Here is a 45,727-nt window from a genome sequence, read left to right as displayed (position 1 = left end):
TGAAACAGGCGAGCAAAATGGTGGCGCAATCGGTGCGGATCTACAACCAGGAACGGCCGCATACGGCGCTGAAATACAAAACGCCCGATGCGGTGCATCGGGCGTTTTTACAGCAATAAATACTGTCAACCTATTTTAGGACTGGACAGCTCACCCCCGTTCGGGAGGAATAGCACTTGCATGGCAGTAACGCCCCCGGTATCTTGTCGGATAGCCATGGCTTTGTGCCCTGGCATTCTTGGGGAGTCGCGCGTGACCAGTTTTCGCACCAATACCGACCGCCTGCTGGAAGTGCGCCTGCAGGATGAAAAAGTGCTGGCGATCGCCGGCGCGATGGTCGCCTATACGGGCAGCATCAAATTTGAAAAATCCCTGCTGGGCGGCGAGGGCCTCTTCGGCGGGCTCAAGCGCAAGGTGACGAACGAGGGCATGCAGGTGATGCAGGCTTCAGGCAGCGGCACCGTGTTTTTCGCGCAGAATGCGGCCGAGATCACCGTCATTCCATTGACCGGTGAAAAGCTGACCATCGAAAGCAGCAGCCTGCTGGCCTACGACACGAGCCTGAAGACGGGCACCAGTTTCGCGGGCTTGCGCGGCGCCAGCTCGGGCCAGGGCCTGTTTTCCACCACCGTCGAAGGCCATGGCAACCTGGCCGTCATTTCGCGCGGCAACCTGATCATGCTGGAAGTGACGCCGGCGCACCCGCTGCGCGTGGACCCGGACGCCTTCGTCGGCTTCAAGGGCGATATCCGCCAGGAATTCGTCTTCGACGTCAACTGGCGCACCATGATCGGCCAGAGCTCGGGCGAATCGTACCAGCACAAATTCACAGGCCAGGGCGTGGTGTTCATCCAGCCCGCCGAACGTTAAGTCAGCGAGGACCCGCGATGCCTGTCTATCAGCAAATCAATGAAAAGATGCTTGAGGTTAAACTCGGCAATGAAGAAGTGTTAGCCCGCAAGGGCGCCATGGTGTCGTACCAGGGCGACGTGGCCTTCAGCCGCTCTTTCCTGGCCGGCCAGGGCGTGCAAAGCCTGGCCATGCGCGCCGTCACGAACGAGGGCTATGCCCTGATGTCGGCGCGTGGCACGGGCAGCGTGTTTTACGCCCAGGGCGGCCTGTTCGTCACCATCGTGCCCGTGCGCGGCGAAACGTTCTATGTGGAAAGCGACTCCCTGCTGGCCTTCGATGCGCGCCTGACGGCCGGCACCATGTTCCTGGGCAACCAGGGCGGGGTGCAAGGCGTGGTGCGCGGCATGGCCTCGGGCCAGGGCTTGTTTACCACCACCTTGCAAGGCACGGGCGAAGTGGCGATTTTATCGGACGGCAATGCCATCGGCTTGCCCGTCACGCCGGACGTGCCCGTGTTTGTCGACCCGCAAGCGTATATCGGCCACACGGGCCAGCTGAGCTCGACCATCGTCACGGACCTGAACTGGAAAACCTTCGTCGGCCAGGCGTCCGGCGAATCGTACCAGGTGAAGTTTACGGGCCAGGGCACGGTCTATATCCAAGCGAGCGAAAGGTAAGCCATGACGATTTACACCCCCGATACCTTGCCGAAGAACGATAACCTGAACCGTTTTTCATATGTCATCGACGTCAAGGAACAGATCTTCGTTCGCAAGGGCAAGATGATCGCCTTCTATGGTGAACTGCGCTTCGAAGCCATGGGCAGCAGCGTGCTCGATTTGATCGTGCGCAACGCCTTCAACGCGCCAAAATATGTGCACCACTTTGTCGTGGCGCAAGGGCAGGGCCAGCTGATTTTGGGCGACAACGGCAACGACCTGGCGTGCTACGACCTGGATAACGCCAACATGACCATCCGCGCGAAAAACCTGCTGGGTTTTACCAAGGATGTGATCTGCCAGGAATCGACCTTGCCCGGCTACCTGACGATGATCGGCACCGGCAAGGTCATCGCCTCGTCGAACGGCCCCGTGCATTTCCTGGAACTGCCGTGCCGCGTCGACGAGCAGGCCGTGCTGGGCTGGGCCGATTGCCCCAGCCCCTCGTATCACTACGATTATGCCCACGTGCAAGGCTGGGCCTCGGCCGCCGGCGCGCTCACGGGCTTTACCCTGTCTGGCGAGGAAAAGCAGATCGACTTCACGGGCGCCGGCACGGTGCTGGTGCAGTCGTCCGAGCTGGACGTGACGGGCAGCTCGACGCTGATGCAACTGCTGGCGCAATTGCCGCTGCTGGGCAAGGAAGACCTGGGGACCTTGAGTCTTTCCGTGCAGCAGCAGATGAAGGACAGTCGTTAAGACCAGGAAGTCCAAGAGTACCTGACAGAACCGACGCGCAGTAGGTTCGCTCAGGTACTCAAGGCCGCGCCCAGCCGGGCTGCCGTTTCTCCAGGAAGGCGGTGACGCCTTCGTCCGCATCCTCTTCCATCATGTTGCGCGCCATCACGTCACCCGCATACGCATACGCGTCGTCCAGCGGCAACTGGCGCTGCCGGTAGAACATGGCCTTGCCGTAGCGGATGGCCGCCGGGCTTTTCGCCATGATCTGCTGCGCCAGGCGCGCCACGGCGTCGTCGAGCGCCGCGTCGGCCACCGTTTCATTGATCAGGCCCCAGTCGGCGGCCGTGTCGGCGTCGATGAAGCGGCCCGTCAACAGCATGTCGAAGGCCCGCTTGGTCGACACATTGCGCGACAGGGCCACCGATGGCGTGGCGCAGAACAGGCCCACGTTGATGCCGGAGACGGCAAAGCGGGCGGAGGCGCCCGCCACGGCCAGGTCGCAGCTGGCGACCAGCTGGCAGCCGGCCGCCGTGGCGATGCCGTGCACCCTGGCAATCACGGGCACGGGCAAGGTTTGAATGGCCTGCATCACGCGCGAGCATTGCGCGAACAGGGTTTGATAGTAATCAAGCTGGCGCGTGGCCTGCATCTGGCGCAAATCGTGGCCCGCGCAAAAGGCCTTGCCTTCGGCGGCCAGCACCACGCAGCGCACATGCGGCTGCTGCGCGATGAGGTCGAACGCTTCCTGCAGCGCGGCCAGCATGGCTTCCGACAGGGCATTGAATTGCAGCGGGCGGTTCAGGCGCAGGGTGACGAGGCCATCGTGCTCTTCGCGCAGGACCAGCGGCGCTGCGGTATTTTGGGTATCGGGTGTTGCGGTCATGCGGTCTCCAGTGGCCTGATGGCTGATGGCCTGTTTTTATGGAAAAGCTTACTTGGCGGCGTTGACGCTGCCGATGCCGGCGATCGACTTGTGCACGATCTTCGGCTTGCCGTAATACGTCAGTTCGCCCATGCCGCGCACCACGGCGTTCAGCTCGCCCGAGGAATACACTTTGACGGAACCGATGCCCTCGAAATTGACGTCGACGTTTTTCGCCAGCAAGGCTTTCGTGTCGACTTCGCCCACGCCCTGCGCCTTCAGACGCAGCCAGTCGACCTGGCCGTCGGCGGCCAGGCGGCCCGCGCCCTTGTAGCTGATGTCGACCCGGGGGCCATTGAGCTTGGTCAAGATCTTTTCGCCCGCGCCTTCCGCGATCAACTTGCGCAAGGTGGGCATGGTGATGATGATGCGCGGGTCGCCCTCGGTCTTCTTGATGTCCTTGTCCTTCATCGAGATTTTCAGCTCGCCATCGACGACTTCCGTGATCACGCCGCTGAGAAATTTCTGGTCGCCGCGCAGCAGCAGGCTTTGCTCCTTGCCCGATTCCACTTCCATGCTGATGGGGCCGCGGATGTCGATGGCGTTGAAGGCGGCTACCGTGCGGGTTTGCTCGTCGGCATGCGCGAGGGTGGCGAGGCAGGCAAGGGACAGGACTGGCAACAGGAACAGAGGACGCATGGCGGTTTCCTTGAGTAGTTGATCAGGGTATTCTATGTTGCAATATCTCCAAGGGGGAGAAATTTGCGATGAACGGCCCAATTCGCGGCGCCGATGACACGCCGCCATCGCCCAGCCGCGCGCCCGGCAAGGCGCCGTTGGGCTATGCTATGGCGTACCGCGTCCTGGAGACTGCATGAAAAATTACCACAAAGAAGATTATCCCGTCGCCGATATCCGCCGCTTCCTCGAACCGGGGCCGGTGGTGCTCGTCAGTTCAACGTGGAAGGGCGAAAGCGACGTCATGACCATGGCCTGGCACATGCTGATGGAGTTGTCGCCATCGTTGCTGGGCTGCTTCATTTCCGACGCGAATCACAGCCATGAAATGATCAAGCGCAGCATGGAGTGCGTGATCAACCTGCCCACGGCCGACATGGTCGACCAGGTGGTGGCCATCGGCAATTGCAGCGGCGAAGACACGGACAAGTTCGCCGCCTTCGGCCTGACGCCGCAGCCGGCCGAGCTGGTGGGCGCACCGCTGATCGCCGAGTGCTACGCCAACTTCGAATGCAAGCTGGCGCAGGTGCCGGGAAATCCGAAAGGCGGCTTTTTTATTTTCGAATGCGTCAAGGCCCACGTGGCCACCTCGCCCAAGCTGCCCGAAACCCTGCACTACCGCGGCAACGGCGAGTTCATGGTGTCGGGCAGGACCATCAGCCGCAAGAGCCTGATGAAGCCGGAGATGTCGTAGACACCCGACCAAACCTACTGCGCGTCGATATAGGCGGTCTGCGATGCTCACCGTGCTTTAGTACGGTTGCGCTTCTCGACCACCTCTCTCTTCCGCTCGCTACGGTTTTGTCAGGTGTCGTTAATTCTCAAGATAAGCCCCGTATATGTCCTGGGGTTAGATGACCCCCTGCGCCAGCATGGCATCGGCCACTTTGACGAAGCCGGCGATATTGGCGCCATCGACATAGCTGACGGAACCATCGGCGCGTGTGCCGTACTGCTTGCACGCGGCGTGAATGCCCTGCATGATCTGCAGCAAACGCGCGTCGACTTCCTCGCGCGGCCAGGAAATGCGGGCCGCGTTTTGGCTCATTTCCAGGCCGGACGTGGCCACGCCGCCCGCATTGCTGGCCTTGCCCGGCGCGTACAGCACGCCAGCCGCCTCGAAGGCCTTGGCGGCCTCGATGGTGGTGGGCATGTTGGCGCCTTCTGCCACGCACTGCACGCCATTGGCGATGAGCAGGCGCGCGTCGGCGATATCGAGCTCATTTTGCGTGGCGCAGGGCAGGGCGATGTCGACCGGCACATGCCATGGCGACACGCCCGCCTCGAAGCGCACGCCCGTGCGCGCGGCGTAGTCGCTGACCCTGCCATACAAATGGTTTTTGACCTCCATCAGGATGGCCAGCTTTTCCGGCGTAAAGCCGTTTTCGTCGATGACGGTGCCGCTCGAATCGGAGACGGTGATGACTTTCGCGCCCATGGCCATGGCCTTTTCCACCGCATACTGCGCCACGTTGCCCGAGCCGGAAACGGACACGCGCATGCCTTCGAACGAGCGGCCCCGCGTCTTCAGCATTTCCTGCGCAAAATACACGGTGCCGTAGCCCGTCGCTTCCGGACGCATCAGCGAGCCGCCGAAGCTGGCGCCCTTGCCCGTAAACACGCAGTCGGCGCGGTTGCTGAGTTTTTTCATCATGCCGGCCATATAGCCCACTTCGCGTCCGCCCACGCCGATGTCGCCGGCCGGCACGTCCGTGTCCGCCCCCACGTGGCGGAACAGTTCGCTCACGAAGGCCTGGCAGAAGCGCATCACTTCGCCCTGGCTCTTGCCCTTCGGATCGAAATCGGCGCCGCCCTTGCCGCCGCCCATCGGTAACGTGGTCAGCGCATTCTTGAATGTCTGTTCGAAGGCGAGAAATTTCAGCACCGACAAGGTGACGGAAGGGTGGAAGCGGATGCCGCCCTTGTACGGCCCGATGGCCATGCTGTGCTGGATGCGGTAGCCGCGGTTCACTTGCACTTGCCCATGGTCATCGACCCACGACACGCGGAACATCACCACGCGTTCCGGCTCGATCAAGCGTTCCAGCAAGCCCTGTTCCGCGTACTTCGGGTGCTGCTCCAGGAATGGCCACAAGCTCTCCATGACTTCGGTGACGGCTTGCAGAAACTCGGGCTGACCTGGATTGCGTGCGGCGACATGCTGGACATACTCGTGAGCAGATGCGTATTTCATCAGAATTCCATGGAGGTAATCGGTTATTTGGGCAACTATCATCGCAGATTTCGCACAAAAATGGTGCAAAAATTTGGTTTTGAGGGGTTTCTGCTACATTGTGGGGAGTTTTCAGGACTCTGCGAAAGCTGCGTGAGTAAACGACAACGCCAGCCCGAAGGCTGGCGTTGTCGTGGCAAGCTTGGCTGGTCAGGCCAGGATGGGCATCACCCCGCCATGCCTCGCAGAATCAATCCCGTGATGTAGGCGCCATAGGTGCCCAGCGCATAGCCGAGCACGGCCAGCAGGACGCCGACGGGGGCCAGGGCCGGGTGGAAGGCGCTGGCGATGACGGGGGCCGAGGCGGCGCCGCCGATGTTCGCTTGCGAGCCGACGGCCATGAAGAACAGCGGAGCGCGGATCAACTTGGCGACGAGCAGCATCAGGCCGCCGTGCACGGCGATCCAGATCATGCCCAGCAGGAACAGGAAGGGCTTGTCGAACAGGGCTTTCAAGTCCATGTGCATGCCGATGGTGGCCACCAGCACGTACAGCATGGCCGAGCCGATGGTCGAGGCGCCCGCGCCTTCCAGGCTGCGCGCCCGGGTAAAGCTCAGCAGCAGGCCGAAGGTGGTGGCCAGCACGACGATCCAGAAGAAGGTCGACGTCAGGCTGTAGTCCTGCAAGCGCCATTCTGCCGGCAGGGTGGTGATCCAGCTGATGATGGGGCCGGCCAGGAAGTGCGACAGGCCCGTCACGCCCAGGCCCACGCCGAGGATGATCATGATGTCGGTCAGGCTGGCCACGCGCGCATGCTGGGCGCGGTAGCTTTCGATGCTGTCCTTGAGGGCGTTGATGGCGGATAAATCCGCGCCGGTCCAGCGGTCGAAGGCGCCCGCGCGGCCCGCCAGGAACAGCAGCACGGCCGTCCAGACGTTGGCCACCAGCACGTCGACGGCGACGAACTGGCCGAACAGCGTCGCATCGACTTCAAACACTTCCTTCATGGCCGCCTGGTTGGCGCCGCCGCCTATCCACGAGCCGGCGACGGTCGTCATGCCGCGCCAGGTGTCGCCGGCCACCGTTTCCGGGTGGATCAACCGCAAGGCTTCGAACGAGACCAGGGCGCCCAGCATGACACCGAGTGTTCCTGTCAGAAACATGATGATGGCTTTTGGGCCCAGCCGGATGATGCCGCCGAAGTCGATGGCCACGCACAGCAGGACCAGTGCGCTGGGCAGCAGATAGTCGCGCGCCACGGCGTACAGGCCCGAGGCATTGCCGTCGATGATGCCAAACGTGTTGAGCAGCGCCGGGATCAAATAGCACATCAGCAAGGATGGAATATACGTATAGAACTTTTTCCAGAAGCCGTCCGTGCGGGAAGCGCTCCAGAAGACGCCCCCCAGGGTGATGGCGAGCAAGCCGAGAACGACGGCGTCATTGGTGATCAGGGCAGAGGTGGCAGGTGGCATCGGGGATTCCGGTGAACGTGTCAGGGACACCCGGGATGCCGATCAGGCCCCCCCGGGTGCAGGGTGGCCGTATCGTATAGCAATGTTGAAGCCTAAACAAATTATTTAGGCAGTACCAGCTGGAATTTTTCTTGTCAAATCAAACACTTGGAAACTGTCTCGCCACTTGTTGCGGCAAACTGGCGGTTACAAATAGCGGGCCAGCAAGGCTTTGTCGAGCGCTGCGTCGAGTTCGATGCGCACGAAATGGCCGCTGCCGGGCGCCACCTGGATCTCGCTGCCGTCGTCGGCCAGCAGGCGGGCGATGGTGAAGTCGCGGTTGCCGCCCGGGTGCAGGGCTTCGATGCGGTCGCCCACGGCGAAGCGGTTTTTGACTTCCACCCTGGCCCAGCCGTCGGCCACGCTCAGCACGTCGCCCACGTACTGGCTGCGGTCCGCCTCGGACGCGCCGCGCATGTAGTTCTGGTGCGCCTGCGTGTGGTGGCGTTGATAAAAACCGTCCGTGTAGCCGCGGTTGGCCAGGCCTTGCAGCTGGCCCAGCAGGCTGATGTCGAAAGGCCGGCCCGCCACGGCATCGTCGATGGCCTGGCGGTAGACTTGCGCCGTACGCGCCGCGTAGTACAGCGACTTGGTGCGGCCCTCGACCTTCAGCGAATCGACGCCGATCTTGACCAGGCGCTCGATATGCTCGACGGCGCGCAAGTCCTTCGAGTTCATGATGTAGGTGCCGTGCTCGTCTTCGAGTATCGGCATCAGCTGGCCCGGGCGCTGCGCTTCTTCAATAAAGTATGGCTGATCGGCCAGCGGGTGGCGCGGCTGCTGGTGCAGGGCGGAAAACGCATTGTTGTCGGCCTCGGCCAGCGCCTGGTGGAATTCCAGCGGCACCACCTGCATGCCGCCCAGGTCGCCGCTGGCATCCTCTTCGGCATTTTTCACCTTGTAATCCCAGCGGCAGGAATTCGTGCACGTGCCCTGGTTCGGATCGCGGTGGTTGAAATAGCCGGACAGCAGACAGCGGCCCGAATAGGCGATGCACAGGGCGCCATGGACGAACACCTCGAGTTCCATTTCCGGGCAGCGCTGGCGGATTTCCTCGATCTCGTCGAGCGACAGTTCGCGCGACAGGATCACGCGCGTCAAGCCCATGCGGTGCCAGAATTTCACGTCGGCCCAGTTGACGGCATTCGCCTGCACGGACAGGTGGATAGGGACGTCCGGCCATTTGTCGCGCACCATCATGATCAGGCCCGGATCGGCCATGATCAGGGCGTCCGGGCGCATGGCGATCACCGGTTCCATGTCGCGCAAATACGTTTTCAGCTTGGCGTTGTGGGCGAAGATATTGCTGGCGACAAAGAATTGCTTGCCGCGCGCATGGGCGCCATCGATGCCTTCCTGCAAGGCTTGCAAGGTCGAAAAATCGTTATTGCGCACGCGCAGGCTGTAGCGCGGCTGGCCCGCGTAGACGGCGTCGGCGCCATAGTCGAAGGCGGCGTGCATCTTGGCCAGGGAGCCGGCAGGCAGAAGAAGTTCGGGAGCGTGGCGCATGGGCGAGGGGCAAAGCCGGCGATTGTAGGCGGGCTGGCGACAGATTGCCTTGCCTTGGGTCAAGGGATTCGCATCCGCTGCCACGCTGCTCAGGCGTAAGGCGTGCCTGCCATGGCGGCGTTCACGCCCGCGTGTCCCTGGTCCAGCAGCGACAGGAAGCCGGCCTTGGCCCGCTGCGCGTCGCCATGTTGTGCGAAACCACGGTGCGCTTCGATGAGGGCCGTGCTCCATGTCGCCAGCAGCAGGCTGGCCGCCAGCCGGGCCAGGGGATCGGCTATCGCGCTGCCCGTGCTCTCGGCCAGCGCTTGCGCGACGACTTGCGCCAGCTCGTCGCGGATCGCCCGCGCCCGTGCTTTCAAGGTGTCGCTGGCCTCAATGGTGGCAATGAAACCCTGGCCGGCGGCGGAAAAGGTGATGTAGGGGCTGTCCTCGGCCACCAGCCGGTGCGCCAGCAGGCGCAAGGTTTCGATGGGGGGAATCGCGGGATCGCGCCGGCGCAAGGCGTCGCGCAGCAGTGCGCGGCCCTCTTCCTCGCGGTCGAAGAACATGTCTTCCTTGCGCGGGAAGTGGTTGAAGACGGTCATGCGCCCGACATTGGCGGCTGCCGCGATCTCGTCCACCGTCACCTGCTCGAAACCGCGCACGAAGAACAGGCGCGTGGCGGCATTCGAGATGGCTTGCCGGGTGGCCAGGCGTTTGCGGGAACGGAGGTCGGAAGGAATCGTCATGTTGCTGCGATCATACACGAAGTGTACTGAGTACAGATAATGCTTGATGGCAGGGTAAGGGTGGACGTACTATTTATGTACTGAGTATATATTTGGATTGAGTATATGAAACAAGCCGTTCCCGTGCCAGCGCTGCCTGTCATTTTTGCCACCGTCATGCTGGACGCCGTCGGCATCGGCCTGATCTTTCCCATCCTGCCCGCGCTGCTGCGCGACGTCACCCATGCCGTCAACGTGGCGCCGTATATCGGCATCATGACGGCCCTGTATGCGTTGATGCAGTTCATCTTTGCGCCCGTGCTGGGAGCGCTGAGCGACCGGATTGGCCGACGCCCCGTGCTGTTGCTGTCCTTGGCGGGCGCGGCCGTCAATTACCTGTTCCTCGCGTTTGCCCCGAGCCTGTGGATGCTGCTGCTGGGACGCGCCATCGCGGGCTTGACGAGCGCCAACGTGTCCGTGGCCACCGCCTACATCACCGACATTTCTCCCGAGCAAACGCGGGCGCGCCGTTTCGGCTTGCTCAATGCTATGTTCGGCGCCGGTTTCATCATCGGCCCCGTGCTCGGTGGCGCGCTGGGCGACTCCGGGCTGCGCCTGCCGTTCATGGCGGCGGCCGTATTAACTGCCAGCAACCTGCTGCTGGCGTTTTTCAGCTTGCCCGAATCCCGTCCGCCAAGCCCTGCACGACTCGACTTGGCGGCCCTCAATCCTTTGCGCCCGCTGCGCTGGGTCCTGTCGGAAAAGCGCCTGTTGCCGATCACCGTGATTTTCTTTACCTTCAGCGCAGCCGGCGAAGTGTATGGCGTCTGCTGGGCCTTGTGGGGCCACGATGCGTTCGAGTGGAATGGACTGTGGATCGGCCTGTCGCTGGGCGCCTTTGGCGTGTGCCAGGCGCTGGCTCAGGCTTTTCTGCCTGGCCCGGCCGTGAAACTGCTGGGCGAGCGCGCCACCATATTGACGGGCGTGGCCTGCGCCTGCATCGCGCTGGTCGTCATGGCCTTTGCCACCCACGGCTGGATGATCTTTGCCATCATGCCCGTGTTTGCCCTGGCAGGCATCGGCGCGCCGGCCCTGCAGTCGCTGGCCACGCGCCAGGTGGACGAGGACCGGCAAGGCCAGTTTCAGGGCGTGCTGGCCTCGTCCGTGAGCCTGGCGTCCGTGCTGTGTCCGCTGCTGTTTTCCAGCATCTATTTTGGCGTCAGAGCGTACTGGCCCGGCGCCGTCTGGCTATCGGTGATCGTCGTGTATGCGGCGCTGGTGCCGCTGGTGCTGGGCTTGCGTCTGAAAAAGCCGCCAGTGGCGCTGGCGGGATAACTGCTTAGTGCGCGTGCGCGGCGCCGCTGCCGGCGGCCTGGCCGCTGATGGGCAGGTGTTCGGACGGCATGCCGTCCTTGAACAATTGACGCAGTTGCTGGCGCAGCTCCGGCGTATCGTGGTGATGGTGTACCGAGACCGCGTGCTCCACCGCCACGCCCAACAGTTCTTCCTCGCTATCGGCCGAGATGGCCACCGAGCAATGCGTGTCGCTGGGGAATTCCCGGCAATCGATGAATTTGCGCGTCATGATGGACTCCTTTCTGGAAAGAGCGGGTATGGCACCCGCTCGTTTCAGTATAGGCCGCGCAGCGCAGGCCGCAATCGCGCTAGGCTGCGCGGCTTGCGCCGCCGGCTGCATCGTCAAGGCGGTGCACGGCGCCGTCGCCCTGGGTTTGCTGCGCCTTAGCCGCCGCAAAATCATCGACCTGGATCAAACCGTCAACCAGGCGCGCATATTCCAGCAAGGTGTTGTGCTCCTGGCAGCTGATGGTGCCCGCCGCCTTGGCCGTGGCCAGCCACGGCTGCATGGCGGACAGGCTTTGTGGCAGGTGCTTGAGGGCCGCGCCTTCGGGCGTGTCTTTCAGGCGTTTTTCGATGTGCAGGACGTCGGGCAGCAGGGCCAGCGCCCGCTCGGCGCAGGCCACGGGATCGGCCGCATCTTGCGCCACGAAGCCGTCGGCCAGCAGGCGTTCGCGGTCGGCGCCCGGCGTTTGCAGGGCCAGCGCCACCTCGCTGCCCAGTTCGTCGGATGGCGGACGGTGGGGCAGGCCGAACGGGAACAGCACGGTGCGCAGCAGTACTGCCAGCACGCGCGCTGGGAAATTGTCGAGCACGCCCGTCAAGCCCTGCTGCGCCTTGACCAGTGCATCCTGCAGCGACCAGTGCACGTACGGCAGGTCGGCCTCGGGCCGGCCATCGTCCTCGTAGCGCTTCAGCACCGCGGAGCACAAATACAGCTGCGCCAGCACGTCGCCTAGGCGGGCGGACAGCCGCTCGCGGCGTTTGAGCTCGCCACCGAGCACGAACATCGACATATCCGTCATGACGGCAAACGCCGTCGACAGCCGCGTCAGGGCGCGGTAGTAGGGCGCCAGTGCGGGCGCGCCGGCATCGGGTACGGCCGCCAGGCGGGCGCCGCCGAGGCCGTACCACAGCCCCCGCGCCAGGTTGCCCAGCACAAAGCCCACATGGCCGAAGAAGGCCGCATCGAAATCGCGCAGGGCTTTGCGGCCGTCGCTTTCGCTGACGGCGGCCATTTCCCTGAGTACATATGGATGGGCGCGGATGGCGCCCTGGCCGAAGATGATCAGGCTGCGCGTGAGGATGTTGGCCCCTTCGACGGTGATGGCGATGGGGATTTGCTGGTAGGCGCTGGCGAGGAAATTGTTGGGGCCGATGCAGATGCCCTTGCCGCCAAGAATGTCCATGCCGTCGTTGACGAGCGCGCGTCCCCGCTCCGTGACGTGGTATTTGACGATGGCGGAAATGACGGCCGGCTTCTCGCCCAAGTCGACGGCATGCGCGGCCAGGGTGCGGGCCGCGTCCATCAGGTACAGATTGGCGCCCATGCGGGCCAGCGCTTCCTGCACCCCCTCGAACTTGCCGATCGGCATGTTGAACTGGCGCCGCACGGCCGCATACGCGCCGGTGCCGCGCACGGCCATCTTGCCCATGCCCACGCTGGACGAGGGCAGCGAGATGGCGCGCCCGGCCGCCAGGCATTCCATCAGCATGCGCCAGCCTTGACCCACCTGCGCCTGGCCGCCGATGACCCAGTCGATGGGAATGAACACGTCTTGACCGGAGGTGGGGCCGTTCTGGAAGGCGGCGTTCAAGGGATGGTGGCGGCGGCCGATCACCACGCCGTCGTGGCTGGCGGGGATCAGGGCGCAGGTGATGCCGGGCGCATCATTGTCGGAGAGCAAGTGGTCGGGATCGCTGGTCTGGAATGCCAGCCCCAGCAGGGTCGCCACGGGCGCCAGGGTGATGTAGCGCTTGTTCCACGTCAGGCGGAAACCCAAGGTGGAGCGCCCTTCATGCATGCCCATGCAGACCACGCCCAGGTCGGGAATGGCGGCCGCATCGGAACCCGCATACGGGCTGGTCAGCGCGAAGCAGGGGATCTCGGTGCCGGCGGCCAGGCGTGGCAGGTAGTAATCTTTCTGTTCCTCGGTGCCGTAATGCAGCAGCAGCTCGGCCGGTCCCAGCGAATTGGGCACCATCACGGTCACGGCCAGCGCCGAGCAGCGGCTCGACAGCTTCATGACCACTTGCGAATGCATATACGCGGAGAATTGCTTGCCGCCATATTGTTTCGGGATGATCATACCGAGAAAGCCGCGTTCCTTCATGAATGCCCAGGCCGGTGCCGGCAAGTCTTGCGCCTGCTGCGTTTCCCAGTCGTTGACCAGCTCGCACAGGCGTTCGACGTCGTGATCAAGAAAGTGGCGCTCTTCGGCAGTGAGCGCGGCACGTCCATAACCCAGCAGTTTGGACCAGTCGGGCCGGCCGGAAAACAGGTCCGCATCCCACCACGTGGTGCCCGCCTCGAGCGCGTCGCGTTCTGTGTCGGACATGGTCGGCAGGATGCGCTTGAACAAGGCCAGCAGCCGCGGCGTGATGAGCGCGCGGCGCACGGGACCAAGTGCGAACAATAGAACCAGGCCGAGTACGGCCGCCAGCAGAGCAATCTTGAGCATGCGATATCTCCCCGTTGTATGAGGGCAGGGTAGGCCTGTGGAGCCGATGTATCTGTACGCTACAGCACGTAGTGCGGGGGGAGTGGGGAAAGCAAAAAAGCCAACCCGAAGGTTGGCTTTTTGATATGTACTGCTGAATTCTTGGTGGCCCGGGGCGGAATCGAACCACCGACACAAGGATTTTCAATCCTCTGCTCTACCGACTGAGCTACCAGGCCAAGGCGGCGAATTATAGCAGAAAGACTTTCCACCTGACCAGAGCTAGCTGTGTTCAAATGCAACAGATGGTCAAAACATGGTGTTTTGGCATCCTTGTATGATGTGAAGGGATGTGGCGATGCAGCGAGGTATACGAGTGCAGGGCCTGGCGGCTGCGGGCTTGTTCAGTTTGTTTTGCGGTGCGGCGCGGGCCGATGGCCTGGCCGACCTGAATGCTGCGCTGGCGCGGCTGCAGGGGCACACGCCCGTGAAGGCGCTGGTCGAATCGAAGACCTGGCGTCGCGAGGGCGAGGGCAAGGAGGCGGAAGAAGATAGCGGCCAGGCCACGGTGGCCGTCGAGGGCGGGCCGGCGGGCTTGCAGGTGCTTTACGGCAAGGATTTGCTGGGGAAAGTGGAGGCCGAACAGCGCGCCAAGGTGAAGGATCCGAAGACGAAGACGCCGACCGGTTTTGCGCTGGGGGAAATGAAGGCGGCGGAATTGCGTTCCATGGTGTCGGCCGCCGATGCCCTGTCGCGCGAGATCGAGGAAGCCGTGTTCAGCGGCGAGAAGATCGATAGCTACAAGGGCAAGCCGGCGCGCCTGCTCAGCTTTACCTTGTCGCTCGACAAGGTGCCTGAGAAAGACCGCAAGTATGTGAAGAAGTTCGACGGCGGGATCGAGGTGTGGATCGCCGCCGACGGTACGCCGCTGGCCAGCCATTTCCACTTCGATGTGAGCGGGCGCGCCTTTGTCGTCGTCAGCTTTACGCAAAAAACGGACGAGACGCGCCAGTATGGCGTCAGCGGCGACCATTTATTGTTGCTGCGCAAGGAAAGCAGGAATGCCACCTCGGGTGCTGGCGAGAAGGTGGAAAGCAAGATCGTCAAGACCTTGCAGCTGCAGTCCTGACTTGGTGCCGCATCACGCAAGCCGCTGATCCAGCGGCTTTTTTTTACAGCGCCGAGCTGCCGCCCATGGCGCTCTTTTGCAGCACGCAGCGTCCCGCCTCGCAGGTGGCGCCCGGATCCGTGACGATGGAACAGGTCGACATCATGCCGTCCGCCTGCTGCTGCTTGCGGCTGGCTTCGGCTTGCGCCTGGGCCAAGGCCTTGAGTTTCTTGCCGTCATTGTCCTTGCTGGACCAGGCCAGATAGCGCTCGGGGCCGCCGCAGGCTTTGGCGCCGATGGCGATGGTTTGGCATTGCTGGGTGGAATCGCAGGCGGCGGCGCCCACTTCCGCCTGGATTTGCGCCAGCAAGCCGGCATTGCCGGGTGCGGGCGGCGCATCTTGTGCGGGGGCGCTGCCGCAGGCACTGGTGGCCAGCAGCAGGATGGCGGCGCACGCGGCGCGCAGGGCGGAGTAGGTCAATGTGTGCATGCCTTCATCATGTGCCACGCTTGCCCAAATGGCAAGCGCGATTCGCGCGCTGGACGATCCTTGATGCCGGTCATTTTCATTATCAAGCCGTCAAAGTTAATATAAATCAACATCCAATCAGCGATGGTCGGGTGGCGACCGGGCCGCCGCGCTGCATTCCCGCGCCGGCGTGCACCGCCGATTCGGGAATGCTTCCAGGAGTTAGACTATGCACCGTACCCTCTCCCCCTTTGTCTTCATCGCCAGCCTCGCTTTCAGCTGCACGCTGCACGCCGCCAGCAAGGAGCCGATCCAGCCTATTGTCGCTGCGAAAGTCGCCAACCCGGCCATGGTCGAACTGGGCAAGAAGCTGTTTTTCGATCCGCGGCTGTCGCGTTCCGGATTTATTTCCTGCAATAGCTGCCATAACCTGAGCATGGGCGGCACGGATAACATCAAGACGTCGATCGGCCATAACTGGCAGCGCGGACCCATCAACTCACCAACGGTGCTCAATTCCAGCATGAACGTGGCGCAATTCTGGGATGGCCGCGCCAAGGATTTGCAGGAGCAGGCGGGCGGCCCCATCGCCAATCCGGGCGAGATGGCTTTTACGCACGAACTGGCCGTCGATGTGCTGGCCTCGATTCCCGCCTACCGCGCGGAATTCAGGCAAGTGTTTGGCCAGGATAAATTGAGCATCGAGCAAGTCACGCGCGCCATCGCCGCTTTCGAGGAAGTGCTGGTGACGCCCGGTTCGCGCTTCGATCAATGGCTGATGGGCAAGAAAAGCGCCCTGACGAAAGACGAGCTGGCCGGCTATCAGCTGTTCAAATCCAGCGGCTGCATCGCCTGCCATAACGGCCCCGCCGTGGGCGGCAATACTTTCCAGAAGATGGGTGTGGTGGAACCGTACAAGACGGCGATGACGGCACAAGGGCGCTCGGCCGTGACGGGCAAGGATGCCGACCGCTTCAACTTCAAGGTGCCGACCCTGCGCAACGTGGAATTGACGTACCCGTACTTCCACGATGGCGAGGCGGCCACCCTGACGCAGGCCGTCGACGTGATGGGCCGTCTGCAGCTGGGCCGCACCTTCACGCCCGATGAAAACGCGAAACTGGTGGCCTTCCTGAAGACCCTCACGGGCAAGCAGCCGCAGCTCGTGCTGCCGATCCTGCCGCCATCGAGCGACACGACGCCGCGGCCGGTGCCGTTTGACTGAGCGATGGGAGTGTGGAGGTGTCGGATTACGCCATTGCGGGCTAATCCGACCTACGCCGGAGCGGACAGGTCGGATTAGCGGCAGCGCCGCGCCGTCCGACAGGTTTCGCCAAATGCGACGGGAATTGGCCTTACTTCAGCGTGCGCTGGAATAGTTGGAAAATGCGGCGGTACTCGTCATACCACGCTTCCGGCTGCACGAAGCCGTGGCGCTCCATCGGGTAGCTGGCCATTTCCCAGTTATCCTTTTTGAGCTCGATCAAGCGCTGCGACAGGCGCACGGAATCCTGGTAAAACACGTTGTCGTCGATCATGCCGTGGGCGATCAGGAGGTTGCCTGTCAGCTTGTCCGCGTATTCGATGGGCGACGAGATTTTATACGCCTGCGGATCGACGTCCGGCGTGTTCAGGATATTGGCCGTGTACTCGTGGTTATAAGTCGTCCAGTCCGTCACGGGACGCAGCGCGGCGCCCGACTTGAAGACGTCCGGCGCGCGCATCAGGGCCATCAGGCTCATGAAGCCGCCATAACTGCCGCCATAGATGCCCACATTCTGGATGTCGCCCTGGTGCTGGGCTGCCAGCCACTTGGCGCCATCGATGAAATCTTCCAGTTCCGGGTGGCCCATCTGGCGGTAGATGGCCGTGCGCCACGCGCTGCCGTAGCCGAGCGAGGCGCGGTAGTCGACGTCGAGCACGATATAGCCTTGCTCCACCAGCAGGTTGTGGAACATCTGCTCGCGGAAGTAGACGGGATAGCGTTCGGTGACGTTTTGCAGGTAGCCGGCGCCGTGCGCAAACATGACGATCGGGTAGCGCTTGCCCGCTTCCAGCTGGGCCGGGCGGTACAGCTTGGCCCAGATGGGCGCCGCGCCATGCGTGGACGGCACTTGCACCAGTTCCGGCATGACCCAGCTGCGCGCCTTGAAGGCCTCGCTGCGCGTATCGGTGAGGATGGTCGCCTTCCCGCCAGAGACAGAAACGGTCGCCAGCTGGGCCGGCATATAGCTGGTCGAATAGCGCAGCAGCAGCTTGCCGCCGTCGGGCGACAGGCCGAAGTTTTCCACGCCTTTCAAACTGGTGACTTCGCGCGCGCCGCCATCTTTCGCCGTCGTGGCGCACACCTCGTACGTGCCTGGCGCCTGACGGTTGCACATAAAATAGGCATTCCTTCCGTCGCGGCTCCATTCGACGGCGCTCACTTCCCACTGGCCGCTGGTCAATGCGCGCGCGGGCGCGGCGCCCGCTTTCGTGTACAGGTGGGCGTAGCCGCTTTCCTCGGACAGATACCACAGGGTGGCGTTGTCGGGCAGCCAGCCGAATTCCTCGGCGCGGCGGTTGACCCAGGCCGTGTCGCTGATGCGATGCGCGGGCACCAGCGTGCCATTGGCCAGGTCGACGGTGGCGAGCCAGCCGTCCTTGTTGTCGATGGCGCGCACGCGCACGGCCGCTTTGGAACCGTCATCGGTCCAGGCGATGCCGTCGCGCTGGGCGTCGATGCGCACGGGGCGGTTGCCTTTCAGCGGCGGCAGCTTCTGCTCGGCGCGCAAGGCTGCCAGCGGATCGGTGGCGATGCCGGGCAGGCTGTCGAAACCGATCTCGCGCACCGACCCCGTGCGCAGATCGGCCAGTTTCAGGCTTTGCGCGATCGGCATGTTGCGGCCCACGCGCGTGCGCTCGTCATCCGCTTCCGGGTAGCCCGTTTCCGTCACGTAGCGGGCCAGTTTGCCCAGCTTGCCTTTTTCGGCGGCCTTGTCCTGCGTGACGAACAGCAGCCAGCGGCCGTCCGGCGACAGGGCGCTGCCGGAAATCGTCACTTTGTCGCCCAGGTAGATCGGTTCCGGCGCGCGCGTGGCGTCCAGGCGGCGCTCTTCGTGGCGGCGTTCGCGGCTCGCGTCGCGGTCTTCCTTCTGGCGCGCCAGGTTGACGATCAGGCGTAGCTGCAGTTCGCGCAGGGCGTCCGCTTCCGGCTTGGCGTCCGGGTCCTTGGCCGCGCGCAACAGGGCGACGGGGGCGCTCAGGCGCTCTGCGCGGCTCCAGCTGAACCAGTCCGTGCCGCTGCGGTATTGCACGGCGCCGCCGTCGGCGGAGTATTGCGGGTCGCTGATGGCAGAGACGCCGCGCGTGATCTGGACCAGGGCGCCGCTTTTCAGGTCGCGCTCGAACAAGTCGCCGTTGCGCAGCAGGATGGCGCGCGTGCCGGCCCGGTTGACGATCATCTGCTGGCCATCGAGATTCGCCAACTGCGCATCGTCGACCTTCTTGCCGCTATTGAGTTTGGCGTTCGCGCCTGGCAATTGATACGTGTCGCGCAGGGGCGAGCCGAGGCGTTTTTGCTTGTAGTAGAGCTGGCCGTTCCAGCCCCACCATGCCGCTTCGACGGGCGTGCCGATCCAGTCGGGATCGGCCATGGCCTGGTCCAGCGTGATCGGCGTGGGCGCGGTGGTGGTGGAAGGAGCCGCATGTGCGGCGGGCAGCAGAGATAGCAGCAGGAGCGGCAGCAGGGGAAGAACCAGACGCATCGGGGATCGCTTTAATAAAAGGGGGATAGTGAAGGTACAGGCTATGAGGCCGGTATTCTAGCGGAGGAGTTTCGTGCAGGAAATGCCGTAAAGCTAACGCCGTTCGGCCAGCCAGACGAGAAAGTCATCGAGCGGCATCGCTTGTGCATACAGGTAGCCCTGCAAGCCGTCGCAATCGTGGGCGATCAGGAAGTCGGCCTGCTCCTGCGTTTCGACGCCCTCGGCCACGACGCGCAAGCCCAGGTGGCGCGCCATGGCCAGGATCGCTTGCACGATGGCCGTGTCGCGCGCATCGCGCGGCGTGTCGTCGATGAAGCGCTTGTCGATTTTCAGTTCGTACAGCGGCATCGAGGTCAGGTAGGCGAGGCTGGAGTAACCGGTGCCGAAATCGTCGATGGAAAAGCGGATGCCCAGGTCCGCCAGTTCTCGCATGCGCGCCAGCGAGGCCTCGCGCTGGTCGATCAGCAAGCCTTCCGTCAATTCCAGGATCAGGGCGCCGGCCGGCGTGCCGTGTTCGGCCAGCGCCGCCTGCACGCGGGAAGCAAAATCGGGCTGGCGGAACTGGGCCGGACTGACGTTGACGGACAGGGGGACGGGCCGGCCAGCTTGCGCCAGCACCCTGGCGGCGCGGCACGCTTCGCGCAGGGCCCAGTGCCCGAGCTTGACGATCAGCCCAGATTCCTCGGCGATCGGGATGAAGATGCCGGGCGCGATATGGCTGCCGTCCGCCTGCGGCCAGCGCATCAGCAATTCGGCGCCCGTCACCCGGCCGTGGCGCTCGACCTGCGGCTGTACGTGCATGCGCAATTGCCCCAGGTCGAGGGCGCGCGCCAGCGCCCGTTCCAGGGTCAGGCGGCGCTCCACGCCCGCCTGCATGGCCGCTTCAAAGAAGGCGATGCCGTTGCGTCCTTCCGCCTTGGCGCGGTACATGGCGATGTCCGCTTCGCGCAGCAGGTCGTGCGCCTGCTGGCCTGCTTTCGGCAGCAGGGTCACGCCGATGCTGGCGCTGCAATGATAGGACTGTGCGCCGATCTCGAAGTCGCGCGCGATGGCGGCGCGGATTTTCTCGGCCACCTGGGCCGCCGCGCGGGCGGCGCTGTCCAGGTCATCGGCCAGGTGCGCCAGCAGCACGACGAATTCGTCGCCGCCGATGCGCGCCACCGTGTCGGCCTTGCGCATCAGCTGCGCCAGCCGTTCGCCCGCCAGGCGCAGCAGCGCGTCGCCCGTGGCGTGGCCGCGTGCATCGTTGATGTGCTTGAAGTGGTCGAGGTCGATGAACATCAGCGCGCTGATGGTCTGCTCGCGCGGCGCGGCGGCCAGCAGGTGGCCGATGCGGTCCATCAGCAGGCGACGGTTGGGCAAGCCCGTCAGCACGTCGTAGAAGGCCAGGCGGTGGATGTCCGCTTCCGATTGCTTGCGCTCGTCGATTTCGCGCTCGACGGCCACCCAGTGCGTCTGCTTGCCGTCCGCATCCGTGAAGGGCACCAGTTCCGCCTCGACCCAGTACGCCTTGCCCGCCTTGTTGTAGTTCAGCAATTCCGCCCTGGCCGGCTGGGCGCGGGCCATGGCGGCGGCGATGCGCGCCAGTTCGTCGGCATCGGTGGCCGGGCCTTGCTGGAACAGCAGGCTGCGTCCCAGCACCTCGGCGCGCGCATAGCCGCTGCTGCGCTCGAAGGCGTCGTTGACGAAGATGATACGCGTGGCCGATACCGTCCCCGCGCCGGGGCCGGGCGGGCCGTCCTGCACTTCGGCGATCATCACCATGTCGTTCAGACGGGCCAGCGCCGTGGCGGTCAGGCGCAGCTCGGCGTTCAGCTGCGACAGGGCCTGGCTGCTGCGCTCGAGGTGGCGCAGCAGGAAGGCGCAGGACAGGGTCAGCACGGCGGCGATAAACAGGAAGTTCAGGGCCACGATCAGCGCGCGCAGCACGGGAGAGTCGGGCGTGCCCGGCAGGCGCAGGGCGACGTCGGGATGCAGGCCGAGGAAAAAGATGGTCAGCGTGGTCAGGACCAGGGTGGACAAGGCTGGCCGCATGCCCAGCAGCAGTGCCGCCAGCACGGGCATGAGCATCATGTAGATCTGGCTGACGGGACCGATTTTCAGCAGCAGGCCCACGCCCACCAGATAGGCGACGATGAGGAATTGCCACACGCGCCAGCGGTAGGGCATGGCGCGCAGGTGCCAGATGACCCCGATCCAGCCGATGGCCAGCAAGTCGAGGACGACGATGGACCAGATTGCTTCGCTCGCGGCCAGCAGCGCGCTGGGAATGGCTGTGACGATGCCAAGCAGCAGCACCACCTGCAGCAGGCGGTCAAAGACCTGGCCGCGCCAGTGCGCGAGATCGTTCGACGCCGCCACGCTGCCGTCCTTTCTCCAGAATGCCGTGTAACCGTACTGAGCAGTAGGTTGATTAAATACTACGCGTTATCTTTCTCCATGTCATCTTGATCATTAAGCATGGTTGCATGTCTGGCGGCGTGTTGCTGGCGCAAAAAAAAAGCCAGCCTTTCGGCTGGCGCTGTGCAGTGAAGCGCGTACTGGGCTTCGAAGCGGCGCTTATTTCTTTGGCGCGCTCAGGCATTCTTTCATGAACGCCTTGCGCGCGTCGCCCTTCATGTCCTTGGCGTCGGCATTGCACGCCTTCATCTTGTTTTGCTGCGTCATGGCCGGCGCCGGCTTGGCGCTCAGGCATTCCTTCATGAAGGCCTTGCGCTCATCGCCTTTCTTGCCGGCGGCATCCGCATTACAGGTGGTCATTTTCGATTGTTGCGCCGTCTTGGCGGCGGGCGCCGCTTCCGGTGCGGCGGCAAAGGCGGTGCTGGCAAACGCGGCGGCGATGCAGAGGGCGATTAATTGTTTCATGGCAAATCCTTGTAGACGCAGGCGATGGAAGGGACATGCAATCGGCTATCAATGCCGATATGCAGAACGTAACTAACTATATGACATTTATCAACAAAATTTCCAATCGAGTGTGTCTTTTTGTTACTGACGCTGCTTGCCGCCACGCCATCGCCAGCCGGCCCGGGCAGCCATGTTGCGGCGGCAGCGGCCCCGTTTTTTGCTATGCTAGCGTCTTTCCACCGGCCGATGCCGCAGTCTTGGCCGGCGCACCCTCAATACGGAGTAGTTATGGTCTCGTTGCAAGAGCAGTTTTTAAAGGCCGGCCTGGTCGACAAGAAGAAGGTCAAATTGGCCAACCAGGACAAGAGCAAGCAAAAAAAGGACGAGCGCAAGAGCGGCACGCAAAGCGTCGACGAGGTGCGCCTGGCCGCGCTCGAGACCCAGCGCAAGAACGCGGAACGCGCGCGCGAACTGAACGCCCAGCGCGACGCGGCCGCCAACCAGAAAGCCATCGTGGCGCAGATCGCGCAAATGGTGCAAAAGAACCGCCAGAGCAAGGGCAACAATGGCGACGTGCCGTACAACTTTACATTTAATAACAAGATCGAGCGCATCTACGTCACCAGCGCCGTGCAAGCCCACCTGGTGGCGGGCCGTTTGGTGATCGTCTGCCTGGGCGGCGCCGTGGAACTGGTGCCGCGCATCATTGCCGACAAGATCGCCGAACGCGACCCGGCCATCGTCGTGCGCGTGAAACAGGCCAGCACGGAAGTGGACGAGGACGATCCGTATGCGGCGTTCCAGATTCCCGATGATTTGATGTGGTAAGGCCGCGCTTGCAGCGTTGAGACGCGAATGCAGATGCTGCAAGCAAGAAAATAAGAGCAATCGCTGAGGCTGCTCAACGTCGGTGCAGCCCAGCGCGGCATGCTGTGGGAATCTTCCCATCGGGCATGCCATGACGATACTTCCCTACCACCGCCCGCGCCTGCATGCCATGCTGGTGGCGCTCGATCAGCAAGCCGAGCGTGACCTGCGGCGCCATCTGTTGCATGCAAGGCATGATACCGCTGTCCTGATCCGTTCTGAGAACCGTTCGCGTCGCGTGCTGCAGGCGCTCGATTACGCCAAAGAGCCAGCACTCAAGCGTTTGCGCCTGCAGTTTTCGCAGGTCGATATTGCCACCATATGGCCACAGCTGAGCGAAATTTGCCATGATGTCGCCTTGTGCCTGGGCATGGCGACGCTGGCATCGCAGGCGGCGCTGGAAGCCTTGCTGGCGCAGGTGTTCGACGCGGGCGCCATGGGCAAGTCCATGGTGGCCGGCCTGCGCGACGCCGGCAGCACTTACCGCATGGGCTTAGGCAAACTGTGGGGGGCTGATCCTGCGGCCGCTGGTTTTGTTGTGTCTGATTTGCATCGCCCAGCGCCCCATGCCAGCATGGTTGCCGCCGATTTCGCCCATGGACATGCGCTCGCCGTCACCGCCATGCTGCGCAGCGTGAGCCTCGGTTTATGTCATGGCAGCATGCGGCGGCAAGCCATACTTGGCGCCGCCATGCACAATGCGCGGCTGGGCCCCACGGTCGCCATGTGGCTGGCGCGCAATCAACTGGCGCTGGCCAGGCATCCATCCTTGCAGGCGCGAACGGCGGCGATCGAGACGGCGCCTGCCATGCTGGCGCGCACCTTGCCAGCCGCAGCCGTCAAAGGTGCGGCGGCAAACGCAGACAAGGTCGCGCGCGATATGGACATCCTGCGCTTCTACGCGGCCCAGGGCAACCGTGAAGCCTATTGGAACTATCTGGCCGCCGGCGGCGACCGCTATGCGCGGCTGGCGCTCGGTGTCGTGCGCAACGACACCATCAGCGGCGCCATTGCCAACGGTTATGCACAGATGCGGGCTGATCAGCTTGGGAGAGTGATGAGCGAGCGCGACTGGCATCAGTTTGGCACCGCGCTGATGCGGGCTGATCTTGAGTATCGTGAACTGAACTTGGCGAAGTCGATGGCGCTGGGGAAAATCGCGCCGCTTCCGGTGGAAGACGTGGCGAGATATCACACTGTAATTTTCAAAGATTTTCTTTTGGATTCAGAAGCGTGGACCGCCCATATTCCTCTGTCTCCTTATCTGAGTTCTCATGATGTCGCCGGCGCGGAGAAAGTCTGGCAGGCCATGCTCGATGAGCGCTTTTATGTCAATGCATCGGGTGTTCTGCGGTCGGAAGGGCGCGCGTTATTGAACGGAGTAAATTCCGTGGAGCATGCCGCCTGGCTGGGGAAAATTGGCGTGCTCACGTCAGCTTACGCCCTCGATCTATTCCAGGCCTATGCCGATGCGGACAAGATCGGCAGTTGGCGCTATGCGAATGGCGCCTGGTCGCGCATGCATTTCGACTACCCGGCGGCCATGGATGGCAGCTTCGGCATGGACATGGCGCCGGAGCGGCTGCGCAAGCAATTGGATCTGGACAGGCTGTTCCGCCTGGAGCGTCTGCGTCCGATGGACAAGCATCCGCACGACCTCTCTCATCTGATGCCAGGGCTATGAGATGACGCAACCGTCCCCGCGCAAACGACATTGGACAACAAAGAGCCTGCTCGCCATTTTCTGTCTGGTCCCTCTGGCCTGGTATGCGTTGCCACGCAACCAGCCAGTGACCGAACTGCGCATGACGGTCAATGGCAACATGCTTCTCATTCCCGCGAACTATATTCCAAGCTATATGCAGGGTTTGTACGAGCAAGCCAGCAACCGGCAGGGTTTGCTCTTGCAGGCGCAGTGGAAGGGGGGCAAGTTACAGCCCTTCATCGCTCCGCATGACAATACGCCCGTCTGGATCAGTCATCAGGATGAAGTCTCCATTCTGGTGCAGCATTTTGACGCCAATACGCTGGCCGAAAAGTATCAGCTTGCCCAGCACTTTAGCGCAATCTGGATGCCCAATCGCAAGCAGGTGGCGTCACGTCATGGCTTGCTGCGCTATGAGCACAACGATTTGCCGCAGCGCGTGCGGGAAGATGCGATCACGGTGTTTTATGAACAGGACTTGTATCTCTATCCATCGCGCGAACGGATAGAAACGCAGATTGTCTGCGCCCCGGATTTTTTTCCCGATCCCGGTACGGAAAGGGCGAACGCGCTGGAGAAGCGCGGGAAATTGGTAATAGGCCCTAGCTGCTCGCACGATATTTTCCTGCATGGCTTGAGAAATTCTCATATCCGAGTCAGCTACTTTCGCAGCCATCTGCATGAATGGCAAGCCATCGAGCGGGCCGTGGTCGCGTTGCTCGATTCATTGATTCAAGAGCCGCAGAAGGCTTTGCCGCTGGCGCGGCAGCGCGATGCTCAGCGTGAAAGCGGGGCGGGACGATAAACGCAAAAACGCCACCCGAAGGTGGCGTTTTTGAACGTATTACGAATTCTTGGTGGCCCGGGGCGGAATCGAACCACCGACACAAGGATTTTCAATCCTCTGCTCTACCGACTGAGCTACCAGGCCAAGGTGGCGAATTATAGCAGACCAAGACGGAAATGCAAGAGCCGGTCTGCGATTTTCGTGCAAATATCGCGGGCGATATTTTTATTTGTTGTGAAGTCAAGGATTGGGTGGATTTTCGTGTTTCAGGTCAACAAATGGCGGTGCTTGCCTGGCTTGGCTACGCGGCCTGTGCGGTCAAGCCGCTTGATCTGGGGCACGTATCCTGTACTTCCGGACTATCTGAAAAGGGTGGGGCAAACGCTATAATAACCGCATGAACAGTCCCACTCCCCCCACCACGCGGCGCTTCATGCACAGCCACAGCGACGTTTGCATCGTCGGCAACGGCGCCATCGCGAAAACCACGGCGCTGGCGTTTGCCCAGGCAGGACAAAGCGTCACCCTGTTATCCCCGGCGAGTCCTCCGGCACCTGCCACCAAGCCGGTGGAAGCCAGCTGGGATGTGCGCGTGTATGCGCTCAATCACACGGCGCACCAGTTGCTGTCGTCGTTGAAGGTATGGGGCGCTTTGGCGGCCGACAGGGTGGCGCCCGTCGACGCCATGCTGGTCAACGGCGACGGCGCGCAGGCGGGCGGACTCGGTTTCGATGCCTATGGCGCCCATGTGGGCGCCCTGGCGTGGATCGTCGAAGACCGCAACCTGGGCCAGGCGCTCGACGCCGCCCTGAAATTCGCGCCGAACGTCAGCGTGCTGCAGGGCCGCGCCAGCCGCCTGGAATGGACGAACGACTCGGCCATCGTGCACCTCGACGGCGGCGACACCATCACCTGTGCGCTGGTGGTCGGCGCGGACGGCGCCCAATCGTGGGTGCGGGGCCAGTGCGACATCGGCCTCGATTACCGCTCCTACGGCCAGCGCGGCGTGGTCAGCAACTTCGCCTGCGAAAAGCCGCACCATGGCGCGGCCCACCAGTGGTTTACGGGCAGCGAAGGCATCGTCGCGCTGCTGCCGCTGCCGGGCGAGCGCGTCTCTCTCGTCTGGTCGGCGCCCGACGCGCTGGCCGATACCCTGATGGCCGAACCGGCCGACGCCCTGGCCGCGCGCCTGGCCGCATACTGCCACGACAAACTGGGTAAACTCACGCCGCTGCAGCCGGAGCTGGTGCGCGCGTTTCCCCTGACCCTGATGCGCCCGCACGCCATGGTGGCGCCGCGCGTGGCCCTGGTGGGCGACGCCGCTCACGTGGTGCACCCGATGGCCGGCCACGGCATGAATCTGGGCTTTGCCGACGTGGCGCAGCTGGTCAAGACGATCGGCGAACGCGAAGCCCACCGCGGCATTGGCGACGAACGGGTGCTGGCCCGCTATGCGCGCGCGCGCAAGGAAGACGTGCTGCTGATGCAGCTGGCCACCGATGGCCTGGCGCGGTTATTCGGCGCCGATCTGGAGCCTTTGCGCGTGGTTCGCAATTTGGGATTAAACTTGCTGGATAAATTACCTGCCCTGAAGCGAAAAATGATCTCGCACGCATTGGGACATCAGTAATATCAGCGTATCTTAAGATATCGCCGGATAATGGTACTAGTGAAAATTCAAGGTCGCCGCAGCTGGTCTGCGGCGATCGTTTTGTCAAAGAGATAACGACGCCGGGCCAGGGGCAGTTTCGCCGGGCGTTTCAAGTGGAGAAGTGATAGTGATGACAATGAACGCAAGCATGAGCAAAATCGCCTTGCTGATGGCCTCGGGCCTGATGATGTCGTGCGCCGGCGCGGAGACGCCGACGGAAGCGAGCATCAAAAAGCTGATCGAGCCGCGCCTGGGCGAAGGCGCCAAGGTCGATTCGGTCAAGGAAACCCCGTACGGCGGCCTGTATGAAGTGCGCACGGGCGGCGACATCCTGTACACGGACAAGAGCGCGCAGTATCTGTTCGTCGGCCACGTCTTCGACGCCAAGACCTCGCAAGACCTGACCAAGGTGCGCCTGGACGAAGTCAACCGCATCAAGTTCTCCGACCTGCCGCTCGATTCGGCCATGAAAACCGTCAAGGGCAATGGCAAGCGCGTGATCGCCGTGTTCGAAGATCCGAACTGCGGTTACTGCAAGCGCTTCCGCCAGAACGCGCTGAAGGAAATCGACAACGTCACCGTCTACACCTTCATGTACAACATCCTGTCGCCCGATTCGATCGCCAAGTCGCGCAATATCTGGTGCTCGCCGGACCGCAACAAGGCCTGGGATGACTGGATGCTGAATGGCAAAGTGCCTGCCGCATCGCCGGCCAATTGCGCCAATCCGCATGAAAAAATCCTCGCCCTGGGCCAGCAATTGCGCGTTTCGGGCACGCCAGCCATCTTCTTTGCCGACGGCAGCCGCATTCCGGGCGCGGTCGATGCGAAAACGCTGGAACAGAAATTCTCGACCATTAAGTAATCCGGGCTGTCGCCAGGAAGGCTGGACGGCGCGCCCTCGCAAGGCGCGCTTTTTTTTGCACTTTTTTCCGCTGTCGTATCATCAAGTGTTGTTCGTAGACGCCATAACAATCCAAAAAAGGGGAAGCAGCAGATGATTACCTTGAATATCAACGGACGCGACACGCAGGTCGACGCCGATCCCTCCACGCCCATCCTGTGGGCGCTGCGCGATAACCTGAACATGACGGGGACCAAGTTCGGTTGCGGCGCGGCCCTGTGCGGCGCCTGCACGGTGCACCTCGACGGCCAGCCGATCCGCTCGTGCATCACGCCGATTTCCTCGGTAGGCGCGCAAAAGATCACCACCATCGAGGCGATGGAAAACGACCAGGTGGGCAAGGCCGTGCAGGCGGCATGGGTGCGCCACGACGTGCCGCAATGCGGCTACTGTCAAAGCGGCCAGGTGATGAGCGCGACGGCGCTGCTGCGCACCAACAAGTCGCCCAGCGATGCCGACATCGACGGCGCCATGAGCGGCAATATCTGCCGCTGCGGCACCTATCAACGGATCCGCGCAGCCATCAAGGACGCGGCCAAGACCCTGGCCTGAGGAGAGCGACATGCGTATCGAATGGTTGAATCAGGAAGCATTGCAGCATGGCGGCGTGACCCTGGGCGCGGCGCTGGCATCGGTGCCGGTGGCGCTGGCCGATGGCGTCTCGCGGCGCGGTTTCATGAAGGCCGGCGCGGTGGCGGGCGGCGGTTTGATGCTGGGCTTTTTCCTGCCCGGCACAGGCAAGCTGGCGCAGGCGGCCGATGCCGCCCCCGCCAAGCCCGCGTATGCGCCAAACGCTTTCTTGCACATCGCGCCCGATAACACGGTGACGGTGCAGGTGAACCGGCTGGAATTCGGCCAGGGCGTGCAAACGAGCTTGCCCATGCTGATCGCCGAGGAACTCGACGCCGACTGGAGCCTGGTGCACGGCGCGCTGGCGCCGGCCGGCGAGCAGTACAAGGATGCCGCCTACGGCATGCAGATGACGGGCGGCTCGGGCAGCATCGCCCATTCGTTTACCCAGTACCGCGAAATCGGCGCCAAGGCGCGCGCCATGCTGGTGGGCGCCGCCGCCGCGCAGTGGAAAGTCAGTCCCGACCAGGTGCGCGCCGCGAAGGGCGTGCTGTATGGCCCCGGCGGACAAAAGGCGACGTATGGCGAATTTGCCGACGCGGCCATGCGCCAGCCCGTGCCCGCCAGCGTCAAGCTGAAGGACCCGCGCGACTTTGCCATCATCGGCAAACCCGTGAAACGCCTGGACGCGGCCGCCAAGTCCACGGGAAAACAGCAGTTCGGCATCGACTTCAAGCCGCCTGGCGCAAAAGTCGCCATGGTGGCGCGCCCGCCCGTGTTTGGCGCGAAGGTGGCGAAATTTGACGCCAGCAAGACCAAGGCCATCAAGGGCGTGCTGGAGGTGCTGGAAGTGAAGACCGACCGTGGCGGCAGCGGCGTGGCCGTCATTGCCGACGGCTATTGGCCCGCCAAGCAGGGGCGCGATGCGCTGGTGATCGAGTGGGATACGAGCGCCGTGGAAAAGGTCAGCAGCGACAAGCAGCTGGCCGCTTTCAAGGCGCTGGCCAAGACGCCGGGCACGGTGGCGCGCGCATTTGACGTCGCTGCGCTGGCCAAGGCGCCAAAAAAAATCGAAGCCGTCTACGAATTCCCCTATCTCGCGCACGCACCGATGGAACCGCTCAATTGCGTGGTCGACCTGCAGGCCGACAAATGCACGATGTGGGTAGGTTCGCAATTCCAGACGGGCGACCAGGCGGCCATCGCGGCTACTTCGGGCCTGAAACCGGAGCAGGTGACCCTGCACACGATGATGGCGGGCGGCGGCTTCGGCCGGCGCGCCGTGCCCTCGTCCGACTACGTGGTCGAAGCCGTCAACGTCGCCAAGGCATACCGCGCGGCGGGCAAGAGCGGCCCGTTGAAATTGATGTGGAGCCGCGAGGATGACATCAAGGGCGGCTACTACCGGCCATCGCACGTGCACCGCGCGCAGATCGGCCTGGACGCCAAGGGCAAGATCCTCGCCTGGGACCACACCATCGTGGGCCAGTCCATCATGGCCGGCACGCCGTTCGAAGCGTTCATGGTGAAAAATGGCGTCGACGGCACCATGGTCGAAGGCATGGGCGAGCCGTACACCCTGCCGATGAAACTGTCCGTGCACACGGCCAAGGCGAACGTGCCCGTGCTGTGGTGGCGCTCCGTCGGCTCGACGCACACGGCCTTTGTCATGGAAACCCTGATCGACGAAGCGGCGCATGTGGCGAAGGTGGATCCCGTCTCCTACCGCAAGCAGATGATCGACGCCAAGCATACGCGCCACATCGCCGCGCTGGACCTGGCCGTGGCCAAGTCCGGCTATGGCAGGAAGAAGCTGCCGAAAGGGCAAGCCTGGGGCGTGGCCATGCACGAGTCGTTCAATTCCGTCGTCGCCTACGTGGTGACGGCGTCCGTGGTGGACGGCGCGCCCAAGCTGCACCAGGTATGGGCGGGCGTGCATTGCAACCTGGCCGTCAACCCCTTGACGATCGAAGCGCAAGTGCAGGGCGCCGCGCTGATGGCGCTGGGCATGACCATCCCCGGCGCGGCCATCACGCTCAAGGATGGCGTGGTGGAGCAGCAGAACTTCGGCGACTATCCCGTGCCGCGCATGCCCGACATGCCGGTGATCGAGGTACATCTGGTGCCGTCGGGCGATGCGCCGACGGGCATGGGCGAGCCGGGCGTGCCGCCGCTGGCGCCCGCCTTTGCCAACGCGCTGTTCGCCCTGACGGGCAAGCGCCTGCGCAAGCTGCCGTTCGACCTGGCGGCCGCATGACGGCAGCGGCTTTTTGAGTACGGTCGGCATCTTGCTGGCAGCCGGAAGGGGACGCAGGTTCGACCCTTCCGGCGTACAGAACAAATTATTGCAACCGCTGGCCGAAGGCCCGCATGCGGGCTTGCCCGTGGTAGTGGCGGCCGCCAGGAACATGCTGGCGGCCTTGCCGCGCGTGCTGGCCGTGGTGCGTGCCGATGACACGCAGGTGGCGCGCGTGCTCGGTGCGCTGGGCTGCGAGGTGCGCGTCTGCCATGATGCCGATACGGGCATGGCCGCGTCGCTGACCTGCGCCATCGATTATGTGCGCGGCGCGCCGGGCTGGCTGATCGCCCTGGGCGACATGCCTTTCGTGGAAGCGGCTACAATCGCCGCCTTGTCGCACGCCATCGGCGATGGCGCGCGCATCGCCGTGCCCGTGTTCCATGGACGGCGCGGCAATCCCGTCGCATTCAGTGCCTTTCACTTGCCGCTGCTGCTGGCGCTCGATGGCGACCAGGGCGCGCGCAGCATCGTCAACAGCCATGCCGTGCGCGAAGTGACGGTGGACGACGGCGGCATCTTGCGCGATATTGATACACCTGACGATTTGTCGCCGGTGCCTGGCGCGCCCGGACGATTGTAGAACATCCAAGCCAGATACGAGGAAAACATGAAGCAAGCACCAACAAAAAAAATCACCGCCAAGGCGGGAGCCAAGGCAAGCGGCAAAGCCACAAGCAAAGCCGTCGTGAAAGCCGCAGCGAAAGCCCTACCGGCCGCCGGCATCATCTACAATATCGCCGCCCTCGACCTGGCCGGCCATATGTTCAGGGTGACGTTGACGGTCAAGTCGCCGGCCGCCATCGGCCAGGTATTGTCCTTGCCGGCCTGGATCCCGGGCAGCTATATGATCCGCGAATTTTCGCGCAACATCGTCAGCATCCGCGCCGAATCCGAGGGCAAGGCCGTGGCGCTGACCAAACTGGACAAGCACTCGTGGCAAGCCGCGCCGTGCAAGGGCCCGTTGACGGTCGAATACGACGTGTATGCCTGGGACCTGTCCGTGCGCGCCGCCCACCTTGACCAGACTCACGGCTTCTTCAACGGCACCAGCGTATTCCTGCGCGTGCTGGGCCAGGAATCCGACGCCCATGAAGTGCATATCGTGCAGCCCAAGGATGCGGCCTGCAAGACCTGGCGCGTGGCCACCACCCTGCCGGAACTGAAAGCGAAGCGCTATGGTTTCGGCAGCTACCAGGCGGCCAACTACGATGAGCTGATCGACCATCCGGTGGAGATGGGCGACTTCGCACTGGCCAGCTTCACCGCGCATGGCGTGCCGCACGATATCGTCGTCACGGGCAAGGTGCCGAACCTGGATTTGCCGCGTTTGTGCCGCGACCTGAAAGCCATCTGCGAAACGCAGATCGCCTTCTTCGAGCCGAAGACGAAAAAAGCGCCGATGGACCGCTATGTGTTCATGACCATGGCCGTTGGCGACGGTTACGGCGGCCTGGAACACCGCGCCTCGACGGCGCTGATCTGCGCGCGTGCCGACCTGCCGACGACGGCTTCGACCAGCACGGAGATCGGCGACGGCTACCTGAAATTCCTGGGCCTGTGCAGCCACGAGTACTTCCACACCTGGAACGTCAAGCGCATCAAGCCGGCCGCCTTTGCGCCATACAATCTGCAGGCGGAAAGTTATTCGCCGCTGCTGTGGCTGTTCGAAGGCTTCACCAGCTATTACGACGACCTGATGCTGGTGCGCGCGGGCCTGATCGACGAAGCGGCCTATTTCAAGCTGCTCGGCAAGACCGTCAACAGCGTCCTGCGCGGCAGCGGCCGCACCAAGCAGAGCGTGGCCGATTCCAGCTTCGACGCCTGGGGCAAGTACTACCGCCAGGATGAAAACGCGCCGAACGCCATCGTCAGCTACTACACCAAGGGTTCGCTGATCGCGCTGGCCTTCGATCTGACGATCCGCACGAAGACGAATGGCGAAAAATCGCTCGATGACGTGATGCAGGCGCTGTGGCAGCGCTATGGCCGCGATTTCTACAAGGGTAAGGCGCGCGGCGTGACGCCGGCCGAAGTTGAAGCGCTGTTCGACGAGGTCTCCGGCACGCGCATGAAACCGTTCTTCGAGCGCTATATCCGCGGCACGGACGACGTGCCGCTGGCGCGTCTGCTGGCGCCGTTCGGCGTGAAATACAGCGACGCGCGCAAGGGCGAAAAAGCCAGCCTGGACGTCAACCTGGGCCGCGACGGCAACGACGCCAAGCTGGCGCAGGTGCACCAGGGCGGCGCCGCCCACGTGGCCGGCCTGTCGGCGGGCGACGTGCTGGTGGCCGTCGATGGCCTGCGCGTGACGGGCAACCCGGCCAATCTGGAGACGCTGCTGGGCCGTTACGCCGTCGGCGCCAGGGTGGCCATTCACGCCTTCCGGCGCGACGAGCTGATGACATTCACCGCCGTGCTGCAGGGCGACCGCGTGCCCGGTGTCAGCTTGACCCTGCTGCCGGCGTCAAGGAAAGCCACGGGGCCGAAGCGTCCTAGCGCGGCATGATGCTGTTTGTCATGCAGTAAGACAGAAAACCGGCCTCACTGGCCGGTTTTTTATTTCAGGCAGCAATTTCGCAAATGCAAATGAACTAATTTTTCTTTAACTAAACTAAAATTGCCGAATTGCTTCTTTTAGATTCGCGCCCAACGTGCAAACCCTCGATCCTCGAACGATTATGCTGATGACCACCCTGATGTGCGGGGCGATGAGCATCGTCATGTTTTCGGTGTACCGCAGTTTCCGGCGCGAGGTGCACGGCCTCGGGCATTGGGCGGCCGGCTTGCTGCTGCTCGTGTGCGCGTCTCTGCTGTTTAGCACCCGCGAAGTGCTGCCGCCGGCATTGTCCACGATCGCGGCCAACGCGGCGCTGGTGGCCGGCATCGGCCTGTCGATGCTGGGCACGGAGAAATTCTTTGGCCTGGCGCCCAGCCGCCGCGCCTATCTGCTGATACTTGCCCTGGCCATCGCCGGCAATAGCTGGTGGCTGCTGGCGCACCCCGATTTTTCGGCCCGCGTGGCGGTCTTTTCGCTGCTGGTCTTCCTGTTCTATGCGCGCCAGGTGCAACTGGTGTGGCGCCATGGCGAACGCCATTTCTCGAGTTTCTTCTTTGGCGCCCTGATGCTGCTGCAAGCGGTCGTGGTGCTGGCGCGCGGCGTGTCGGCCTTGCTGCATGGCGGCGCCAGCGTGAACCTGGCGGTGGCCGGCACGCCGGCCGGCATCTATCTGGCGGTTGCCAATTTCATGGCGCTGCTGCTGACGGTGGGCTTCATGACGATGGCGACGCGCCGCCTGCAGCTGATACTGGAGCGCCGCGCGACCCACGATCCGCTGACGCAAGTGCTGAACCGGCGCGGCTTTGGCGACGCCTATGCGCGCGAAATAGGCAATCTGCGGCGTCGCCGCCTGCCGCTGACATTGCTCAGCATCGACCTCGATTACTTCAAATCGATCAATGACCGCTACGGTCATGCGGTGGGCGACCAGGTGCTGGCGCATGTGGCCACCATGATCCAGGGGGCCTTGCGCGAATCGGATTGCGTGGCGCGTTTTGGCGGCGAGGAGTTCGTCGTGCTGATGCCGGACATGCCGGCGCATAATGCGCTGGGCGTGGCCGAACGCATCCGCGCCTTGCTGCGCGAACCGAACCACGCGGGGCTGCCTGCGTGCACGGTCAGCATCGGCGTCGCTTGCCAGGCATCGGTGGTGGAAGGACTGGAACAGCTGTTGTCGCGCGCCGATGCGGCCCTGTACCTGGCCAAGGAGCGGGGACGCGACCGCATCGAACTCGATGCTTGCGTGTTTACTGGGGACCGGACAATGTCCGCAGCTGGAAGCGGTACTGGTCGTTGAACAGGAAGGTTTCGGAAAAATCGAAAGTCTTGGCGTGGCGGTGCATCAGGTGTCCCGCCGGCGGAAAGAATACCGGCACGCGCCGCACGGCGGCCAGCGCGACGGCCGATGCGTCGCTGTCGCGCGAACGGTGCACGCGCACGCTTTTCAGTTCGCCGTCGGGGCCCACGCTCAGGTCGAGCACGACGATGGCAGGCAGCATGGGCGGCAGGCGCCCGCTGAACGTGTATTCCCCGTTGGCCGCCATGATCTGCTGCGCCACCAGCGCCTTGTAGGCGTCGATGCTGGCCGCCAGCTGCAGCGCGGCCGGTGTGCCCGCTGCAGGCGTGCGCACCGCTGGCGGGGCCGTAGTCTGGCAAGCCGACAGCAGGACGGCGGTGGCAAGGACGATGATCGCGTGTCTCATGTCGGCCAGACTACCATGGTTTAACTGAACAGGCGTTCCAGCTCCACGCCGGGGTCTGGCGCGCGCATGAACGCTTCGCCCACGAGGAAGCTGTGGATGTGCGCATCGCGCATGCGTTGCACGTCGGCCGTGCTGTGGATGCCCGATTCCGTGATGATCAATTTGTCTTGCGGGATGCGCGGCAGCAGGCCGAGTGTCGTTTCCAGCGACGTTTCGAACGTGCGCAGGTTGCGGTTGTTGATGCCGATCAGCGCGCTCTTGAGTTTCAATGCCGCCGTCAGTTCTTCGCCGTCGTGGCTTTCGATCAGCACGCCCATGCCCAGTTCGTGGGCGCAGGCTTCCATCTCGGCCATCAAGCCATGGTCGAGCGCCGCCACGATCAGCAGGATGCAGTCGGCGCCCATGGCGCGCGCTTCATAGATCTGGTACATGTCGACCATGAAATCCTTGCGCAGCACGGGGATGGCGCAGGCGGCGCGTGCCTGCTGCAGGTAATCCACGCAGCCCTGGAAGAACTGTTCGTCCGTCAGCACCGACAAGCAGGCCGCGCCATGCGCCGCATAGCTGGCGGCGATGTCGGCTGGGCGGAAGTCGGCGCGGATCACGCCTTTCGATGGCGACGCTTTTTTCACTTCGGCGATGATGCCGGGCTTGCCGGCGGCGATGTGCTGGCGCAGGCTTGCCTCGAAGCCGCGCAGGCCGGCACGCAGGGCGCTATCGCTTTCCACGTCGCCGCGCAGGCTGGCCAGGCTGCGGCGGGCTTTGGCCTTGGCCACTTCATCGGCCTTCACGGCCAGGATTTTATCGAGTATGTCGGACATGATGGTCGCTATTCTATCAAGGAGGGCGGAGGGCTTACGCTTGCGGCGGGGTGCCCAGCTGCTGCGTGACCTGCACGAATTGGTCGAGTTTTGCCAGCGCGGCGCCCGAACTGACGGCGGCGCGCGCACGCGCCAGGCCGTCTTCGATCGAGCTGGCCACGCCGGCCGCGTACAGCGCCGTGCCCGCATTCAGGGCGACGATATCGGCGGCGGCACCTGGTTCGCCGCGCAGCGCTTCCATCATCTTCGCTTTCGATTCGACGGAATCGGCCACCTTCAGGTTGCGGCTGGCGATCATCGACATGCCGAAGTCTTCGGGATGAATTTCATATTCGCGGATTTCACCGTTGACCAGTTCGCCGACGAGCGTAGAGGCGCCGAGCGACACTTCATCCATGTTGTCGCGGCCATACACGACGATCGCATGCTGCGCGCCCAGGCGCTGCAGCACGCGCACCTGGATGCCGACCAGGTCGGCGTGGAACACGCCCATCAGGATGTTCGGCGCCCCGGCGGGATTCGTCAGCGGCCCCAGGATATTGAAGATCGTGCGCACGCCCAGTTCGCGGCGCACGGGCGCCGCATGCTTCATGGCCGCGTGGTGGTTCGGCGCGTACATGAAGCCGATGCCTGTCTGCGCGATCGACTGGGCGATCTGCTCGGGCTGCAGGTTGATGTTGACGCCCAGCGAGTCGAGCACGTCGGCGCTGCCGGACGAGGACGAGACGCTGCGCCCGCCGTGCTTGGCCACGCGCGCGCCGGCGGCCGCCGCCACGAACATCGAGGCGGTGGAAATATTGAAGGTGTGCGCGCCGTCGCCGCCCGTGCCGACGATGTCGAGCAGGTTGGTGGTGTCGGCCATGGGCACCTTGGTGGAAAACTCGCGCATCACTTGCGCGGCGGCGGCGATTTCGCCGATGGTTTCTTTTTTCACGCGCAAGCCCATGGTGAGGGCGGCGATCATGGTGGGGGACATTTCGCCGGACATGATCTGGCGGAACAGGTACAGCATTTCGTCGTGAAAGATTTCGCGGTGTTCGATGCAGCGCAGCAGCGCTTCTTGTGGGGTGATCGGCATGATGCTTCCTTCTTCAATGATGGCGCAGGAGGACACTGACGGCACGCCGGGGCGTGCGCATGGGATCAGCGCTCGAGAAAGTTCTTCAGCAGGGCGTGGCCGTGCTCCGAGAGGATCGATTCGGGGTGAAACTGCACGCCCTCGATATCGTATTCCCGGTGGCGCACGCCCATGATTTCGCCGTCGTCGGTCCACGCCGTCACTTCCAGGCAGGAAGGCAGCGAGGCGCGTTCGATCGCCAAAGAGTGGTAGCGGATCACTGTGAAGGGGCTGGGGATGTCCTTGAAGACGCCCACGCCCGTATGCGCGATGAGGGAAGTCTTGCCGTGCATGACCTGCTTGGCGCGGATGACCTGTCCGCCAAACGCCTCGCCGATGGCCTGGTGGCCCAGGCATACGCCGAGTATCGGCTTCTTGCCGGCGAAGTGCCTGAGCACTTCCACGGAAATGCCCGCCTGCTTTGGCGCTTTCGGGCCGGGCGAGATGCAGATGCGGTCCGGGTTCAGCGCCTCGATCTGTTCGATCGTGATTTCGTCGTTGCGGTAGACCCGCACGTCTTCGCCCAGTTCACCGAAATACTGCACGATGTTGTAGGTGAAGGAGTCGTAATTGTCGATCATGAGCAGCATCTTAAAACCCTCCATCCAGACCATCTTGCACTTGTTCGGCGGCGCGCAGCACAGCGCGTGCCTTATTTTCCGTTTCCTGCCATTCCATTTCGGGGATCGAGTCGGCCACGATGCCGGCTGCGGCCTGCACGTACAGCATGCCATCCTTGATCACGCCCGTGCGGATGGCGATCGCCACATCCATTTCACCGCCAAACGACAAGTAGCCGCAGGCGCCGCCATAGATGCCGCGCTTGGTGATTTCCAGCTCGTCGATCACTTCCATGGCGCGCACTTTCGGCGCGCCCGTCAGGGTACCGGCGGGGAAGGTCGCGCGCAGCACGTCGAGGTTCGACAAGCCCTCTTTCAAGGTGCCTTCCACGTTCGAGACGATGTGCTGCACATGCGAGTATTTTTCGATGACCATGCGGTCGGTGACTTGCACGCTGCCCGTCTCGGCAATGCGGCCGATATCGTTGCGCGCCAGGTCGATCAGCATCACGTGCTCGGCGATCTCTTTCGGGTCGGCCAGCAGCTCGGCCGACAATTCCGCGTCGCGTTCCGGCGTGGCGCCGCGCGGACGGGTGCCGGCGATGGGACGCAGGGTGACTTTCTTGCCGCCATCGGCCGTATTCTCGTTGCGCACCAAAATCTCGGGCGAGGCGCCGATGATCTGCATGTCGCCGAAATTATAGAAGTACATGTACGGCGACGGATTGAGCGAGCGCAAGGCGCGGTACAGGGTCAGCGGCGAATCGACATAGGGCTTGCGGATGCGCTGGCCGATCTGCACTTGCATCAGGTCGCCCGCCATCACGTATTCATGCGCCTTGGCGACCGCCTTCAGGTAGTCTTCCTTGGAAAAGTCGCGGATGGTTTCCGTGCGCACGGAGGCGCTGGTGACGGGCGCATCGACGCCGCGGCGCAGCATCATGCGCAAATCCTTCAGGCGCTGCTGCGCCTTGCTGAACGATTCGGCTTGCGTCGTGTCGGCGTAAACGATCAGGTACAGCTTGCCGGACAGATTGTCGATGACGGCCAGTTCTTCCGTCACCATCAGCTGGATGTCGGGCAGCTTCAAGTCATCTTTCGGCGCGCCGCCGGCCAGCTTTTTCTCGATGTGGCGCACGGTGTCGTAGCCGAAGTAACCGGCCAGGCCGCCGCAGAAGCGCGGCATGCCGGGGCGCAGGGCCACCTTGAAGCGCGATTGGTACTGTTCGATGAAGTCGAGCGGGTTGCCTTCGTGTTCTTCGATCACGACGCCGTTCTTGACGATCTCGGTGCGTTTGCCGTAGCTGCGCAGCACGGTCGTGGCGGGCAAGCCGATGAAGGAGTAGCGGCCGAAACGTTCGCCGCCGACGACGGATTCGAGCAAAAAGGTGTTCTTGCCGCCTTGCTGGGTTTGCGCCAGTTTCAGATACAGCGTGAGCGGGGTTTCCAGGTCGGCGAACGCTTCCGCGATCAAGGGGATGCGGTTGTAGCCTTGCTGGCCCAGCGATTTGAATTCGAGTTCGGTCATGTGTCTCTCCATGCCGTCAGGGTGCGAGTGCGCATAATGCACAAACCCTGCGGTGGGTTATCAAAAAACTTGCCGGTACATGGAACATGCGCAAATTGCGCGTGTGCAGCCGGCAGCAATCGTAACGGCTCGGCCTTCAGGCCTGCCAGGATTGCCAGCGTCGCCAAAGCCAGGCCTCAATCGAGCCGGTTTGGGTGACGTTGTGTTTTTTGATGAGAAACGTGTTCACGATATGGTGTGGGGTTTGGTCAGTATGCCGGTTAGTTTTGCATGCTAATAAAACGGGCTGCTTCGAGCAGCGTCTTTACTATACCATCGGAATCGGTATCGTGTATAGAGTGTCCGTGATTGTAGCCATACGGTACCGTCAATACGGGACAAGCCGCAGCCCTGGCCGCTTGCGCGTCGTTCGAGGAGTCGCCGATGGCCACCACTTTGGATGGCGCCAGGTCGAAATCGGCGCACACTTGCAGCAGCGGCATGGGGTGCGGTTTTTTCTTCGGCAGCGAATCGCCGCCGTAGACGATCTCGAAATAGCCGTCGAGCTTTTTCTGTTTCAGCAGCGGCAGGGCGAAGGCGATCGGCTTGTTGGTGACGCAGGCCAGGCGCAAACCCGCCGCCTTCATTGCCGCCAGCCCCGCTTCCACGTCCGGGTACAGGGTGCTGAACTGGCCATTGATGGCCAGGTAGTGGCGCTGGTAGCCGTCCATCGCCTGCTCGAAGCGCTGTTCCACGCCGGCCGCGTCGAAGTCGAGGGCCAGCACCGTGCGTATCAGGTTTTCCGAGCCCTTGCCCACCATCAGCTTGATGGCTTCGGCGCTGATGGGCGCCAGGCCCAGTTCCGCGCGCATGCCATTGATGGCGACATGGAAATCGGGCACGGTGTCGAGCATCGTGCCATCGAGGTCGATGATGGCGGCGCGCACGCCGGCCAGTACGTGGTCTTTCACCGTGCCCGCTTGCATCAGGCGCCCTTGACGGCTGCCAGTTCGGCGCGCATGGCGTCGATGACGGCTTTGTAGTCGGGCTTGCCGAAGATGGCCGAGCCGGCGACAAAGGTGTCGGCGCCGGCGGCGGCGGCGGCGGCGATGTTGTCGATCTTGATGCCGCCATCGACTTCCAGCATGATGTCACGGCCCGATTCGTCGATCATGCGGCGCGCTTCGGCGATTTTCTTCAGCGCTTGCGGAATGAAGGACTGGCCGCCGAAGCCCGGATTGACCGACATGATCAGGATGATGTCGATCTTGTCCATCACGTGCTCCAGGTAGTGCAGCGGCGTGCCCGGGTTGAAGACCAGGCCCGATTTGCAGCCGTTATCGCGGATCAGCTGCAGCGAACGGTCGACGTGGTCTGACGCTTCCGGGTGAAAGGTGATGATGTTCGCGCCAGCCTTGGCGAAATCCGGGATAATGCGATCGACAGGCTTGACCATCAGATGCACGTCGATGGGCACTTGCACGTGCGGGCGGATCGCTTCGCACACCAGCGGGCCGATGGTCAGGTTCGGCACATAATGGTTATCCATCACGTCGAAGTGGATGATGTCGGCGCCGGCGGTAACGACGTTGCGCACTTCCTCGCCCAGGCGGGCAAAGTCGGCGGACAGGATGCTGGGAGCGATACGGAATGTTGTCATGGTGGCTAAAGGCTGAGAGTAGAAAATGCGAAGATGCGCTATTTTACGCTTGACGCCGGTACCATGCTTCATTGAAGGACCGTGAAACACAGAATACGCATCGCGCGATGGTCAATGCGTCGCGCGCGGCACACAATACGACTGGCAATGTCTGAATAGGAATGACGATGGCGACTTATGAATTTACGGTAACGGTCAAGACGCAATATCTGCCCGAACAATCTGCACCGGACCAGGGGCGGCACGTGTTCAGCTACACGATCCGCGTCGTCAACACGGGCACGGCTGGCGCACAGCTGATTTCGCGCCACTGGCTTATCACGGATGCGAACAACAAGGTGGAAGAGGTGCGCGGTCTGGGCGCCGTTGGCCACCAGCCGCTGCTGCAGCCGGGCGAGCAGTTCGAATACACGAGCGGCACCATGCTGGGCACGCCGCAAGGTTCGATGCGCGGCGAATACTTTTGCGTGGCAGAAGACGGCCATCAGTTCGAAGCTTTGATTCCCGAGTTCGTGCTGTCGGTGCCGCGCACCCTGCATTGACGCAACGCCGGGGGCTTGGCCCCTTATTTCAGTTTTTCGGTGCTGTCCTGTTCTTCGCTGAGTTGCTTGCGTGCCGGTGGCGCGGGTTTTTTACCCGAATACATGGTCCACCAGACTATAAATGCCAGCAAGAAGAACGCCACCAGCGCCTCTATCATCAAGATCCACATACGCACCCCTATGTTATTTACCCGCAGCTTAGTATTTACCCGCCGTCTGTTGACACGCGGTAGTCTACCCGTTTCCATCGGCGCCGTCGCGCTTGCGCTTTCCGCCTGTACCACGCCATCCGCGCCACCGGCCGCCGCCGGCGGCAAGGCGCCGCCCATCGCGCCGACCGTCGTCAGGCCCGTGCCGGCCAAGCCTGCAGACGCCAAGGACGCTATCGATGCAGCGGCGGCCCCCACTTTCGTGCCCACCAAATTTGCCGCCTTGCCTGGCTGGGCCCGCGACGACGTGCGCGCCGCCTGGCCAGCGTTCATGGCTTCGTGCGGCGTGCTGGTAAAGCGTCCGGACTGGAAGGAATCGTGCACGATCGCGCGCCAGGTGAATGCCGACAGCGACAAGGCCATCCGCCTGTTCTTCGAAACCTTCTTTGTGCCCAATCAAGTCATTACCGCCGATGGCGCCAGCACGGGCCTCGTCACCGGCTACTACGAGCCGCTGCTGCACGGCGCGCGCAAGCGCGGCGGTCCATACCAGACACCGCTGTACAAGGTGCCCGACGACCTCGTTTCGGTCGACCTGGCCGGCGTGTATCCGGAACTGAAGAACATGCGCCTGCGGGGCAAGCTGGTCGGCAAGAAGGTGATACCGTACGCGACCCGTGCCGACATCGAGCGCGCCACGTCCGTGACGGGCAAGGAATTGCTGTGGGTGGATGACGAAGTCGAGGCGTTCTTCCTGCAAGTGCAGGGTTCGGGGCGCGTGCAGCTGACCGATACGCAGGAAACCGTGCGCGTCGCATATGCGGACCAGAACGGCCATCCGTATAAATCGATCGGCCGCTACCTGGTCGACAAGGGCGAGCTGACCCTGAGCCAGGCGTCCGCGCAGGGCATCAAGGCGTGGATCGCCGGCCACCCGACGCGCAAGGATGAATTGTTCAACGCCAATCCCAGCTATGTGTTCTTCAAGGAAGAGCGTTTGCCGGATCCGAAAGTGGGACCGAAGGGCGCGCTGGGCGTGCCGCTGACGCCGCAGCGCTCGGTGGCCGTCGATTCACGCTTCCTGCCGCTGGGCGCGCCCGTGTTTTTGTCCACCACGCAAGCCAATAGCGAGATTCCCATGCAGCGCCTGGTGATGGCGCAGGATACGGGCGGCGCCATTCGCGGGCCGATCCGGGTCGATTATTTCTTTGGCTTTGGCGCGGAAGCGGCCGAGAATGCGGGCCGCATGAAGCAGAGCGGCGCCGTGTGGGTGTTGTTGCCGAAGCAGGCGCCGGCGCGCTGAGTTTCTCGCGGCGCCGGGCGGGGATTGCGCTGGCGAAGGTTAGCGCAAGACCATGACAGGCAGGTGGGTGTGGGCCAGCACTTTTTGCGTTTCGCTGCCAACGAACAGCTTGTTCAAGCCCTTGCGGCCATGCGAGGCCATCAGGATGATGTCGCAATGGTAGGTTTGCGCCGCATTGACGATTTCGTCGTGCGGGCTCGGTGACACGGCCACCACGCCTTCGAAGGGCACGCCGGCGGCGCGCGCCGCTGCGCCGATCTTGTCGATCGCGCGTTGCGACGCTTCCTGCATCTGCTGTTCATACAGGCTGGCGTCGAGCACGATGCCGCCATCGGCCATCGGCGAGAACGGGAACGGCTGCACCACGCTGATGGCGACCAGCTTGGCCTTGTTCAATTGGGCGAAGGCGAGGGCGGTCTCGGCGGCTTTGTCGGACAACGGCGAGCCGTCGGTGGGAAATAAGATGGTGTTAAACATGGCGTGCTCCTCAAGTGATGTAAGACAGCTTATGGATTTACATCAATTAAAACCTTGATGTAAATCAAACCTCACAGGCTTTGGCATGAATAGTGTCGCCAAGGCAATCTTTCGCCAGTGTATGCCCGTTCCTCGCTTCAGGTGCGCACGCTACGCAGCGGCGTACCCCACACCATGGCGACCGTCAACGCAATGCTGCCTGCCGCGATGCAGGCCAGGCCATTGCGCACGCCAAAGTGTTCCGCTACCCAGCCGGCGGCCAGCGCGCCCAGCGGCGCCGTCGCCACCGTCAGGAAGCGCATTGTCGAGGTCATGCGGCCCAGCATGGGATCGGGCGTGACCTTCTGGCGCAAGCCCAGGTAGGGAATAAAGAACAGCATCACGCCGCAATCGAAAAAGAACATCAATATCGCATAAGCGACGGCGCTGGCGGCCGCGCTGCCGAAGAGCAAGGCGGGAATCGTTGGCGTCAGGGCAAAGCAGAGCGAGGTCGATGCCAGGCCGATCAGGATGGTGCGGCCGGCGCCGTAGCGCTTCGTCAGCGGCTTGACGATGAAGGCGCTGAGCAAGACGCCGGCGCCGCCCAGCATCTGCGTCATGCCCAGCACGCCAGGACTCATGCCCAGGTCACGCGTGGCAAACAGCACCGTCAAGGCCATGCTGGCGTAAAACAGGAAGTGCCAGATGCCGGCGCCCCAGGCGAGCGCGCGCAGCAGCGGCTCGCGCCAGACGAACAGCAAGCCGTCGGCGATGTCGCGCAGGGCGTGCTTGTCGGACGGTGCGGGACGCGGATCGCGTACGCTCATGGCGCGCAGATTGAAGACGGAAATGAGATAACCGCACGCCGTGCACAGGATGGCGACGGGTGCCGACAAGACTTGCACCAGCACGCCGGCCAGGCCGGGGCCGATCAGGCGCGACGCCGATTCGGTGGCGGCAAATTTCGATTGCGCATCGATCAAGCCATCGCGGCCCACGAGGAAAGTCAGAAACACTTGTTCGGCGCCGCCGCCGACGACGAAGCCCGTGCCGATGATGAATCCCACGATATATAGCCATGGCATCGACAGCACGCCGCACCAGTAGGCCACGGCCACGCTGGCCAGGGCCAGGCCGCACATGCTTTCGCTGAACAGCATGATCGGATGCTTGCTGCGCCGGTCCAGCAGCACGCCGACGGGCAAGCCGAACAGGGCGAACGGCAGCGCCTGCAGGGCGACCAGCACGCCCATCTGTTCAGGCGTCGCATGCAATAACAAGACCGCGCACAGGGGCAGGGCCAGCGAAGTGATCTGGGCGCCGAAGCAATTGAGGCCGTTGCTGAACCACAGGCGGCGAAAATTGACGCTGGCGGCGCTGCCGTCGCCGCGCAGGTGGCGGGCACAGGACTGGAAGAGGGAAGAGAAAATACCTTGCTCGATGAAAAGTGATCGGGCTCACAATAATAGCAGCGCATCTGCCGCGCCGCTGCCGTTAGCCGCTACAATCGGTGCACCGTTCATCGAGAGGAGACACTATGCAATACGAAGACTTGATCATCGACATCCAGGACAAAGTGGCGATCATCCGCCTGAACCGCCCCAAGGCCTTGAACGCTTTGAACGACAACATGATGAATGAGCTGGGCGACGCCTTGCTGAAGTTCGACGCGGACGAGCATATCGGCTGCATCGTGCTGACGGGCAGCGAAAAAGCGTTTGCCGCCGGCGCCGATATCGCCGCCATGGCCGATTACACGTATCCCGATACTTTTACCCAGGGTTATATCAGCCGCAACTGGGAGCATATCTTGCGCGTGCGCAAACCGGTGATCGGCGCGGTGGCCGGCTATGCACTCGGTGGCGGCTGCGAACTGGCCATGATGTGCGATTTCCTGATTGCCGCCGACAGCGCCAAATTCGGCCAGCCGGAAATCAAGGTCGGCGTCACGCCGGGCGCGGGCGGTACGCAGCGCTTGCCGCGTGCCATCGGCAAGGCCAAGGCCATGGATCTGCTGCTGACGGCACGCACCATCGATGCTGCCGAGGCGGAACGCATCGGCCTGGTGTCGCGCGTGGTGCCGGCCGATAAATTACTGGAAGAAACCTTGGCTGCCGCCAAGACCATCGCCGCCATGCCGACCTCGGTTGCCATGATGATCAAGGATTGCGTCAACCGCGCGTTTGAAACCACCTTGACCGATGGCGTCGCCTATGAGCGCCGTTTGTTCCAGGCCGCCTTCGGTACGCCTGCGCAAAAAGAAGGCATGCACGCTTTCCTGGAAAAGCGCTTGCCAAACTTCGACGGTCTTTGATATGATTCGCCTCCCCGATGAGACGCACCAGTTTGCGGCACAAAAGGGACGGCCTTCAGGGGCTGGGTATTAAAAAAGAAGGTTGACGGATGTAGCGAAATGCCTCATACTCTTCCTTCTTCGCAGCTGACAAACACAACGCTTTGTCGATAGCGCGAAAGCAGTACCGAATACAGTTCTTTAACAATTAACAGTCGATAAGTGTGGGCATTTGATGTAAGTGCAGCGTTGCGCAAGCAGCGTCAAACTTAAAATATCAAATGTTCACAAGAAGTAAATGAATAGGATGTTTCGCAAGAAACAGCCTGTCAGTT

The 45,727-nt window shown here is 63.0% G+C and carries 44 protein-coding genes and 2 tRNA genes; 22 read left to right on the top strand and 24 right to left on the bottom strand.

What is annotated here, in order from left to right; translation table 11 throughout:
• The 4 genes from CBW66_RS26135 to CBW66_RS26120 form a co-directional block, all read left to right on the top strand.
• Positions 1–119 (top strand): integrase core domain-containing protein (locus CBW66_RS26135; RefSeq protein WP_139841733.1); only part of this gene is annotated, 119 nt, incomplete at its 5' end.
• A gap of 133 nt (positions 120–252) precedes the next feature.
• Entirely contained in the window at positions 253–870 is a 618-nt protein-coding gene (locus tag CBW66_RS26130; RefSeq protein WP_205701204.1) for an AIM24 family protein, read from the top strand.
• A gap of 47 nt (positions 871–917) precedes the next feature.
• Positions 918–1,529 (top strand): AIM24 family protein, encoded by a 612-nt coding sequence (locus CBW66_RS26125; RefSeq protein ID WP_230492378.1) that lies wholly within the window; start codon positions 918–920, stop codon positions 1,527–1,529.
• Between the two features lie 3 nt (positions 1,530–1,532).
• The gene (locus CBW66_RS26120; protein WP_086140480.1) at positions 1,533–2,270 is read left to right on the top strand and encodes an AIM24 family protein; all 738 of its coding nucleotides are present in this window, start codon (positions 1,533–1,535) and stop codon (positions 2,268–2,270) included.
• 58 nt (positions 2,271–2,328) lie between these two features.
• Here the strand turns inward: CBW66_RS26120 and CBW66_RS26115 are convergent, their stop codons facing one another.
• The gene (locus CBW66_RS26115) at positions 2,329–3,135 is read right to left on the bottom strand and encodes an enoyl-CoA hydratase (protein ID WP_086140479.1); all 807 of its coding nucleotides are present in this window, start codon (positions 3,133–3,135) and stop codon (positions 2,329–2,331) included.
• A 48-nt stretch (positions 3,136–3,183) separates the two neighbouring features.
• On the bottom strand, positions 3,184–3,813 hold the full coding sequence (locus CBW66_RS26110; protein ID WP_086140478.1) for a head GIN domain-containing protein: 630 nt from the start codon (positions 3,811–3,813) through the stop codon (positions 3,184–3,186).
• Between the two features lie 175 nt (positions 3,814–3,988).
• On the opposite strand from CBW66_RS26110, the gene CBW66_RS26105 reads away from it, so the two are divergent.
• Positions 3,989–4,546, top strand: a complete 558-nt coding sequence (locus CBW66_RS26105; protein WP_086140477.1) for a flavin reductase family protein — start codon at positions 3,989–3,991, stop codon at positions 4,544–4,546.
• A 156-nt stretch (positions 4,547–4,702) separates the two neighbouring features.
• On the opposite strand, the gene gdhA is transcribed toward CBW66_RS26105, so the two are convergent.
• From gdhA to CBW66_RS26085, 4 genes are all read right to left on the bottom strand, one after another.
• The gene (gene gdhA / locus CBW66_RS26100; protein WP_086140476.1) at positions 4,703–6,046 is read right to left on the bottom strand and encodes an NADP-specific glutamate dehydrogenase; all 1,344 of its coding nucleotides are present in this window, start codon (positions 6,044–6,046) and stop codon (positions 4,703–4,705) included.
• A gap of 206 nt (positions 6,047–6,252) precedes the next feature.
• A complete protein-coding gene (locus CBW66_RS26095) occupies positions 6,253–7,500 on the bottom strand; it encodes a DUF819 domain-containing protein (RefSeq protein WP_086140475.1) in 1,248 nt (415 codons plus the stop codon).
• Between the two features lie 186 nt (positions 7,501–7,686).
• Entirely contained in the window at positions 7,687–9,048 is a 1,362-nt protein-coding gene (gene yegQ / locus CBW66_RS26090) for a tRNA 5-hydroxyuridine modification protein YegQ (RefSeq protein ID WP_086140474.1), read from the bottom strand.
• 89 nt (positions 9,049–9,137) lie between these two features.
• The gene (locus tag CBW66_RS26085) at positions 9,138–9,776 is read right to left on the bottom strand and encodes a TetR/AcrR family transcriptional regulator (RefSeq protein ID WP_086140473.1); all 639 of its coding nucleotides are present in this window, start codon (positions 9,774–9,776) and stop codon (positions 9,138–9,140) included.
• A 105-nt stretch (positions 9,777–9,881) separates the two neighbouring features.
• On the opposite strand from CBW66_RS26085, the gene CBW66_RS26080 reads away from it, so the two are divergent.
• Positions 9,882–11,090: a TCR/Tet family MFS transporter gene (locus tag CBW66_RS26080; protein ID WP_086140472.1), complete on the top strand. Its 1,209-nt coding sequence runs from the start codon at positions 9,882–9,884 to the stop codon at positions 11,088–11,090.
• Between the two features lie 4 nt (positions 11,091–11,094).
• Here CBW66_RS26080 and CBW66_RS26075 read toward each other — a convergent pair whose 3' ends face one another.
• The 3 genes from CBW66_RS26075 to CBW66_RS26065 all read right to left on the bottom strand — a co-directional run bounded on the left by CBW66_RS26075 (position 11,095) and on the right by CBW66_RS26065 (position 14,010).
• A complete protein-coding gene (locus CBW66_RS26075; RefSeq protein WP_086140471.1) occupies positions 11,095–11,340 on the bottom strand; it encodes a DUF1059 domain-containing protein in 246 nt (81 codons plus the stop codon).
• A 79-nt stretch (positions 11,341–11,419) separates the two neighbouring features.
• A complete protein-coding gene (locus CBW66_RS26070) occupies positions 11,420–13,792 on the bottom strand; it encodes an acyl-CoA dehydrogenase (RefSeq protein ID WP_086140470.1) in 2,373 nt (790 codons plus the stop codon).
• A gap of 142 nt (positions 13,793–13,934) precedes the next feature.
• A tRNA-Phe gene (locus CBW66_RS26065) sits at positions 13,935–14,010 on the bottom strand.
• A gap of 119 nt (positions 14,011–14,129) precedes the next feature.
• Between CBW66_RS26065 and CBW66_RS26060 the strand changes: the two genes are divergently transcribed.
• Positions 14,130–14,900: a hypothetical protein gene (locus tag CBW66_RS26060; RefSeq protein WP_230492379.1), complete on the top strand. Its 771-nt coding sequence runs from the start codon at positions 14,130–14,132 to the stop codon at positions 14,898–14,900.
• A gap of 43 nt (positions 14,901–14,943) precedes the next feature.
• Here CBW66_RS26060 and CBW66_RS26055 read toward each other — a convergent pair whose 3' ends face one another.
• Positions 14,944–15,369, bottom strand: a complete 426-nt coding sequence (locus tag CBW66_RS26055) for a hypothetical protein (RefSeq protein WP_086140468.1) — start codon at positions 15,367–15,369, stop codon at positions 14,944–14,946.
• Between the two features lie 208 nt (positions 15,370–15,577).
• Between CBW66_RS26055 and CBW66_RS26050 the strand changes: the two genes are divergently transcribed.
• Complete coding sequence (locus tag CBW66_RS26050) at positions 15,578–16,573, top strand: cytochrome-c peroxidase (RefSeq protein ID WP_086140467.1); 996 nt, start codon at positions 15,578–15,580, stop codon at positions 16,571–16,573.
• 130 nt (positions 16,574–16,703) lie between these two features.
• On the opposite strand, the gene CBW66_RS26045 is transcribed toward CBW66_RS26050, so the two are convergent.
• The 3 genes from CBW66_RS26045 to CBW66_RS26035 all read right to left on the bottom strand — a co-directional run bounded on the left by CBW66_RS26045 (position 16,704) and on the right by CBW66_RS26035 (position 21,959).
• Positions 16,704–19,094: a S9 family peptidase gene (locus CBW66_RS26045; protein ID WP_086140466.1), complete on the bottom strand. Its 2,391-nt coding sequence runs from the start codon at positions 19,092–19,094 to the stop codon at positions 16,704–16,706.
• A gap of 93 nt (positions 19,095–19,187) precedes the next feature.
• Entirely contained in the window at positions 19,188–21,455 is a 2,268-nt protein-coding gene (locus CBW66_RS26040) for a bifunctional diguanylate cyclase/phosphodiesterase (protein WP_086140465.1), read from the bottom strand.
• Between the two features lie 198 nt (positions 21,456–21,653).
• Positions 21,654–21,959 carry a PsiF family protein gene (locus CBW66_RS26035; RefSeq protein WP_086140464.1) on the bottom strand — a complete coding sequence of 102 codons (306 nt, stop codon included), beginning with the start codon at positions 21,957–21,959 and terminating at the stop codon, positions 21,654–21,656.
• Positions 21,960–22,229: 270 nt separating this feature from the next.
• Between CBW66_RS26035 and CBW66_RS26030 the strand changes: the two genes are divergently transcribed.
• The 3 genes from CBW66_RS26030 to CBW66_RS26020 all read left to right on the top strand — a co-directional run bounded on the left by CBW66_RS26030 (position 22,230) and on the right by CBW66_RS26020 (position 25,318).
• On the top strand, positions 22,230–22,769 hold the full coding sequence (locus CBW66_RS26030) for a DUF2058 domain-containing protein (protein WP_086140463.1): 540 nt from the start codon (positions 22,230–22,232) through the stop codon (positions 22,767–22,769).
• A 130-nt stretch (positions 22,770–22,899) separates the two neighbouring features.
• Positions 22,900–24,492: a DUF6861 domain-containing protein gene (locus CBW66_RS26025; RefSeq protein WP_086140462.1), complete on the top strand. Its 1,593-nt coding sequence runs from the start codon at positions 22,900–22,902 to the stop codon at positions 24,490–24,492.
• Between the two features lies 1 nt (position 24,493).
• On the top strand, positions 24,494–25,318 hold the full coding sequence (locus CBW66_RS26020; protein ID WP_086140461.1) for a hypothetical protein: 825 nt from the start codon (positions 24,494–24,496) through the stop codon (positions 25,316–25,318).
• Between the two features lie 50 nt (positions 25,319–25,368).
• Here CBW66_RS26020 and CBW66_RS26015 read toward each other — a convergent pair.
• A tRNA-Phe gene (locus CBW66_RS26015) sits at positions 25,369–25,444 on the bottom strand.
• 32 nt (positions 25,445–25,476) lie between these two features.
• Here CBW66_RS26015 and CBW66_RS28820 point away from each other — a divergent pair.
• From CBW66_RS28820 to CBW66_RS25980, 8 genes are all read left to right on the top strand, one after another.
• Complete coding sequence (locus CBW66_RS28820) at positions 25,477–25,701, top strand: hypothetical protein (protein ID WP_139841772.1); 225 nt, start codon at positions 25,477–25,479, stop codon at positions 25,699–25,701.
• A complete protein-coding gene (locus CBW66_RS26010) occupies positions 25,698–26,930 on the top strand; it encodes an FAD-dependent monooxygenase (protein WP_230492380.1) in 1,233 nt (410 codons plus the stop codon). The genes CBW66_RS28820 and CBW66_RS26010 overlap by 4 nt, the downstream gene beginning before the upstream one ends.
• Positions 26,931–27,099: 169 nt before the next feature.
• Complete coding sequence (locus tag CBW66_RS26005) at positions 27,100–27,816, top strand: DsbC family protein (protein ID WP_230492381.1); 717 nt, start codon at positions 27,100–27,102, stop codon at positions 27,814–27,816.
• Positions 27,817–27,948: 132 nt separating this feature from the next.
• A complete protein-coding gene (locus CBW66_RS26000; protein WP_070292451.1) occupies positions 27,949–28,407 on the top strand; it encodes a (2Fe-2S)-binding protein in 459 nt (152 codons plus the stop codon).
• Positions 28,408–28,417: 10 nt separating this feature from the next.
• On the top strand, positions 28,418–30,682 hold the full coding sequence (locus CBW66_RS25995) for a xanthine dehydrogenase family protein molybdopterin-binding subunit (protein ID WP_086140458.1): 2,265 nt from the start codon (positions 28,418–28,420) through the stop codon (positions 30,680–30,682).
• Positions 30,683–30,695: 13 nt separating this feature from the next.
• The gene (locus CBW66_RS25990; protein WP_086140457.1) at positions 30,696–31,304 is read left to right on the top strand and encodes an NTP transferase domain-containing protein; all 609 of its coding nucleotides are present in this window, start codon (positions 30,696–30,698) and stop codon (positions 31,302–31,304) included.
• A 27-nt stretch (positions 31,305–31,331) separates the two neighbouring features.
• Positions 31,332–33,230: a M61 family metallopeptidase gene (locus CBW66_RS25985; RefSeq protein WP_268992809.1), complete on the top strand. Its 1,899-nt coding sequence runs from the start codon at positions 31,332–31,334 to the stop codon at positions 33,228–33,230.
• 178 nt (positions 33,231–33,408) lie between these two features.
• Positions 33,409–34,578 (top strand): GGDEF domain-containing protein, encoded by a 1,170-nt coding sequence (locus CBW66_RS25980; protein WP_230492382.1) that lies wholly within the window; start codon positions 33,409–33,411, stop codon positions 34,576–34,578.
• Here the strand turns inward: CBW66_RS25980 and CBW66_RS25975 are convergent.
• The 7 genes from CBW66_RS25975 to rpe all read right to left on the bottom strand — a co-directional run bounded on the left by CBW66_RS25975 (position 34,529) and on the right by rpe (position 40,649).
• Positions 34,529–34,984: a hypothetical protein gene (locus CBW66_RS25975; RefSeq protein ID WP_086140455.1), complete on the bottom strand. Its 456-nt coding sequence runs from the start codon at positions 34,982–34,984 to the stop codon at positions 34,529–34,531. The two genes, CBW66_RS25980 and CBW66_RS25975, sit on opposite strands and share 50 nt — an antisense overlap.
• 20 nt (positions 34,985–35,004) lie before the next feature.
• The gene (gene trpC / locus CBW66_RS25970; protein ID WP_086140454.1) at positions 35,005–35,805 is read right to left on the bottom strand and encodes an indole-3-glycerol phosphate synthase TrpC; all 801 of its coding nucleotides are present in this window, start codon (positions 35,803–35,805) and stop codon (positions 35,005–35,007) included.
• A gap of 34 nt (positions 35,806–35,839) precedes the next feature.
• Positions 35,840–36,883, bottom strand: a complete 1,044-nt coding sequence (gene trpD, locus CBW66_RS25965; RefSeq protein ID WP_086140453.1) for an anthranilate phosphoribosyltransferase — start codon at positions 36,881–36,883, stop codon at positions 35,840–35,842.
• A gap of 65 nt (positions 36,884–36,948) precedes the next feature.
• Positions 36,949–37,512 carry an aminodeoxychorismate/anthranilate synthase component II gene (locus CBW66_RS25960; protein ID WP_086140452.1) on the bottom strand — a complete coding sequence of 188 codons (564 nt, stop codon included), beginning with the start codon at positions 37,510–37,512 and terminating at the stop codon, positions 36,949–36,951.
• Position 37,513: 1 nt separating this feature from the next.
• Entirely contained in the window at positions 37,514–39,010 is a 1,497-nt protein-coding gene (trpE, locus tag CBW66_RS25955) for an anthranilate synthase component I (protein ID WP_086140451.1), read from the bottom strand.
• 260 nt (positions 39,011–39,270) lie between these two features.
• Positions 39,271–39,975 carry a phosphoglycolate phosphatase gene (locus tag CBW66_RS25950; protein WP_086140450.1) on the bottom strand — a complete coding sequence of 235 codons (705 nt, stop codon included), beginning with the start codon at positions 39,973–39,975 and terminating at the stop codon, positions 39,271–39,273.
• On the bottom strand, positions 39,975–40,649 hold the full coding sequence (gene rpe / locus CBW66_RS25945; RefSeq protein ID WP_034753544.1) for a ribulose-phosphate 3-epimerase: 675 nt from the start codon (positions 40,647–40,649) through the stop codon (positions 39,975–39,977). The genes CBW66_RS25950 and rpe overlap by 1 nt, the downstream gene beginning before the upstream one ends.
• 167 nt (positions 40,650–40,816) lie before the next feature.
• On the opposite strand from rpe, the gene apaG reads away from it, so the two are divergent.
• On the top strand, positions 40,817–41,191 hold the full coding sequence (gene apaG / locus CBW66_RS25940) for a Co2+/Mg2+ efflux protein ApaG (protein ID WP_070223779.1): 375 nt from the start codon (positions 40,817–40,819) through the stop codon (positions 41,189–41,191).
• 23 nt (positions 41,192–41,214) lie between these two features.
• On the opposite strand, the gene CBW66_RS29745 is transcribed toward apaG, so the two are convergent.
• Positions 41,215–41,349 (bottom strand): hypothetical protein, encoded by a 135-nt coding sequence (locus CBW66_RS29745; protein ID WP_257620533.1) that lies wholly within the window; start codon positions 41,347–41,349, stop codon positions 41,215–41,217.
• 61 nt (positions 41,350–41,410) lie between these two features.
• Between CBW66_RS29745 and CBW66_RS25930 the strand changes: the two genes are divergently transcribed.
• Positions 41,411–42,643: a murein transglycosylase A gene (locus CBW66_RS25930; protein ID WP_230492383.1), complete on the top strand. Its 1,233-nt coding sequence runs from the start codon at positions 41,411–41,413 to the stop codon at positions 42,641–42,643.
• 39 nt (positions 42,644–42,682) lie between these two features.
• Here CBW66_RS25930 and CBW66_RS25925 read toward each other — a convergent pair whose 3' ends face one another.
• Both CBW66_RS25925 and CBW66_RS25920 read right to left on the bottom strand, forming a co-directional pair.
• Entirely contained in the window at positions 42,683–43,120 is a 438-nt protein-coding gene (locus CBW66_RS25925) for a universal stress protein (RefSeq protein ID WP_070312619.1), read from the bottom strand.
• Positions 43,121–43,257: 137 nt separating this feature from the next.
• A complete protein-coding gene (locus tag CBW66_RS25920) occupies positions 43,258–44,451 on the bottom strand; it encodes an MFS transporter (protein ID WP_240513063.1) in 1,194 nt (397 codons plus the stop codon).
• A gap of 185 nt (positions 44,452–44,636) precedes the next feature.
• Here CBW66_RS25920 and CBW66_RS25915 point away from each other — a divergent pair, with 185 nt between their 5' ends.
• A complete protein-coding gene (locus CBW66_RS25915; RefSeq protein ID WP_086140448.1) occupies positions 44,637–45,413 on the top strand; it encodes an enoyl-CoA hydratase in 777 nt (258 codons plus the stop codon).
• Positions 45,414–45,727 lie beyond the last annotated feature (314 nt).

Origin of the sequence: Janthinobacterium sp. GW456P (assembly GCF_002127655.1) — a bacterium.
GTDB lineage: Bacteria > Pseudomonadota > Gammaproteobacteria > Burkholderiales > Burkholderiaceae_D > Janthinobacterium.
Note: the sequence above shows the minus strand (reverse complement) of the source record. Positions and strands in the feature narration are given on the sequence as shown.

Bases quoted from the DNA above. Each gene is read 5' to 3' on its own strand.
- CBW66_RS26050 (WP_086140467.1), top strand. From the start codon at position 15,578: ATGCACCGTACCCTCTCCCCCTTTGTCTTCATCGCCAGCCTCGCTTTC.
- CBW66_RS26060 (WP_230492379.1), top strand. From the start codon at position 14,130: ATGCAGCGAGGTATACGAGTGCAGGGCCTGGCGGCTGCGGGCTTGTTC.
- trpC (WP_086140454.1), bottom strand. From the start codon at position 35,805: ATGTCCGACATACTCGATAAAATCCTGGCCGTGAAGGCCGATGAAGTG.
- CBW66_RS26080 (WP_086140472.1), top strand. From the start codon at position 9,882: ATGAAACAAGCCGTTCCCGTGCCAGCGCTGCCTGTCATTTTTGCCACC.
- yegQ (WP_086140474.1), bottom strand. From the start codon at position 9,048: ATGCGCCACGCTCCCGAACTTCTTCTGCCTGCCGGCTCCCTGGCCAAG.
- trpE (WP_086140451.1), bottom strand. From the start codon at position 39,010: ATGACCGAACTCGAATTCAAATCGCTGGGCCAGCAAGGCTACAACCGC.
- CBW66_RS25950 (WP_086140450.1), bottom strand. From the start codon at position 39,975: ATGCAAGCGGGCACGGTGAAAGACCACGTACTGGCCGGCGTGCGCGCC.
- CBW66_RS26070 (WP_086140470.1), bottom strand. From the start codon at position 13,792: ATGCTCAAGATTGCTCTGCTGGCGGCCGTACTCGGCCTGGTTCTATTG.
- CBW66_RS26000 (WP_070292451.1), top strand. From the start codon at position 27,949: ATGATTACCTTGAATATCAACGGACGCGACACGCAGGTCGACGCCGAT.
- CBW66_RS26115 (WP_086140479.1), bottom strand. From the start codon at position 3,135: ATGACCGCAACACCCGATACCCAAAATACCGCAGCGCCGCTGGTCCTG.
- CBW66_RS26110 (WP_086140478.1), bottom strand. From the start codon at position 3,813: ATGCGTCCTCTGTTCCTGTTGCCAGTCCTGTCCCTTGCCTGCCTCGCC.
- CBW66_RS26025 (WP_086140462.1), top strand. From the start codon at position 22,900: ATGACGATACTTCCCTACCACCGCCCGCGCCTGCATGCCATGCTGGTG.
- CBW66_RS26045 (WP_086140466.1), bottom strand. From the start codon at position 19,094: ATGCGTCTGGTTCTTCCCCTGCTGCCGCTCCTGCTGCTATCTCTGCTG.
- CBW66_RS25980 (WP_230492382.1), top strand. From the start codon at position 33,409: ATGACCACCCTGATGTGCGGGGCGATGAGCATCGTCATGTTTTCGGTG.
- CBW66_RS25975 (WP_086140455.1), bottom strand. From the start codon at position 34,984: ATGAGACACGCGATCATCGTCCTTGCCACCGCCGTCCTGCTGTCGGCT.
- CBW66_RS26035 (WP_086140464.1), bottom strand. From the start codon at position 21,959: ATGAAACAATTAATCGCCCTCTGCATCGCCGCCGCGTTTGCCAGCACC.
- CBW66_RS28820 (WP_139841772.1), top strand. From the start codon at position 25,477: ATGCAAGAGCCGGTCTGCGATTTTCGTGCAAATATCGCGGGCGATATT.
- CBW66_RS26030 (WP_086140463.1), top strand. From the start codon at position 22,230: ATGGTCTCGTTGCAAGAGCAGTTTTTAAAGGCCGGCCTGGTCGACAAG.
- CBW66_RS25925 (WP_070312619.1), bottom strand. From the start codon at position 43,120: ATGTTTAACACCATCTTATTTCCCACCGACGGCTCGCCGTTGTCCGAC.
- CBW66_RS26095 (WP_086140475.1), bottom strand. From the start codon at position 7,500: ATGCCACCTGCCACCTCTGCCCTGATCACCAATGACGCCGTCGTTCTC.
- CBW66_RS26075 (WP_086140471.1), bottom strand. From the start codon at position 11,340: ATGACGCGCAAATTCATCGATTGCCGGGAATTCCCCAGCGACACGCAT.
- CBW66_RS29745 (WP_257620533.1), bottom strand. From the start codon at position 41,349: ATGATAGAGGCGCTGGTGGCGTTCTTCTTGCTGGCATTTATAGTCTGG.
- CBW66_RS25915 (WP_086140448.1), top strand. From the start codon at position 44,637: ATGCAATACGAAGACTTGATCATCGACATCCAGGACAAAGTGGCGATC.
- CBW66_RS26010 (WP_230492380.1), top strand. From the start codon at position 25,698: ATGAACAGTCCCACTCCCCCCACCACGCGGCGCTTCATGCACAGCCAC.
- CBW66_RS26055 (WP_086140468.1), bottom strand. From the start codon at position 15,369: ATGCACACATTGACCTACTCCGCCCTGCGCGCCGCGTGCGCCGCCATC.
- CBW66_RS25985 (WP_268992809.1), top strand. From the start codon at position 31,332: ATGAAGCAAGCACCAACAAAAAAAATCACCGCCAAGGCGGGAGCCAAG.
- CBW66_RS26120 (WP_086140480.1), top strand. From the start codon at position 1,533: ATGACGATTTACACCCCCGATACCTTGCCGAAGAACGATAACCTGAAC.
- CBW66_RS26105 (WP_086140477.1), top strand. From the start codon at position 3,989: ATGAAAAATTACCACAAAGAAGATTATCCCGTCGCCGATATCCGCCGC.
- CBW66_RS26125 (WP_230492378.1), top strand. From the start codon at position 918: ATGCTTGAGGTTAAACTCGGCAATGAAGAAGTGTTAGCCCGCAAGGGC.
- CBW66_RS25960 (WP_086140452.1), bottom strand. From the start codon at position 37,512: ATGCTGCTCATGATCGACAATTACGACTCCTTCACCTACAACATCGTG.
- CBW66_RS26005 (WP_230492381.1), top strand. From the start codon at position 27,100: ATGAGCAAAATCGCCTTGCTGATGGCCTCGGGCCTGATGATGTCGTGC.
- CBW66_RS26020 (WP_086140461.1), top strand. From the start codon at position 24,494: ATGACGCAACCGTCCCCGCGCAAACGACATTGGACAACAAAGAGCCTG.
- CBW66_RS26085 (WP_086140473.1), bottom strand. From the start codon at position 9,776: ATGACGATTCCTTCCGACCTCCGTTCCCGCAAACGCCTGGCCACCCGG.
- rpe (WP_034753544.1), bottom strand. From the start codon at position 40,649: ATGACAACATTCCGTATCGCTCCCAGCATCCTGTCCGCCGACTTTGCC.
- CBW66_RS25995 (WP_086140458.1), top strand. From the start codon at position 28,418: ATGCGTATCGAATGGTTGAATCAGGAAGCATTGCAGCATGGCGGCGTG.
- apaG (WP_070223779.1), top strand. From the start codon at position 40,817: ATGGCGACTTATGAATTTACGGTAACGGTCAAGACGCAATATCTGCCC.
- trpD (WP_086140453.1), bottom strand. From the start codon at position 36,883: ATGCCGATCACCCCACAAGAAGCGCTGCTGCGCTGCATCGAACACCGC.
- gdhA (WP_086140476.1), bottom strand. From the start codon at position 6,046: ATGAAATACGCATCTGCTCACGAGTATGTCCAGCATGTCGCCGCACGC.